Origin of the sequence: Macrococcus brunensis, from assembly GCF_004359615.1 — a bacterium.
Lineage (GTDB): Bacteria > Bacillota > Bacilli > Staphylococcales > Staphylococcaceae > Macrococcus > Macrococcus brunensis.
Genome location: NZ_SCWA01000016.1, coordinates 1 through 48064, shown reverse-complemented (window position 1 = coordinate 48064; position 48064 = coordinate 1). Strand labels below are relative to the sequence as shown.

Below are 48064 nucleotides of genomic sequence, written 5' to 3'. Positions count from 1 at the left end.
ATTGAACTTTTTGATTATGTGAACTGGTATAACAATGTCAGGCCGCACGGCGCATTAAATTATCTAACACCAAGGGAATATAAAGAAATATTCTATAAAAACTGTCCAATATTATGTTGACAGACCATTATTGATTTTATTGATAAAAATATCGATAATCAATCATATTTCATTGATAGAGTTAAATTTGTTGAAGAAAGTGTAAGTTTTAGAACAAGACTTAAACAGAGTTTTAATAAATTACCTTTGAAATATCAGCAAGAGTTAAGTGACTATGTAAACAAAAAATTCGGTTATAATAGAGCGATTAATAGAAATATAAGAACTCTATCCAATAAACTTGTAGATGATAGAAATAATTTTATTCATAATAATATTATTCAAGAATCTAAAATATATAATTTAGAAGATAATCTTTTTGAAGAAGCAACAATGCTACAAAAGTTTTTAAGATATCTAATATTAAGAGAACTAGGTATTCCAGAAGACTTATTGTTGAAAGATAATTATATGTATCCATAAAAATTAAATGAATATAGAAATTTTATTTGATTTTAGTGTTGAAATAAAGCAATAAAATTAAGCAAAATAAATAGAAACAAGTTGCAATCATTTGAAGCTACTAGAATTAAGAAAAATAAATTAGTGATACTACCGGCCAGCAGTTTATTTGGTTACCCTTTAGTTACCCCTGAGTGATATTTGAGGCAATTCTATACAATCGAAAAAATCAGAAATCCTTTAATATCAAGGCTTACGACAGTCTATACAACTGTACGAAATCCTAAAGTTTTTTGAACGTAAAAAACCAGGTCTTAAAGGCGCACGTCGTTCACCACAGTTCTCAAAACGTTAATTCCTTTTATACCAAGGGTTCAAGGTACTTCTCGAAAATATTCGGGAGGTGCTTTTTTATATGTTCTCGACATGGATGTTACCCTTAAAGTATCTTAATAGGGTTTTACCAAGGTAACATTATAGAATGAAATAAAGATATATGACAGTTTATGATACTGATTGATACTAAGTGAAATGCTAATAATTTTTTATCTGCTGACATACGTATAGTGATCGTATTACTATCCAGATATTTCGGTTCGTTATGTTATAATTTGATATGACAAATTCCTTTTATGAACGGTTATTGAGGTGAAAAATATGATAGACAGAATAAATTTCTATCAGTATGAATCGGAAGGTCAATTGCTGGATAGAAAAAGAGCATCCATTCATCCTAAAGATATAGCCCAGCATATCAGTGCTTTTGCGAATGCTGAAGGTGGTGTCTTAGTTATTGGGATCGAAGATAATGGAGAAATCAGCGGATTTAATCATCCGAAAGCAAAGAGTATGGAGGAGTATATTGAAGCACCATTCGAGTATCTTTCGAGAGCACCTCGCTATTCTCATGAAATAATAGAAGTTGAAAATAGTGAAGGTAATGAAGATAAAATTCTGCTGTTTAATATAGAACCTAGCTATGATGCCATTATCACTCTAAAAGATGATTCTGTTTATCTGCGAGTGAATGATAAAAGTAAGAAACTGACCCATCCACAGATCACAAATCTAGAATATGATCGTGGGGCAAGACGTTTTGAAGAAGAACTTGTTGAATATTCTTCTATAGATGATGTAAATGAAGAACTGGTAGATGAATTTAAGGAACTGTTAGGTACGCATGTAAGTACTGAGAAGTTGCTGAAAGCCAGAGGTTTTATGAGAAATGAACAACTGACAGTAGCAGGTTTACTTCTATTTAGTGATAATATCAATGTCTATTTTCCGAGTGCTCGTATTCGTTTTATGAGGTATGAAGGGACTAAAGAAGAATCAGGATCAAGACTGAATGTGGTTAAAGATATAACTTTTGAGAATGCGTTACCTAAAGCTATTAGAGAAGCGAGAGCATTTATCAATACGCAGTTACGAGAATATACGTTCTTAGGGAAAGAAGGGAGATTTGTCACGCTTCCTGAGTATCCTGAGTTTGCTTGGTTCGAGGGCATGATTAATGCCATCGTTCATCGCAGATATGATAATCAAGGGGATCATATCAGAATAAAAATGTTTGATGACAGGCTAGAAATAAATAGTCCAGGTGCACTTCCGGCTTCAGTTACTTTAGAGAATATTAAAGAAGAGCGATATTCAAGAAATCCTAAACTGGCTGCAGCCCTTACTCAATATAAGTGGGTAAGAGAATCAAATGAAGGCGTTGGGCGTATATTTGATGAAATGAAGGACTACTTCTTGGATGATCCAGTCTATTCAGAGCCCAACAATAGTGCAGTTCAGCTGACTTTAAAGAATAATATTGTTGCCAGAAAAGAGAGAGAGACAGGGCGAGTAAGTAAGATAATAACGCCTGAATTATTTGAAAGCTTAAATGAGCAGCAAGAAATGATTGTGAGACATTTATATAATCAAGGAGAATTAACAGCTTCACAAATTGCAAATGTAATCCGAAGATCTATTCCTACAGCGAGAAAAAGATTGAAGGAACTAGAGGAAATGAATATTATATCTACACATGGATCAAGTAAAAATGATCCAAAAAGAACTTATTATCTACTAGACTAACGAGCAGTTTTGAAAACTTTCGAGTAAGTAAGAAAGAATTGAAGTAAAAATGATAAAAAGTCAATGCTGTCATGCATTTTTTGGGGTTTCGAGTAAAAATAAAAACTTTCGAGTAACTAGATAGTCAGTATCTTAAAATATTCTATAAATGCTTTTACAACAATGTTTAGCAGGGTTTCGAGTAAAAACTAAAACTATCGAGTAGTCGATAAAATACTAATTAATACAGTTGATAAAACAAATTAAATGAAAAGAGAAGCTTATATGATTGAGGACTTACTGAAAAAATATAAAAACAGTACTAGTGGAACATCTGAAATGCTGGATAGATTATTAACTGAAATGCTTGAAAATATAGGGCATACTGATAGTCATATACGCGATCAAATCATTTATAATGAGTTTTGCCAAATACTATTGAATAATAGTTTGAATAGAGAACAAATTAGTAAGATTATTAATCAATGTATTAAGAATCTTTCATTTAATATTGGGGAAACAAATACAGATAGTGTTTTTACTAGAAGTTTTAGCATATTGTTTTTACATGCTATTATCTGCTATGATAATCAATCAATAATACTTTCAGAGAGGGATTTTAATAAAATAATAAAAAATAGTCTGCATTATTTTAAAGTAGAAATTGATGTTCGAGGATGGGTGGAAGATAAAGGGTGGGCCCATGCTCCTGCACACACATCTGATTTAATTGTGGAATGCATTAAATCTAGATATTTTAAAAAGAACCTTGTTAACGAAATATTAGAAGGTATCAATTCTAATATATTCAAATTGCAACTAAATAGTGTTTGTTATATTGATGACGAAGATATAAGAATGTCTATGATTCTTGTGAGTTTGCTTGAAGAAAGGTATATTACTGAAAAAGAAGTTGGAATATGGTTAGCAAAACTAAAGGATTATTTGGAAACTGGTGCGAGTAAGAAAATTGAATACTACAGAAAAACTAAAAATTATACTGATTTTATAAGAGCTTTATTTTTTCAAACGGAACGCTTCAAGTATTTACAAAAAAATATTAAGATTTTGCTTAAATAAATAAGCAATATGAGAAATTATTAGAACTGCCGACCAGCAGATTTTAGTTTGAAAATGTTACCCTTTAAGTACCTTTGTTGAAATTAAGTGATTTTTATTGATACTTAGTTTTTGACAAATCCTTTAATATCAACGCTTACGACACTTCATGATTATAGCTGAAACTCTATAATTTTTTGAACGTAAAAAACCAGGTCTTAAAGGCGCTCGTCGTTCACCACAGTTCTCAAAACGTTAATGCTGGAATTGTTGCAAACTTGTTTGCTTACAAGTCCAGTACGCAAACTGGCGTAGACAGTTTGTGTTCGATTGAAACGTTTACAGCACTCTTTGGATTATTCCAAAGAGTGCTTTTTTGCATTTTTATTGATAGATTCAGTTACCTTTTAGTTACCCCTAGGGAAACTATGTGCTTGTAAACTGTTAAAAATTCAATTATGTGAAACTGTATGAGAGCATATGAAATGATCTGTTTTTTCTCTGGGATTCATACATAATAACCATGTAATATTATTTTAAATTGTGAAGACACTAGTGTTGCATAAATGAAGTCTGGATTTTCTGATACTAATTTTTCTCCGAAAATTTAAAATTTGAAAACACCTTAACAAAGGTAGTAATCATCCATTTTTTGACTATAAAATTTCCATTGGCATAGCGACAGAATACCTATGTTTTAAGGTAAGTTATCACTGATTCTTCGAATCCACAGATGGCTACTTTTCCATATTGAAACTTTAAGTAACCGTATGATTCGGAGTATGCTCATTTTACTATTTGTACTTAATTTAGTAATTATGTTTAAGCAGTATACAATCATCGCAATATAGACCTGATTAGCTACAGCTGTTTCAGAATGACCATAGAATGTTTTAACATTTAAATGTTGCTTAATCCATTTGAAGAATAGTTCAATAGACCAGCGAGATTTATAAACTTCACCAATCTCCTCTGGAGATAAATCAAATCTATTTGTGATTAAGACTAATTCATTACCTGATGAATCTTTTAGAAGTATTCTTCTAAAGTAGTTTTCACTTCTATTTAATGTGGTGCCAACAACAATCATCTGATCTGAAATTATATGACTGTTGTTATTGACTTCAAATGTTTCAATCACTCTATGTACTGCATTTTTACGAAGACGTGATACAAAAAAGTAACCATCATCAGTCATTTCATCAAACCTTTGATAATTTACATAACCTCTATCAAAGACGTAAAGACACTCTTTGTCATCAACAAAAAGTTCTAAATGATTTTGGTCATTTTCGCAAGCATTAGTTATATAGAAGTTATCCGGATAACTATCAAAATCAGGCATATGAACAAGTCTCATATGTAACTTGACGCCGGATTTTGTTTTACGAAATTTTGCCCATTGATGATTCCGTAGGTTTAGCGGTAATGTACTGGAATCAATTATCTTCAAAGGTGTTGTTAATTTTCTCTTTTGATTGAAATTATTTTTACAGTGAATTTGAGAGAGTAACTGTAAAAATATATTTTGAAAGATTTCAGTCGGTACTTCTGCTAACTTCCTGCTTAATTGAGAATAGCTTATTGAAGTAAAACCTATGGTTTTCTGTAGATCTTCTGAAAAGACACTATCACTTATAGCTCTTAAACTTTCACTTTCAACTAACTGTGAAAATAATAACAGCTTAATAAAAGATAATGTGTTTAACTTTTTTGTGTAGTGACCTAAATTAAGAATTGTGACTTGCTTTGAAATTTTTTTAAAATCAATGGGTGAAATCCATTGTTCAAATGATGATTTTCTAGTAAACTTATCCATAGGTTGTTCCTTTATTTTTGGATTTGGATGAGTATTACTACCTCCAACCATTATAAAGGAATTTTTTTATATAGAAAATTAATTTTTGGAAAATTCAATTCATAACCGAAGGTTACATTATTTTTATGCAACACTAGTGAGTTGAGATAATAAAATGGATATGATAGCTGTAGGCATTATGCTGCATTATGTGATCTATTATATGATTGTTTTTCATTTTTCATATTAGCCCATCTTTATACATTGTTTCGTGTGAAAATAACCGTCAATCTGATCTGCAGACTTAAGATTGAACCAGCGATTCAAGTAGTTCATCAATGTCTGATACTGGTCATGTAGATTTCATAAACTCAAATGATATGTTATCTAAGAAATCAGAATAAAAGCGATGAGCATGCTCATCGCCTTTTTTGCTGTCTATTGAATTGTGATAGAAACTAAATAACCCTTTTCAAAATAGGCTGTGAAGTAGGTGCCAGCTTTTGTTTTATAGAGATTCGTCACAGATGTTTTGTTATTTGATGTTGTCTGTCTGACGAGTTTGAAAGATTGATATGCCTTCTCAAATGTCTGTTTGCTGATGGATTTCGTTTTTGGCGTTAATGTAATTGCGACGATTGTGTTTTTATCGAACTTATCAATCAGATTATCGTGGCTATAGAAGCCAGCTGCACTATGTGCTTGAGTCAGACGTTTTTTATTAACCATATAACCATCAATCATCACATTATCATGATTCACCGCATCTTTGAACTGCTGGTTCAAAACAGTCTTACCGCTGTAGAAGAAATAACCGTTGTAGTAATAATAAGGCTTGGTTTTATCAAGTTGACGAGCTGTTGTATTCGTTGGGACTTTAGTTGTGGTCTGTGCCTGTGCAACGTCAGAGGTCCCAACTGAAGTAAATAAAAGTGCGGTCGCTAATCCAGAGGCGCTTAACAGTTTGAGATATTTAGACATATAAATCCTCCTCGATAAATGGTATATCTTACAATTTGTAGTATACAACATTACATAAATATTTCAATTATTTCATTGATATTTCTTAAATAATAATAAATACGTTTTGTAATATCTATTTTGTTATAAAGAAAGGATGTTATATTGAGAGAATCGAATATACGGATTTATTGAGTGCTGGAGGAAATGCGATGGTAGGAGAACAAATTAAAACAGGCTAGACGCAAGCTCATGTGAAGAGGTATCCTACATAAGCTTTGTTACTTATAGCCCGCTATTGTTCTTCTTGAAACAGGGTGTTAAATTAAAACTGAATAGTTAATTGATACTGAACTTATTGGATGGGAGGGTCTGAGATGAGTCATCTGATTGGTGATAAGTTGTCTGATGCAGAGCATAATGAGGACAGACTGGGCTGCCTGGTACTGACTGCTATAGGTCTGGTAGGATTACTGTTGCTGGCGAGTATTATTGCTGCTGTTATCTAAAGACAGCTGAATAGCTTACTTTTTATTTTATCGGCAGAAATTCCGATTAAGCATATCAAACAGATGATAAAAATAAGAGTCTGCATCATAATAGCTCCTTTATTTTCATAATTTTTCTTAAGGTAACTACGCATCTATCTTATACGATTACTGCCGAAGTTTTCTATGGGTTGATCAGCTGACGATGAAGCTAGAAAGTATTGGAAAGTTTTTGAATATTATCATAAATGGCATGACATGCTTGCACAATGGTTTGGTATCACATTTGAATAGAAAGTCACGGCGTATATAGGCAAATTCTGAAAAAGTTGAGGGGTCTGTATTGTATAAAGAACCTGATTCAAGAGACTGGAAAATATTTATCCTTGTAATAATGATACTACTGACGGGATTTTTTCTTGAAATATACTTGGATTAAGTTGTTAAGAATATATTATCTCAATAAAGGAGCGATGAAAAATGAAAGAAACATATATACATGGCATTCAGATTAAATACCATGAATCCACTCATCTCGTCCATGATAAAAACAGAGCGGTTATTCTTTCTAAAAACTTGGATGAGATACACTGCGTTATAGATTTCAACGTAGAAGATGGTAATGTGAAAAATATCAATATCAAGCCCAGATTTAATATTGATATTACGATTGAAGATGGTGTCTATATTTTTGATGTCAATTATGTGGAAGATTAGAGTCAAATTTTCGCTGCTATTTTTCGTTCGGCATTGTCTTTATCAACAGCAAATACCCTCCGACAGAATCTGCCGAAGGGTATTATAAGGGGCTAAATGTTATAATGATTATGCAGTGAATTTAGTGATTGTGTCCACGATTAATGTGATGAATTGTACGATAGTATCTACGATATTTCCAGCCATGTTAATATCCTCCTTTCTGTTATTTGATGAGAGTGATTATTGGAATTTGCTTACAGTGTCGATGATGAAAGTGATGAATGTAACAATGCCGTTGATGATATCAGTTACCATATCCTTTTCCCTCCTTCGTTCTGTAACTTATGACTTTATTATATAAGGGCTCAGAGCGAAAAAGAGGATTTTGCTTTATTTCATGCGTTTCACTTCGTAACTGTTTATTTTAACTGTTTTTATGTTACGTTTAAGAAGAAAAAAGATACAAATCTGAAAAGGCGTTCTCTTTTATGTCAGAACCTTTTAGAATAGAACTAAGGAGATGAGAGAGGATGCTTGAACAACATTTGACTGAACTTGAACAACTGAAGTTCAGGCGTGGGCTTCGTGTCATCATGAAGAACTTACTGATTTCAGCGACGATTTACTTAAGCAGCTATCTGCTTGGCATCTTCTTTCATGTCCTGGTTGCACATGGTTGTTATTTCATGATTCGTTATTTCAGTTTCGGCGCACATCTGAAGAACTTCTGGCTGTGTTTCGTGCAGAGCTGGCTGACGTTTGTCGGAGTGCCGTTCCTGCTGGTCTATAAGCTTGATCTGCGACTGTTAATTCCCGGTCTGCTGGCAGCAGCAGCCATCTGCTGGCTCGGACCGCAGCCGACACGAGCGCAACCGATTCATGCTTATATGCTTGAACCGTTGAAACTGAAAGTCCGCGTGACAGTAGGGATTCTCCTGCTGGTCAGTCTGATTATTCCTGACGGATACAGACTGATGATGTATTACGGTATCATTGTCCAGGCATTAACATTAGTTATTACTTATATGAGGAGGAACTGACATGTTAAACTTTATTCAGCATATCATTGATTTTATCGTGTTCATTGGTGACAAAAGCGTGATGAGAAGCTGCTATTTCTATTTCAACGAAGACGAACTGGATGCTAGACTGTATGAAGAAAAACGTCTGAACCACTAATGTACGATTTTAATACTTCTGAGTCAGTCATCTTTATTATCTTTCAGTGCATCTGTTTCAGCATCGCAGTGACTTTACTCGGGAACTTTAAATACAGCAGAAAGGGTATTTTGTATACCGTTCTGCTGTTTATTGTTCCTGCTGTCATTTTATTTTTTGTCTTCAGAACACTTGCCATTCTTTATTTTATTGTCTTTTATACTTTTTTCTATCGGCGACGTTCTTTTCTGGTTAATGGTCTTATTGTGCTCATAACAATTTTTATCTCTGTTATCAGTGATCATCTAGCCGCATTGATTACGATTTCTATTTTCGGTGAGAACTTCTTTTATAATGACCGTTATGTGCTTTATTTTGTCATGTTTCTCTCGCTGATGGTTGTCCTGCCTTGGCTGATCAGAACAATTTTCAATAAGGTCAAGGATTTTCAGGTGCTCTATAGCCATAACAGACTTCTTGTCCTGCTGCTTGTCGGTTATCTGGCTATTTCTATCTTGCTTATCTATCTCATTATTCCGGACCGGACACTGACGGAACGTGAATATGTCATCTATGCCTCTTTCTACATCATTTATTTCATTATCAGTTTCGGTCTGATTGTTCTTGTAGCGAGAGCTTACTATCAGAAACTGCTCCTCAGTATCAAGAGTAAGGAGAATGAAGATTACTATAAATATACAAAAGAACTTGAGAAGAATAATAATGTCATGCGCAAGTTCAAGCATGATTATGTCAATATACTGTCAACGATGTCCGGTTACATCTATAATGATGATATGGAGGGACTGAAAGTTTATTTCAGTGACTATATTGTCCCCCTGAAAGAGAATATTGATAACCAGCAGTATCAGCTCTATGGAATGAACCGTATCAATGCTGCGCCGCTGAAAGGCATACTGACGTCCAAGATGATTGAGACACAAGAGCAGAATATTTCACTTAAGGTCGATGTTTCTGATGAGATCAACAGTGAAGATATACAGATGGATATTATCGATTATACCCGCATGATTGGTATTGTCTGGGACAATGCGATTGAAGCGTCTCTGGAGATTGAAAAGAGTGAGATACAGGCTGCGCTGATGAAGACGGAAGAGAGTCTGCTTTTCGTTATTTCGAATCACTGTAAACCCGATATGCCTCCGATTGCGACGCTTTACGAAGAGAACTTCACCACTAAGAACGGACAGGGTGGCATCGGTTTAGCGAATTTAGCTGCTATTTCAGCGAAATATACGAACTTATTCCTGGATACTTCGATACAGTCGAATCTGTTTATCCAGAAGATAGAGGTGCTGTTTGTTGAAGAGAGGTGAGAAAGATGAATATTTATGTCTGTGAGGATTCAGTCGAACAGCTGAATCATATGACACAAGTCATCTCCAACTATATTATGATTGAGCAGCTGGATATGACGCTGACCTGTGCAACGACAGACCCGTATGAACTGCTTGCCGCGGTTGAACAGCACAGTGATATCGGTATTTATTTTCTTGATATTGATTTATCTGCTGATATCAACGGTATTCAGCTGGCGCAGAAGATACGCGAAATAGATGCGCTCGGCCATATCATCTTTGTCACCAGTCACAGTGAAATGACGTATCTGACTTTTAAGTATAAAGTATCAGCACTTGATTTCATCCTGAAAGATGACCGTGAGAATATTGACCGCAGTATCCGCGAATGTCTCTTGATCTGCCAGCAGCGGCTGAGCGACATAGTCGAACGTAATAAAATAGATAAGCTTGAAATAAAGTCAGGCAGTCAGAAGCTATTTATCAGTTATGAAGATATCGTCTACTTTGAGTCATCGCCGAATCCGCACCGTATTATTCTGCATCTGATGAACCGCAGGCTTGAGTTCTACGGTAATATGAAGGATTATGATGATCTCGATACGCGTTTCTTCCGTTGTCATCAGTCTTATATTATCAATGTCGATCATGTAACTTCGGTTGATAAGAAGAATCGCATTGTTCACTTTTCCAATGGCGAGACCTGTTATATCTCGGCACGTAAAATCAATAAGTTTCCGAACTGATAGAAGCCCTGCTTTTCATAATGAAAAGCAGGGCTTCTATCAGTTGATATCACGTTTGACGAATGAGTACCAGGCGACTATAAGAAAAACAAGCAGATAAATCAGTGTGACTCCAGCTGAGAACTGAATTGTCATATCATCGCGATAAGGACCGATAAAATGGTAGTAACGTGACAGGTCAGAGTTCGTGAACAGTAAGTACTTCGACCAGTCGTACTGAGCGATAAAGACAGAGGCAGTTGAACCAAGAAACATGATAAACATACTCAGTCCGATGGCGAGTGAACTGCTTCTGAGCAGACTTGAAATCATAAAGCCGAATGTACCAAGCGTCAGGATATGAACCAGTTTCAGACCATAGACCAGCAGTCCTTCCTGCAGGAAATGCCGGTGGACAAAATGATCCGGTCTTTCAAACACCAGCTCCGGATTTAAGCCTGAGACGCCGAAGAACAGGGCACCCACTACATAAGTCAGAATGAAGAGCACGGTCATCGTCAGTACTGAGAAAAGAATGACCGCGATATATTTAGAAGCGAGAATCGTTGTTCTAGTCACTGGACGTATCAGCAGCTGCTTGATGGTCCCGTAAGTGAATTCGTTGGCAACGATGCCGCCTGCGATAACAATAGTGAAGAGACTGACTAAGGCGGTCAGAAAGACATTATCGATAACGAAGTCACCGGCCTGATAGTGATGAGGCTTAATATTATGCTCAAGATAGTAATTGTTCTTCTCTATTGTCTGTTTGACATGCGCTGGATTCAGTTTCTTATTGCTTGCCAGTTCTTTATTCTGCTGCTGCAGTTGCTGCTGCCAGTCGCTCTTATAAGTCGTTTCGGTATCAATCACGTCGCTTGAGGCTGTCAGCATAGCGACACCGATAACAGCGGCCAGCATAACGAGGAAAATCAGCCAGATTGTTCTACTGGCGAATATTTTTTTAAGTTCATTTGTGATTAAATCCCACATCTTATTCATAGGTATCGTCTCCTATCATTTCGAAGAATCGTTCTTCCAGTGTTGATACGTGAGGAATGACTGTATAGAGCGCGATGTAATGCGAGACGAGTGCGCTGATGATTTCAGGCAGAGCAGCCTCTTCTGTCTGCAGATAAAGCTGTGCATCCTTGATACTGACAGCATTTACTGTAGGAAGCGTCTTCAGGATTTTCAAGGCTGCTTCAGGCGTCGCTACTTTCATGACATATGTATGGATGACATTCTGGTTTCTTTCTCTTAGGTTCTGCGTGGTGATGAGTTCACCATTTTTGATGACACCGATGCGATCACACATAAGCTCAATCTCACTGAGAAGGTGGGAGGAGATGATAATCGCAACATTCTCTTTCTCAGCCAGCATCCTGATATAATGGCGGATTTCCTTGATACCTGCAGGATCAAGTCCATTAGTCGGCTCATCAAGAATTAAGACAGAAGGATGATGTAAAATAGAGACCGCAATGCCAAGCCGCTGACGCATACCGAGTGAGTACTGCTTCACTTTCATATGAATAGCATCTGTCAGACCGACGAGATCAGCGACCTCCAGAATTCTCTCCTTCGTTACACCGTCATTCATCTTAGCGAAATGCTTCAGATTATCATAGCCCGTCATAAAAGGATAGAGTTCAGGATTCTCGACAATCGCACCGACCCCTCGTATCGCCTTCTTGAAATCTTTACTGATATGAAAGCCGTTGATATAAATATCACCGCTCGACATGGTGTTCAGACCGACAATCATGCGGATAGTAGATGTCTTACCTGCACCGTTCGGCCCTAAAAATCCGAAAACCTCACCGGCGTTGACAGAAAAGCTCAGGTCTTTGATGATATGTGACTGACCTATATATTTATTGACGTTCTCAAGTTTCAGTACTTCTTTGGACATAAAGACCCCTCACGATGCTTTTTCACTTATTGTGACATAAGATGACGACGGGGCGGCTGTTTATTCGTATTTGTCTGGAAATAACTCTTATTCGTTGAGATGCTATTCTTATTTTAGACAGATAAAAAATGATGTTTTTTCCAAATGATTATCATAAATGAATAATTTTAGGGAATATATTATCACTTTCAAACAGAATATTATAAATTTTCAAAAAACTTGTTGACACTTATACGGAATGTATATAAACTTACATTAATCAAATTCATCATTTTAAAAGCACAGTAATGAGGAGAGTAAATCCTTAAATTCGTTTCAAAGAGAGTCTCCATATGGTGAAAGGAGATAACGGATACTGATTGAAAATGGCCTCTGAGTGGTGACATCGATATTTAGATGTCAACGGGTTCGCCCGTTATAGCGATACAGTATTAATGTTCGATACAGCGTACTGGAAGAGGTCTATTTAGTGATGAATAGATGAATAAAGGTGGTACCACGGCAGCTCCCGTCCTTTAAATCCTGTTAAGCATGGATTTAAAGGACGGGGCTTTTTTCGTTTGCTGTTATTTAATTTTATTTTTATATCACTTGTAAAGGAGGAATGCTATGACCATTCTAGACACGTTGAAAAAAAGGATATTAGTAGGGGATGGCGCGATGGGGACGTTACTTTATGCGGAAGGACTGGATACTTGTCCGGAACATTATAATCTTACGCATCCTGATAAAGTAGAGGCCATTCACAGGCTTTATGTGGAAGCGGGTGCAGATGTTATTCAGACCAATACGTATGGTGCAAATTTTGAGAAGCTGAAAGCTTATGGACTTGAACATCGCGTAAAGGAGATTCATCAATCTGCTGTAGCGATTGCGAAAAGAGCGGCAGGGCCTGATACTTTTGTTGTAGGGACTGTGGGGGGCTTCCGTGGCATTAAGAAACTGGAACTATCTCTATCCGCTATTCTTTATCATACTTCCTTCCAGATAGATACGCTGGTCCAGGAAGGAGTAGATGCTATTCTTTTTGAGACTTATTATGATGTTGAAGAATTACTTGCAGTCGTTGAATATGCGCGCTCATTCAAGATTCCGATTATTGCGCAGTTAACAGCGCAGGACACTTGCTTCTTGAAAGATGGCACTGTCATACAAGATGCGCTGATTCGCCTTGAAGCAACGGGTGCAGATATTATCGGACTTAACTGTCATCACGGTCCTCATCATATGAATCAGACTTATAAACATCTTGCTCTGCCGGAACATGCATTTCTGTCCTGTTATCCTAATGCGAGTCTTCTCGATATTGAAGATAATATGCTGAAGTACTCAGATAATGCAGTGTATTTCTCTCAAGTGACACGCGAACTCGTCCGGGAAGGAGTCAGGCTGATTGGAGGATGCTGTGGCACCACCCCTTCACATATTAGGCGGATAAAAGATGCGGTAGCAGACTTAAAACCTGCTACCTCAAAGAATGTTATTCCGTTTCAGAGGGGTGCGCAGAGTGTCATACAGAAAAAAGAACCGAGTCTGAAGGAACTGGTGGAACAGCGTCCGACAATTATTGTAGAACTGGATACACCTAAACATCTGGATAAAGGACAGTTTTTCAGAGGGATAGAGGCGTTAGAGAAAGCACAGGTCGATGCAGTCACTTTGGCGGACAATTCCCTTGCTTGTGTCAGGATGTGTAATATCGCTGCTGCCAGTATGATTAAGCATCACTATAATATCAGACCGCTTGTGCATATTGCCTGTAGGGACAAAAATATCATCGGTCTTCAGTCCAGCTTGATGGGGCTTGCAGCTTTAGGGATTAGTGATGTACTTGCTGTGACAGGTGACCCTTCTAAAGTAGGGAATTTTCCGGGGGCTACCTCTGTATTTGATGTCAACTCACTTGGACTTGCTGAAATAATCCGACAGTTCAACAGAGGAATCGGTGCGGATGGCTCTTCTCTCAGGAAACACACAACGTTTACGGTAGCAGGTGCATTTAATGCGAATGTCAGTAAACTCCATGCAAGCGTGCAGAGACTCCGGAAAAAGCAGGAGGCAGGTGTGGATTATTTTATTACCCAGCCTATTTATGACAAGAATAAAATCAGGGAAATATACAATTCTGCAAGACAGCTTGATACATCTATATTTATCGGTATTATGCCGATTACCAGCTATAAAAATGCACTTTTTCTTCACAATGAAGTGCCGGGCATTAAATTGCCTGAAGAACTGATTGAGGCCTTTAGAATAGTTAAAGATGATAGAGACAAAACACAGAAATTATCACTTGAAATCTGTCAGGAACTAATTGATGAAACACTTAAGTATTTTAATGGTATTTATCTAGTGACGCCGTTCCTTAAATATGAACTGACGGTTGAGCTAGCAGAGTATGCGCAGCGGTTAACAAAAAAACAGGGGGTAGTATTATGACAATTAAAACTTCAAATTTAGGATTTCCAAGACTAGGTAAAAATCGTGAATGGAAAAAAGCAATTGAAAATTACTGGGCAGGAAATATTGCTGAAGAAGAACTGAACCAGCTATTAGATGAACTTGAACATGAAAACATCGAAATCCAGCGCCTTCATCATCTTGATTCAGTACCAGTCGGTGATTTCTCACGATATGATCACATACTGGATGCGTCACTGTTATTTAATATTATTCCAAAACGTTTCCAGGGCAGAGAAGTGAATGATGACCTACTTTTTGACATTGCGAGAGGGAACAGAGAACACGTAGCAAGTGCGTTGATTAAATGGTTCAATACTAATTATCATTATATTGTACCTGAATGGGATGACGTTACACCTTGTCTGAACACGGAACGTTTAAAACAGTATTATAACGAAACAGGGCACTTCCATTCAGTTATCCCTGGACCTATCACTTTTGTTGCTCTGTCAAAAGGTGGAGAGCAGTCATTTGAGGACAAAGTCAGAACGCTTCTGCCGTTATATAAAGAAGTCATCAATCACGTCTCAGCAAAGGGTGCAGATTACATTCAATTAGATGAGCCGATTCTTGTAACCGATCAGGCATCAGATTTAAAAGCAATCACAAAAGAAGCTTATGAATTCCTTGCCCAGGAATCAGATGGCAAAGTGGTGCTTCAGACCTACTTCGAACGTGTTGATCTCTCTTTCGTCGCAGAACTGCCGGTCTACGGTTTAGGTCTGGATTTTGTCCATGATAACGGCTATAATCTGAAACAAATAAAAGAGGGCTTGTTCCCGTCTGACAAAGTACTCTATGCAGGTATTATTGATGGCAGAAATGTCTGGGCGTCTGACATCGAATCAAAGAAGAATTTAATCGAGACCCTGCAGGAATATGTTTCTGACATCGTCATTCAGCCTTCTTCCTCTCTGCTTCATGTACCAGTAACGCTCGAAAAAGAAGAGATTGACCAAGCAGTTCTAGACGGGTTAAGCTTTGCAGTCGAGAAACTTGATGAACTCTATGCACTGAAACAATTATTTAATGAGCAGGATGCAGCACTTTATGAACAACTGAAAGAGCGCTATACACGCTTTCAGAATCAGGGTTTCAAAAAGCTGGATTACCAGTATGATGCGGTAAGAGCCAGCCGCGAGTCATCTTTCGAAACTAGAAGAGTCCTGCAGAATGACGCTCTGCAGCTACCGGAACTACCTACTACGACCATAGGTTCATTTCCACAGTCAAAAGAAGTAAGAAAGTATCGTGCAGACTGGAAGAATAAAAGAATATCAGATGAGGAATATCAGTCATTCCTTGAACATGAAATTAAGCGCTGGATAGAAATCCAGGAAGAATTAGGGCTGGATGTACTGGTGCATGGAGAATTTGAACGTAATGATATGGTTGAATTCTTCGGTGAGAAGCTGGAAGGCTTCCTTGTAACACGTTATGGCTGGGTACAGTCTTATGGTTCAAGAGCCGTTAAGCCGCCGATTATCTATGGCGATATCAAATGGACAGAGCCTCTTACGCTGAAAGAAACAATCTATGCACAGAGTCTGACAGATAAGCCGGTCAAAGGAATGCTGACAGGACCCGTCACTATCTTGAACTGGTCATTTGAGCGGACGGACTTGCCGCGACACGTCGTACAGAATCAAATTGCGCTTGCTATTAATGAAGAAGTATTAGCGCTGGAACAAGCAGGTATTAAAGTCATTCAGGTCGATGAACCTGCACTGCGAGAAGGTCTGCCACTCAGAAAAGAATACCATGAAGACTATCTGGAAAAAGCGGTCCATGCTTTCAAGCTGGCGACATCATCAGTTGATGACAGAACGCAGATTCATACACATATGTGCTATTCGCAGTTTGGTCAGATCATCCATTCCATCAAAGCACTCGATGCAGATGTCATTTCCATTGAAACTTCCAGAAGTCATGGTGACTTGATTAAAGATTTCGAAGATATTACTTATGGTTTAGGAATAGGACTGGGGGTTTATGATATTCACAGTCCAAGAATTCCGACACAGAAAGAAATAGCGACAGCGATAGAACGTGCACTTCAGCAGATTGATCGCTCATTATTCTGGGTGAACCCTGATTGTGGGCTGAAGACAAGAAACGAAGAAGAAGTGCGTGAAGCGCTGGCTGTATTAGTTCAGACTGTAGAACTGTTCAGGAAAAATCAGCAAGTGAGTGAACGTGCATAATTTAACGCTTCAATATCACCCGTTGAGAAATCCGTATTGAAGGTCAGCATAGCCTGCTGACCTTTCTTTGTCTGTTCAATAATATTGATATTAAGTAAGAAATATTACGTGAGAAAAAATGCATAATTATTCCACGTAATTAAAATAGCAGTTAAGTAGATAATGAACTGTTTTATATAGTTACATCAAAGTGAATATAGATAATTAAACTAAAATTTCTAATTATTCTGTGTATTGAAAGAAATCCAAAAAAATAAAATTTTCTGTTGACTTAAAATTTTTTAGGAGTAAGATAATAATCAATAAATTAAATAAATTTTTAACTCTTATCCAGAGAGGTGGAGGGACAGGCCCTACGAAACCTCGGCAGCAGATTCTTGATGAACACTGTGCCAATTCCTGCAACGAAAGTTGTAAAGATGAGACGAGACTATATGGTATAGATTCCTGTGGACTTGTTCTTGTCCACGGGATTTTTTTGTGGAGTTAAATACAGAAGGAGGGTTTATCATTGGTCATTGTTCGTAAGATTGCCAGTATCATGATCACGATGTGGCTGATTGTTACAGTTACATTTATCATCATGCATTCCATTCCTGGTGATCCATTTTCAAATGACTCTAAAGCATTATCAGAAGAACAGCTGAACCATATGAAGGCGAAGTTTCATCTGGATCAACCGGTTCTGAATCAGTATTTTATTTATCTTAAGAATATCGCCATGTTTGATCTCGGACCTTCTATTCAGTCAGAAAGCCGGGATGTGAATACCATCATTGGTGAAGGGATTGGTGCCTCTGCGCTTCTCGGTATTCAGTCTATTGTCATTGCTCTGATTGGCGGTATCATTCTAGGGACTATCGCAGCGATTTATAAGCATCGTTTCATGGATTTTCTTGCCTTATTCATTGCGATTATTGGTATCTCGGTTCCAAGTTTTATTCTTGCACCTCTGTTGATCAAGTATTTCGGCGTGGAATGGCAGCTTCTGCCGATTGCCAACTTTGACTCATGGTGGCATTCAGTTTTACCGAGTCTTGCACTTGCTGTAGGACCGCTCGCCATTATTACCCGCTACGTTCGGAGCAATATGATTGAGGTGCTGAACTCCAACTATATTCGCACGGCGAAAGCTAAGGGATTACCGATGTCATACATACTCACGCAGCATGTACTGCGGAATACGTTACTCCCTGTGATTACGTTCCTCGGTCCATTATTTGCTTCAGTCGTGACTGGAACGTTTGTCATCGAAAAAGTCTTCTCGATTCCAGGTATTGGTAAATATTTTGTGGAAAGTATCTTCAACCGGGACTATCCAGTCATCATGGGAACAACGATTTTTTATAGTTTTATTTTGCTCCTGACATTGCTCTTAGTGGATGTCTGTTACCGGGTGATTGATCCAAGAATTTCGTTAAGGAGTGGTGAGAAATTTGAATAGTTACGCAGATACTTCGTTCGAGAAATTAACACAAAGAGATGACAGGCAGGAAGATATTTTAAAGCGCGCTTCTACACGGAAACAGCTGCTTCTTTCTTTTTTTAATCATAAGATGGCTATTTTAGGAATAATTGTACTATTTTGTATTATTGTGATGGCTATTATAGGGCCGATGATTTCGGGTTACGAAGGGAGTAAGCAGTCTCTGCTTGAAGCTAACCTTGCTCCCGACAGTAAGTACTGGTTCGGTACAGATGATTTAGGACGAGATGTCTTTACTCGCATCTGGCTGGGTGCTCGTATCTCTTTATCCATCGGGATTATTGCAGCACTCATTGATATCGTCGTCGGCATCGTCGTCGGAGCGATTTCAGGTTATGCAGCAGGTCGAGGTAAATGGGGAGATAGAATCGATGGTTTTCTGATGAGGATTGTAGAGATTCTATACGGTGTACCTTATCTGCTTGTGGTAATTCTGTTACTTGTCTTGATGAAACCAGGTCTAGTTACTATGATTATTGCACTTAGTCTGACAGGCTGGGTCAGCATGGCTCGAATTGTAAGGGGACAGGTGCTGCAGGTTAAACAACAGCAGTTCGTCACTGCAGCTGAACTTCTTGGCACCAGTCATGCCGGTATTCTGCTGAAGCACATCATTCCGAATATTATGGCGGTCATCATCGTCAACCTCACATTCACGATTCCATCTGCTATCTTCGCTGAATCTTTCCTCAGCTTCCTGGGGCTTGGTGTACAGGCACCTGCTGCCAGCTGGGGTACGATGGCGAATGATGCACTCGGTGTTATCTTAAGCGGTGAATGGTGGCGCTTATTATTTCCATCTTTACTGATTGCCCTGACCATGTTTTCTTTCAATGCAATAGGTGACGGTTTGCAGGACACACTTCAAGTTGAAGTAGACTAGGAGGTTCATATGACAGAATTACTAACAGTAAAAAATCTTCAGGTCAGCACGAAGAAGAAAGCTTCTATTGTTAAAGGGGTCTCTTTCAATGTTGAACGTGGAGAAGTATTCGCCATTGTCGGTGAGAGTGGCAGCGGTAAAAGTATCACGACACAGTCTATCGCAGGCATGCAGGCAGGGAATCTTAATCTGAATGCAGAGCAGATTCAGTTCAACGACCACGACCTGCAGAAGGCAAAGAATAAAGATTGGCTAAATATCAGAGGGCATCAGCTGGGTATGATTTTTCAGGATCCGATGACGTCACTGAATCCGACACTTACGATAGGTAAGCAGCTGATGGAAATATTCATCATCAAAAAGAAATACTCCAAAAAAGCAGCAAGAGAAGAAGCCATCCGCCTGCTGAAAAGTGTGGAAATCACTTTGCCGGAAGCAAGACTGAAACAGTATCCGCATGAACTGTCCGGCGGTATGCGTCAGCGTATTGTCATTGCCATGGCGCTGGCTTTATCACCTGACCTGGTCATTGCTGATGAGCCGACTACTGCTTTAGACGTCACGACACAGAAACAGATTCTGTCACTATTGCAGAAACTGAAAGAAGAGAAAGGTAGTGCGATACTCCTGATCACCCATGACCTAGGCGTTGTCGCTGAGATTGCAGACCGATTGGCTGTGATGTATAGCGGCAGAATAGTGGAACAAGGATCTGTGGAAGATATCTTCAATCATCCGAGACATCCTTATACAGCAGGGTTACTGGCCTCATTGATTAAAGACGATGCAGATAGAAGTCAGCCGTTATATTCAATCAAAGGCAGACCTTCTATGGCACACGAAGTTCCGCGAGGTTGTCCGTTTGTCGATCGTTGTCCGCATGCCATGAATATCTGTGTCTCACATTATCCGGCAACGACACAGAAGCAGGACCATCAAGTTGATTGCTGGCTTGAGGAGGTGAGAGCTTAATGAGCCTGATGACAATTGAGCAGGTGGATAAGTTTTATCCGCAGAAAGTAGGATCACCTGTGCAGATTCTGCATAGCGTCTCTTTCACGATTAATGAAGGAGAAGTATTAGGTGTCGTTGGAGAGAGTGGCAGCGGGAAGTCTACACTTGGTAAACTTCTGACTAAAATAGAATCTTATCAGCATGGCAGTATTCATTTTAAAGGACAGCCGATTGATACGCTGTCCAAGAAAGAACTGAAGAACTTCAGACGTCAGGTTCAGATGATTTTCCAGGATCCAGATTCATCTCTTAATCCTCGGATGAAAGTACATGACATTATTTTAGAAGGGGTCAGAGGATTTGGTATTCAAGTTGGCGATGAGGATGCCTTTGTTCAGGAACGACTGAACGAAGTTGGATTATCCAGTCAGTTTAAGGACCGTTATCCTTCTGAACTGTCAGGCGGTCAGAAGCAGCGTGTCGGAATAGCGAGAGCACTGGCGGTTGAGCCTGAGTTTCTGGTGGCAGATGAACCGATTTCTGCACTCGATGTTTCGGTACAGGCGCAGGTCCTCAATCTGATTCGCAAATTGCAACGAGAGAAGGCGCTGACTTATCTGTTTATCGGCCATGATCTCAATGTCGTCCGCTATATCAGTGACCGTATTATTGTCATGTATAACGGTTCTATCCTGGAAATCGCAGAAAGTGAAGAACTCTTCAGCAATCCAAAGCATCCCTATACGAAGCGGTTAATGGATTCAAGTCCAGTACAGCATCCCAAAGACCGACGTGTAAATGAAGTGTCAGTAGACCGACCGGATTACGGAGCGGTCAAGTCATATCAGCAAATATCAGACAGCCATCTAGTGGCTGTACATTAAAGGAGAATAGATAGATGAAAAAAATAGGTATCGGTTTAGCAGCAGCAGTTATTTTACTTTCAGGTTGTGGCAATGCAGATTCAAAGTCGGCTAAAAAATCAGGCTCAAACGGACAGAAAGCAGCACAGACACTTAAACTTAACCTGGGCGGAGAACCTTATACGCTGGATCCGGCCTTCGCATCCGATACAACATCCTGGTGGGTCATCGACAGCATCTACAGTGGTTTATACCGTAAAGGGAAAAACGGCGAACCGCAGCTTGATTTAGCCGAAAAAGCAGATGTCTCTAAAGATGGTAGGACTTATACGTTCACAATTAAAGACAATCTGAAATGGTCAGATGGTAAAGAACTGACGGCGCAAGATTTTGAATATGCATGGGAACGTGTGCTGAACCCGAAAACGGCAGCGTACAGCCCTTCAACTTTCTACTTCATTAAAGGGGCAGAAGCATATAACACAGGTAAAGGGAAACTGGAAGACGTCGGTATCAAGACGATCGATGACCACAAACTGCAAGTTGAACTGAAGGATCCAATCAGTTTCTTCCCTAAAGTCCTGACAGGGGCAGCAGCGTATCCAGTCGAAAAAGAAGCAGTATCTAAAGGAAAAGACTGGGCATCAAAAGCAGAGACACTTGTGTCTAATGGACCTTTCAAACTGAAAAGCTGGAAACACAATGATTCACTGGATATTGAAAAGAATGACCAGTATTACAATAAAGATAAAGTGAAACTAAGCGGTGTCAACTTCCGTATGGTCGCGGATCCGAATACAGAATATCAACTGTATAAAAGCGGACAGCTGGACCTTCTGGCATCTGTTCCAGCTGATATTCTGAAAAGTGTCAAAGACAGCAAGGAACTCGTCAGCTATGAGAACTTCTCAGTCGGTACTTATTCATTCAATGTCAATAAAAAACCTGTAGATAATAAAAAAATCCGTCAGGCTTTAAGCTATGCGATTGACCGTCAGTCGTTTGTTGAAAATGTCTTGAAAGGCGGACAGAAACCGGCCTACGGTTATGTCTCATACGGAGTTAAAGATGCAGACGGCAAAGACTTCAGAGAAGAAGGCAAGAAGTATTATGAATATAATCCTGCAAAAGCAAAACAATTGTTAAAAGAAGGACTGAAAGAAGAAGGATTAACAGCTTTACCTAAACTGACGCTGAAAACAAACAGTGAAGGCATCAACAAAAAATCAGCAGAAGTGATCCAGGAAATGCTGAAACAGAATCTTGGTATTGATGTCAGCATTGAGGGGCAAGAATGGAAAACGTATATCGATACATTTAAGCAGAAGAACTTCCAGCTGGCTCGTATGGGCTGGGGCGGCGACTTCCTTGATCCATACCCGGTCCTTGCATTATATGCATCAAACAGTTCAAGTAACTTCACTAACTGGAAAAACAAAGAATTTGATGCATTGCTTGATCAGTCACTGAAAACAGCAGATGATCAAAAACGTCTTGCATTACTGCACCAGGCAGAAGATATTCTCATGGATGAACTCCCTATCCTGCCAGTGAACTTTGGCTATTCCAATACATTGATCAAAGAAAATATTAAAAACGTTAAGACAGATGCATTAAGTCGACCAGACTTCATTTATGCTGAGAAAGAATAACTGTAAACTGAAGATAAAAAGACCGATTCATGATTGAATGAATCGGTCTTTTTCGTTATTCAAGATTAGCGTGTTTACCGTACATTTTAGCTGAATCGAGATGGTTCAGTTCCATGTAACGAAGGATGACTGCATCGAAGAAAAGTAGTAATGTCTGTTCAAAGAGGGAACCCATCGGCTGAATCGTCTGCTGAGCGTCTGCGGTCTGGTCCTTAGCGACGCCTGGCAACTGAATTGTCAAATCTGCCAGCTGACCGAGTGTAGAGTCAGGCTTAGTTGTGATAACCGCTACTTTGCCGCCGAGACGTCTGGCTTTGTTTGCGATAGCGACTAATGTCTCAGTCTCACCAGAACCAGAGCCGATAATAAGCAAATCATCTTTCTCGAGATTGGCAGTCACAGTTTCACCGATGATATAAGCATCAATACCCATATGCATCATGCGCATGACCAAGGCTTTACCCATCAGGCCGGATCTGCCTGCGCCTGCTACGAATACTTTGCTGGTGTCTGAGATTGAGTGAACAAGTTGTTCTGCATCAGTTTCTGCGATCTGCGGAATCATCCCTTGCAGTTCCTGGATAACTGTTGTCAGATACTCCGTTGTCTGCATCGTGATTATCCTTTTTGCACGAGGTCATGCATTTCACGTGCAGTAGCTGCCATGTCATCTGCGCCTGTGATGCCGCCACCGACGATGACGAGGTCAGGATGCTGTTCAATGACTTCTGGCAATGTCTCAAGTTTGATACCGCCTGCAACAGCAGTCTTAGTATTTTTCACAACACGTTTGATAGTCGCAAGGTCTTCGAATGAGTTTTTGCCGACTGCCTGCAGGTCATAACCTGTATGCACACAGATATAATCTACTCCAAGAGCGTCCAGTTCTTTCGCGCGTGTTTCAATGTCTTTGACTGCAATCATATCAACCAGGATTTCTTTACCTTGTTTTTTAGCTTCTTCTACAGCGCCTTTGATTGATTCATCTTCAGCTACACCTAGAATCGTGATAATATCTGCACCGGCAGCAGCTGCCTGACCGACTTCATAACCTGCAGCGTCCATGATTTTAAGATCTGCCAGTACGGTTAAATGAGGGAAAGCTGCTTTCACTTCTTTGACTGCTCTCAAACCTTCATTAATAACGACAGGAGTACCGATTTCGACGATATCGATATGCTGCTCTACTTGTTTGACGGTGTCGATAGCACCGCTAATATCTACTAAATCAAGTGCAAGTTGTAATTTCATAATAAGCTCCTTTATGATTCATAGTTTTAAATTCAGAATGATGTATTTTCATATGTTTTCTGCATCATTCTTCTCTTCAGTATACATGATAATTGAATGAATGATAAATTTAGTGATTGGATGATAAAAGTAAATGATGAAGTTTAATATCTAGTATACTTTAACATAGACAAGCATAAATATAGATGTTACTCTATATTTAAATTATTGATGAGGTGATGAGTAGATGTTAGAGGTAAAAATGTATGAAGAAGCGATGTGCTGTTCAACGGGAGTATGCGGGCCAAGTCCTGATCAGAAATTAATAGAAGTGACTCGGTTAACTGAGAAGCTGAAGAATGAGCATATTACTGTAGAACGATTTAATCTAAGCAGTCATCCAAAAGCATTTCTTGAGAATAAAGAAATTATGAATATAGTTAAGGAAATAGGTAATGATGTGCTGCCGATTACCGTTATTAATGGTGATATAGTGAAGACACATGACTACATCACTGAAGAAGAAGCAGATGAAATTATTACAGTCAATAACCTTCAGGAAGGGAGCTGCTGTAATGGAAGTAACTGCTGCTGATTGTTATAAAAAAATTGATTTAAGTTGTGCCGCATTGACGAAATACTTATTTTTCACTGGTAAAGGCGGTGTAGGCAAGACAACTCTATCCAGCAGTTACGCTGTTAATCTGGCACAGAGAGGATATCGCGTTGCGCTGATCAGTACGGATCCTGCCAGTAATCTGCAGGATGTCTTTACGATGAAGCTGACGAACAGACTGACACAGATGGCTGAAGTGCCGAATTTGTTCATCGCTAACTTTGAGCCGCTGCAGGCAGCTGAAGATTATAAAAATAGCGTCATTGAACCTTATATCGGCATTCTTTCTGACGATATGCTAGAGAATATGAAAGAACAGCTAAGCGGTTCATGTACGGTGGAAGTAGCTGCATTCAATGAGTTTACCCGCTTTATTGCTAATGAAGAAGTGGAGGCTGCGTATGATTATGTCATCTTTGACACTGCACCGACAGGCCACACCTTACGCATGCTTGAACTGCCATCCGCATGGGATAACTACCTAGAGACGACGAGCCATGATGCGTCATGTCTTGGACAGTTGTCCGGACTTGATGAAGATAGAGACAAATACAAGACGGCATTGAAAAAACTGCGGGACAAAGAGATGACGACTTTGATGCTTGTCGCCCGTGCAGAGATCAGTGCACTTAAAGAAGTAAAGCGCGCGCAGGAGGAACTTGAAGCAATTGGTGTCTCGCGCTTTCATGTCATAATTAATGGCTTGATTACACAACCATACGGAGCAATATCAAAAGCCAAAATGACATCTCAGCAAGCGGCCTTAACTAAGTATGAGGACTGGTTAAAAGAGCAGGATATCTACTATGCACTTTATCAGTCAGCTCACGAAGAAGGCATAAGCGGTTTAGTCAAGCTTCTCAAGTACAATAGTCCTGTACAACCGGATACTTTTAAGGCACAAAGTCATCCGGCTATTGATGAGCTGGTTGCTAAAGTGGAAAGTTCAGACCTGCGTTATCTCTTTATGATGGGAAAAGGCGGAGTAGGTAAAACGACTGTAGCCCGGCTTATTGCTGAAGCGCTGGCAGCTAAAGGGCATCATGTCCATCTGGCAACCACAGATCCTACGAAAGAAATAACAGCTGCCGCTAATGACTGGCTGAGAATCTCTTACATAGACGAAGATGAAGCACTTGCTCAATATAAAGCGGAAGTTTTTGCGCAGGCGGGCGATCTCACTGACGACGAAAAGAACTATATTGAAGAAGATCTGCGGTCACCGTGTACGCAGGAGATTGCTTTCTTCAGAGCGTTCAGTGAAATCGTTGCTGACGAGACATCGGATTACGTCATTGTCGATACAGCCCCGACCGGTCACACTTTACTGCTGCTTGATGCCTCTGAGAGCTATCATCAGGAAGTCATAAAGAATGAAAAGAAACTGCCTGAAGCAGTGGAACAGTTACTGCCGAAGATCAAAAATAATCAGCTGACTGAGATGATGATCATCACGTTGCCGGAAAGAACACCGTATCTGGAAGCAGCAAGACTTGCAGATGACCTGGAGCGAGCTGGCATTGCACATTCCAACTGGGTCATTAATCAGGAACTTGTGTCTTCACGAGAATCAGATGATTTGTTTGCTGCCAAGAAATTTGATGAATCTAACTGGATTAAAAAAATAAGAGAACATAGCCACGGTCATTACTATACTATTCCTTTTGGAGGACATGATGAAAACTAAGAACATTGTCATTATCGGTTCTGTTGCTGCTGGAACAAGTGTTGCTGCAAAGGCGCGTCGAAACGATGAAACATCGCATATTATTGTCTTTGATAAAGACACGGATATTTCGTATTCAGTCTGTGGGATTCCTTATTACATCGGCGGGGAGATTGCTGAGATTGATGAACTGACGCCGCGTGATGCAAAGTGGTTCAAGGACCGTTTTAATATCGATATTCATACGTCGCACGAAGTCCTTGCTATTGATAAAGATAAGAAGATGATTGAAGTCAAGAACCTGCTGACAGGTGACACCTTCAATCAGTCCTATGATGAACTCGTGCTTGCAACAGGCTCACGGCCACGCTCTATCCCGCAGATTGATGACCAAGCCTACCACAATGTTTTTCAGGTTAAGACAATAAATGACGCCAAATTGATACACCATTATATTGAAGTAAATAATGTGAAGGAAATCACGATAGTCGGAGGCGGCTTTATCGGTCTTGAGATGCTTGAACAGCTTGCAGCTTATCGTGTCCGGTTGATACAGAGAAGTGCACTCATGAGTCAGCTTGATGAAGATATGAGCTTTATGATTGAAGATTATCTGGCAGATAAGGCGGAGCTTCATACTTATAGTGAGATTGCTGCTGTACAGTCTGACTGCGAGAAGGTAACGGGTATAGAACTGACAGATGGCAGTGTGTTTGCTACAGACCTCGTCATTCTGGCAGTCGGTGTGGTACCGAATACAGAACTTGCTAGTAACATCGGTGTGATGACAGGTATGACAGGTGCTGTTAAAATTAATGAGCGTCTTGAGACGAATGTCCCGCATATCTATGCAGTCGGTGATGTAGCTGAAGCGTTCCATGTCCATACGAAAGCGCCGATGTACCGGCCGCTCGGTTCTACTGCAAATAAAATGGGCCGTATTGTCGGTGACCGTCTGACAGGCGGTGACCTGACCTTCCGCGGTATTCTCGGCACTGGTATTGTCAGAGTATTTGACATGACGATTGCACAGACAGGTTATACAGAGAAAGAAGCACTGGCTGCAGGTGTAACAGTTGATGTTATTCATAATATCAAGCCGAATCGACCTGAATATATGAAAGGTAGAGAGATGACCATCAAAGCAGTGATTGACAGAGATAGCGAGAAAATCATCGGTGCCCAGATCATTGGTTACGAAGGTGTCGATAAACGGATTGATGTGCTTGCGACCGCTATTACGTTCGGTGCGAAAGCAGAAGACCTCTTTCACCTGGACCTTGCCTATACGCCGGCTTTTTCCACTACGAAGGACCCAGTCATCTACACTGGGATGATCAGCCACAATATCACACGCGGTCGAAAGATTATGACACCCGAACAACTGCTGAAACGTATTGCTGACCACACCATTACAGTTCTGGACGTACGCTCTCCGAAGCAATATGAACAGGCCCATGTCAGAACAGCTATCAATGTGCCCCTGCAGCAGTTAAGACACTATGCAGAACAGATGGATAAATCAAAGCCGGTTGTTACTTACTGTAACAAAGGGACGACAGGGAATGCAGCGCAGAACATTCTGATCAACCTCGGCTTTAACGAAGTCTACAATCTGTCAGGCGGTAATACGAACTACCAGCGTTATATGAAGATGAGTGAAAGAAAGGAAAGAATAAGATGAACTACGAAGAAACAGCAAAACTTATGAAGACCATCTCAGACCCGAGCAGACTGGAAATTATCGATATGCTATCATGTGGCGAACTGTGTGCCTGTGATATTCTGACACATTTCACTTTTTCACAGCCTACGTTAAGTCATCACATGAAAGTACTCGAGCAGCAGTCAGTCGTCTCCAAAAGAAAAGAAGGCACAAAAACAATGTATCAGCTGAATTATACTGTGCTGGAAGCACTGCAAAGCCAGTTTATGCTCATTACTTCCCCTACTGATACATGCGTATGCCGCACTGAAGCAGGAGCAACCGCATGACGCTGCTTGCCATTATTATATTTCTCGTTACATTGACCTTTGTTATCTGGCAGCCGAAAGGCCTTGATATTGGTATAACGGCTGTTATAGGTGCTCTTGCAGCGCTTCTGACAGGTGTTGTTGATTTTAATGATGTCAAGGATGTCACAGGTATTGTCTGGAACGCGACACTGACATTCATCGCCGTCATAATAATCTCTCTTATTCTGGATGAGATTGGTTTCTTTGAGTGGGCAGCAAGACATATGGTTAAAGCATCAGGTGGAAATGGTATTAAGATGTTCATCTATATTACGCTGCTCGGTGCTGTCGTCGCTGCTTTTTTTGCTAACGACGGTGCCGCACTCATTCTGACCCCTATCGTTCTTGCCATGGTCAGAAATCTGAGATTTGAGGAGAAACTTGTCTTCCCGTTTATTATCGCCAGTGGTTTTATCGCAGATACGACTTCCCTGCCACTCGTTGTCAGTAATTTAGTCAATATCGTATCAGCAGATTATTTCGATATCGGTTTCCTGGAATATTTCCTCGTCATGATTATCCCGAACTTATTTTCGCTGCTGGCAAGTATCGCTGTACTTTATCTTTATTTCAGAAAGTCGATTCCACGCGTATTCGATGACAGTATGCTTGAAGCACCTAGCAAAGCTATTAAAGATAGACAGCTTTTCAAATATGCCTGGTACGTACTCGGCCTGTTGCTGGCCGGCTACTTAGTGAGTGAATTCGTCCAGCTTCCAGTCTCACTGATAGCAGGGATAATTGCCATTATTTTTTTAGTGCTGGCGCGTCGTTCATCTGCTGTCAACGTCAGAAAGGTGATGCAAGGGGCGCCGTGGAATATCGTCTTCTTTTCAATCGGTATGTATATCGTTGTCTACGGTCTTAAGAATGCCGGCATTATAAATGTGCTCGCAGATAATATTGCTGCACTGACACAGCATGGTCTGTTCGCTAATGTAGTAGGGATGGGTTTTATCGCTGCCTTGCTCTCTTCTGTAATGAACAACATGCCGACAGTGCTTATCGATGCTATCGCTATTCAACAGTCAGGTGCAACAGATGCTATTAAGGAAGGTCTTATCTATGCGAATGTCATCGGTTCAGACCTTGGACCGAAGATTACACCGATTGGCTCACTTGCAACATTACTCTGGCTGCATGTCCTGAGTCAGAAAGGTGTCAAGATTTCGTGGGGCACATACTTCAAGACAGGTATTATCATTACATTACCTGTATTACTGATGACACTGATCGGCCTCTATCTCACTTTACTGTTAGTTCAATAATGTAGAACTTAACACCCTCGCTCATGTACTTAGAGAAGGACATTATAGTTTTATATAGAATGGAATCATACGCTTGCTAAGTAGATGATGACATTATCTATCAAGCATCTGGAGGTGACAGGATGAATGAAGTAACTGAACGTAAAACCTATCGCATACAGAACCTGTCGTGTTCCAGCTGTGCGAAGACTTATGAAGAAAATTTAAAAGCCCTTCTTCATGTCCAGGATGCTGAAGTGAACCATGTGGCGGCGAAGATCTATATTACTGGAGATACGACGATTGCTGAGCTGGAAAAGGCGGGCGCTTTCGATAATGTAAGAGTGAGAGATGTCAGTGAGCGCCAAGGTGAGAAAGAAAGTTTCTGGAAGAAGAAAGAGAACTATCCTGTATATGCGGCCGCTATACTTATCATTATCAGCTTTGCTCTGTCTGATACACTCGGTGAACATTCATGGTTACCTGCAGCGGGCTATCTTACTGCTATGGGTATCGGCGGTTATTTATTATTTATAACAGGGGTCAAGAATCTCATCCGACTGAAGTTTGATATGAATACATTGATGACCATTGCAGTGATTGGAGCTGCTTTAATCGGAGAATGGCAGGAGGGGGCGACTGTTGTCATTCTGTTTGCAGTCAGTGAAGCACTGGAACGTTATTCTATGGATAAAGCGAGACAGTCTATTCACTTGTTGATGGACGCAGCACCTTCAGAAGCATTGATCCTTAGAAGCGGTATAGAACAAATGGTCAATGTCGCTGATATACAAGTTGGCGATGTGATGATTGTGAAACCAGGCCAGAAAGTCGCGATGGATGGTAAGGTAATCCGAGGACAATCAACGATTAACCAGGCAGCTATCACCGGGGAAAGCGTGCCGGTAACTAAAAACTTAAATGATGAAGTCTTTGCAGGGACGTTGAACGAAGAAGGCTTGCTGGAAGTAGAAGTCACTAAGCTTGTAGAAGATACGACGATTTTAAAAATCATTCATTTAGTCGAAGAAGCTCAGGGTGAACGTGCACCGTCGCAAGCTTTTATCGATCGTTTTGCGAAATACTATACACCTGTCATTATGCTGATTGCCTTTCTCGTTATGCTGATACCGCCACTATTCTTAGGCGGCAGCTGGCATGAATGGCTGTATCAAGGTCTCGCTGTACTGATTATCGGCTGTCCATGTGCACTCGTCGTCTCTACACCTGTTGCGATTGTTACAGCTATCGGTAACGCTGCAAGACAGGGGGTGCTCATTAAAGGGGGTATCCATCTTGAAGAAGCAGGGCATATTGATACTATCGCATTTGATAAGACGGGTACGCTGACAAGAGGAATTCCTGCGGTTACAGATATTTATCCGCAGCACAATGAAGCACTAACAATCGCAGCCGCGCTTGAAAAAGGGTCTCAGCATCCACTTGCCACTGCTGTTGTCCGAAAAGCAGAAGCTGAGCATCTGGACTATTCTACAGTACATATCGATCACTTTCAGTCTCTGACAGGTAGAGGCGTGAAGGGGGAAGTAAATGGCAGAACTTATTATATGGGGAGTCCGGCACTTTTTGAATCACTGAGACTTGGGACGGATGCCAGAATCACAGAATGGCAGTCTGAAGGGAAGACAGTTATATTGTTCGGCAGCGACTGCATCGAATTGATGCTGGCAGTTGCGGACCAACTACGACCGGAAGTACCTGATGTGCTGAATGAACTGCATAAGATGAAGGTTAGGACGATGATGCTGACCGGCGACAACGAAAGGACAGGTGAAGCTATCGGTAAACAGGCCGGATTGTCTGCAGTTCAAGCGAACCTCATGCCTGAAGATAAATTGAATATCATTCAGGAAATAAAGCGGCAGCATACGGTGGCGATGATTGGAGATGGGGTCAATGATGCGCCTGCACTTGCAGCGGCAGACATCGGTATAGCGATGAGTGGATCAGGGACAGAGACAGCTCTGGAAACAGCGGATATCGCTTTGATGTCCGATGACTTGAAGAAACTACCATATATGATACGCTTAAGTAAAAAGACATTGACTGTCATCAAACAGAACATTGCATTCTCACTATTGATCAAAGTGATTGCACTCCTGCTTATTATTCCGGGCTGGCTGACATTATGGATAGCTATATTCTCAGATATCGGTGCTACGTTGATTGTCACGCTGAACAGTATGCGGTTGTTAAAAGTGAAAGATAGATAGTAGGATTCAAAGTATTATTAAGAGTATGAAGAATAACAGTGAAAAGATAGCTCATAAACCCGAACATAATATTACAAACACATTTCAAACCGTAATGGTTGTTATATGGCTGATATAATTTGTTATTTCGGCGTAACTCATGACATCTTTTTATGTGGTACAGTATATCTTGTAGCTTAAAGCATATCGATATAAAATATAACCAACAAATTTTGGAGGGTTTTCATACAATGAATAAAACTATCTTATCAACTACTTTAGCCTTAGGATTAGGTGTTACTTTAGCAGGACAAGCAGATGCTTCAGCATTCACTAACGATGATGTACAAATCGACAAAGCTCATCTTGCTGATCTGGCAATGAACCACCAGGATAAATTAAATGCAGCACCTATTCAAGAAGGTGCATACGATTACGAATTCGATTATAATGGATATCATTTTGACTTCGAATCAAACGGTTCAACTTGGACTTGGAAATACTTCACTGAAGGTTATGCGCCAGCTGCAGCACCAGCTGTAACTGCTCCGGCAGCAATCGCACCAGTACAAGCACCAGTTACTCAAACAGCGCCAGTTGCTCAAACAACTACTTATAAAGCACCAGTAAGCTATCAGGCCCCAGTACAAACTTACACAGCACCTAAAGCAGCGACAACTCAAACATCTACTTCAGGTGTTTCTGTAAACGCTCACTTACAAGTCATTGCACAACGTGAATCAGGTGGTAATATCCGCGCTATCAACCCGGATTCAGGTGCAGCGGGTAAATATCAGTTCTTACAAAGCACTTGGGATATGGTAGCACCAGCTGGATGGGTAGGTAAATCACCTGCATCAGCGCCAGAATCAGTACAAGATGCTGCAGCAGTTAAATTATACAATGAATACGGTGCACAGCACTGGGTTACTGCATAATAGAATATTGATTTTTAAGCCTAGGATTACCCTAGGCTTTTTTTATGTGGAAAGTTTAATATTCTGTTCTTTAGGGTAAAATATTATTACATTACTGATAGAAAGGATGATTAGAATGGCTTTAGATGGCAAATTTGATCAGCTTAAAGGAAATGTACAAGAAAAGTTTGGAGAAGCAACAGATAACCAGGACTTAAAAGACAAAGGTGCAGAGAATAAAATCTCCGGCAAAGTAAAAGAAGTGACAGAAAACGCTAAAGATGCAGTGAATAACAAAGTGGATGAATTTAAAAATAAATAATACTAAACGACTGATGATAAGCTATCATCAGTCGTTTTTTATCTATTTTAGGTATGTGACTTTTCGCCATAGCCATTCCAGGGGACCCATCTTATAGTGTTTAAGATACAGATTGCTTAACCATAAGAGAAGGAGTGCGATCGCTGCAAGTAATAAGTGAAGCGTAATGATATGCAGACTATTATAGAGTCTAAATACATAAAATATCAGAAAGAGAATCAGGCTTTGAACGATATAGGCAGAAAAGGCAAGTTTACCTAACGCCTGAAATGGCATAAGAAACTTAAGCCACACACTATGGCTGCATAATAGTACAAGGGTCATGACATAAGCGGCCGCAAGTATTGTCCCGCCGACATAGACCACTTCATAATGACCTTTTAAAGCGAATATCTTAATCATTACACCACTGCTCACAGTGACCATGATTGAAATGACAGTCGCTTTTCTGAAGATTTTCAGCTTATAAAATACATTTGTTCTGAAGCACCACATACCGAATAAAATGAACGGCATAATCATCAGAACAGCGTCTATGATATTAAAGACTGATAAAGGAGTGGCGAGTTCTGTAAATTGTAAAGCATTCCATTTAATAATTCCCATGATATCACTCTGATTAATTGCTTTAGTAAGCATTTTGTCAGAGGTATCAGCTAAAGGAATATCTGACATGAAAATTGATGTTAACAGTGTAATAAAAGCCATGAATGAAAACTGAACGACGGCTACAATCAATGAAACGATGGGTTTAGCGAAGAGGAAAGGGATACAGAGTAGAGCAAGCGTAGCATAAGTCTGTAAAATATCACCATAAAATAGAAGAAATCCGTGCACGAGTCCAAAGACCAGCATGGCTATAAATCGTCTTAATAAGATAGGTGAAGGGTTCTGTCCGCGCTGTTTGATATTCCTGAACATGATAGCCATCCCCATACCGAATAAGAACGCGAATATAGGATAAAATGAGTTGTGAATGAACACAACATTGATATCATAAATCCACTGGCTTAACGGATCCCGATAAATCTCTTTAGGTGCATTGTAAACATTGGCATAATGAAAGCCGAGCGCATTCATAAAAAGAATGCCGATCAGACTGATGCCGCGTATAATATCGATACTGATAATGCGTTCTTTCATAAATAATCATTCCTATTCTATAATGGTAAAATCTAAAGCTACTTATCAGTATAGAACATAAAACCGTTAAAAATTCTTAAAGTTTTCTTAAAAAGCACATGAGCCTTTTTAGCGACAAAAAAACCTTTCCAATCAAGGAAAGGTTAAATCATCTTATTTCTTTTTGATGGCTGCAATCATTTCTTTAGTCATGGTATCTAAATCAAACTTAGGATCGAAGCCCCATTGTTTTTTAGCTTCTGAAGCATCGATTGAGTTTGGCCAGCTTTCTGCGATACCTTGACGAACTGGGTCTACATCGTAGTCAAGTTCGAAATCCGGGATCTCTTTACGGATGCTTGCTGCAACCATTTCTGGATCGATACTCATTGCTGTGACGTTGAAAGCATTACGGTCTTTTAAGTTTTCAGCGGGTGCTTCCATTAATTTGATAATCGCATCGATTGCATCGTCCATGAACATCATATCCATGAATGTACCTTTGTCGATGTATGAAGTGTATTTACCTTCACGAACTGCTTTGAAGTAGATTTCTACTGCATAGTCAGTTGTACCGCCACCTGGTTCTTTAACGTGTGAAATCAGACCAGGGAAACGCACACCGCGAGTATCTACGCCGAAACGGTGGAAGTAGTAGTCACATAATAATTCACCAGATACTTTGTTGACACCGTACATTGTTGTTGGACGTTGGATAGTTGTCTGAGGTGTGTTGTCTTTAGGTGTGTTAGGTCCGAATGCACCGATTGATGATGGTGTGAAGAACTGCATGTTGTGTTTACGAGCAACTTCTAATGCGTTGAGTAAACCACCCATGTTTAAGTTCCAGGCGAATACAGGATCTTTTTCTGCTGTCGCTGATAATAATGCAGCCATATGCATGATTGTATCTGCTTTAAAGTCTTCAGCAATTTTATCCATTCTTTCAGCATCTGTTACATCGAGCTCTTCGAAAGGTCCTTCAAGTACTTTTGCGCCTTCTTCCGGACGACGTAAGTCAGTTGCTAATACGTTGTCTACCCCGTAGATTTCGCGAAGTTTCAGTGTTAATTCTGTGCCGATTTGGCCAAGTGCGCCTGTGATCATAATACGTTTCATGAATATACTTCCTTTCTCTATTTAAAAGTTAAATTATTTGATGATATTTAATTCTTTACCGACTTTTTCGTAGATTTTAAGTGCATCATCTAACATTTCTTTAGTGTGAGCAGCTGTCGGCATATTTCTAACACGACCTGTACCTTTTGGAACAGTAGGGAAGACGATAGATTTAGCGTAAACGCCTTCTTCCATTAAACGTTTAGAGAATTGTTGAGTTGTTTTTTCGTCACCGATGATACATGGTGTGATTGGTGTTTCTGAATGGCCGATATCGAAACCAAGTTCTTTCAGACCTTTTTTCAGGTAGTCACCATTTTCCCATAATTTATCGTGAAGTTCAGTAGATTCCATTAAGATATCGATCGCCTGGATGATAGCAGCTGAATCTCCTGGTGTTAATGAAGTAGAGAATAAGAATGGACGTCCCGCTACTTTAAGCCAGTCGATTAATTCCTGTGTACCTGCTACGTAACCACCGACTACACCGATTGCTTTTGATAATGTACCCATCTGGAAGTCGATTTTGTCTTGAAGACCGAAGTGTTTAACAGTACCTGCACCTTTACCCATAACGCCTGATCCGTGCGCGTCATCGACATAAGTGATGAGGTTGAACTCTTCAGCAATTTTAGCGATTTCTGGCAGTAATGCTACATCGCCGTCCATTGAAAAGACGCCGTCAGTGATGTACATCACTTTTTTGTAAAGACCTGATTCAGTCGCTTCTTTCGCTTTAGCGCGTAAATCTTCCATTTCTGAGTGTTTAACGCGGATGATTTTTGCTTTAGAAAGACGGCAACCGTCGATGATTGAAGCATGGTTCAGTTCATCTGATAAAATCGCATCTTCTTTATTCATGACAGCACTGATAGCACCCATATTACAGTTGAAACCAGATTGGAATGCGATCGCTGCTTCAGTTCCTTTGAATTCAGCAATTTTCTTTTCGAGTTCAACGTGAACATCAAGCGTACCATTGATTGTACGAACAGCACCAGCGCCTACACCGTGAGAATCGATTGTTTCTTTTGCTGCTTTTTTAAGACGATCGTGTGTCGCAAGACCTAAGTAGTTATTAGATGATAAGTTGATTAATTCTTTACCATCAATTTTAATTTTCGGTCCGTTTGCACCTTCAACAACGTTGATTTCATTGTAGAGTCCGTTGTCTTTTAAGTAATCCAGATTTTCATTTAAAAACTGTTGTAAAACTTTAGACATGAATCATGACCTCCTAAGTTTTTTTGTCATGACCATCATAACACTTCTCGAAAGGAAAATAAAAGAAAAGTCCATCCGAAAAGTACATTGTAAAAAATCAGACACAAAAATAGCCTTATTTTATGTATTATTTGCATTTAATCACACTCTGAACAGATAAATAGCGAACGTTTTGTTCGTTTCAGGTGTACACGTGTTTACTCCTTGTGTAACCGTTTACAGTCAGAAATTTGTCAATATTTGCTACTATATATCACTTTACAATCTGTGCATTTGGTTATATGCTTATTGTGAAATAAATCACAAAGGAGTTTTGATCATGAAAATTGGCGTTGTGAAAGAACTGAAACAAGGTGAAGGACGTGTAGCCTGCACCCCTGAGAATGTTAAGAAGTTAGTGGAGTCAGGTAGCGAGGTCGTTGTTCAGCAGGACGCAGGTGTTGGATCAGGATTTACAGATGATATGTACGTAGAAGCAGGTGGCCAGATTGTTTCGCATGAAGAAGCATGGACAGCTAACTTGATTATTAAAGTAAAAGAGCCGGCAGCAAGCGAGTTCCAGTACTTCAAAAAAGACCAGATTATCTGGGGCTTCCTGCACTTAGCTTCTTCTAAAGAGACAGTTGAAGCGATGAAAGAGGCAGGCGTTACAGCCATCAGCGGTGAGACTATCATTAAAGATGGTAAAGCAGAACTGCTGGCGCCGATGAGTGCGATTGCAGGACAGCGTTCAGCAATTATGGGCGCATATTACCTTGAAGGACAGCATGAAGGCCAAGGTATCCTGTTATCAGGCGTTCAGGAAGGTGTTGATATTCCAGGGGGAACAGTCGTGATTTTCGGTGGCGGTGCAGCAGCGGTCAATGCAGCGAATGTTTCACTCGGCTTGAACAGTAAAGTCATCATCATCGAACTGAACGATGACAGAATCAGCTGGCTGAAAGAGCATTATGCAGGTAAAAATGTAGAAGTCGTGAAATCGACACCAGAAAATCTGGCAGAAGAAATTAAGAAGGCCGATATCTTTATTTCTACTATCCTGATTCCAGGTGCGAAACCACCTAAACTGGTGACACGTGACATGGTTAAATCAATGAAAAAAGGCTCAGTACTTGTCGATATCGCAATTGACCAGGGTGGAACAGTAGAAGGCATCAGACCGACAACGATTTCTGATCCTGTTTACGTTGAAGATGGAGTCGTTCACTATGCAGTTCCGAACCAGCCAGGTGCTGTTCCAAGAACATCAACAATGGCACTGGCACAAGGGAATATTAAATACCTGCTTGAAATCAGTGAAAAAGGGCTGGAAAAAGCGCTGACAGAAGATGCTGACCTCCGGACAGGCGTCAATATGTACCAGGGACACATTACAAATAAAGGTCTTGCCGACTCTCATGACATGACTTACGAAGAACTTGAAAGCTTACTCTAAAAAATAAAAATAAGGTGTGAATCTATCATGACAACCAATCCTATTGTTTTACAGACCGCACATATCGTCAATATCGGAGACATCGAAGCTGCCAAAGCACGCATCAAACCATTTATCCGCGAAACGCCTATGATTCAGTCGATGTACTTAAGCCAGAACGTCGTTAAAGGGAATGTCTACCTCAAACTTGAAAATATGCAGTATACAGGTTCGTTTAAATTCCGTGGCGCAAATAACAAGATCAACTCACTGACAGAAGAACAGAAGGCAAAAGGAATCATCGCAGCATCAGCAGGTAACCATGCTCAAGGTGTTGCGCTGACTGCTAAACTGATGGGCATTAAAGCAACAATCGTGATGCCTGAAACAGCACCCATTGCGAAACAGAAAGCGACAGAAGGTTACGGCGCAACAGTTGTATTAAAAGGCGATAACTTCAATGAAACGCGTCTTGCGATGGAAGAGATGGCGAAAGAAACAGGTATGACGATTGTCCATCCTTATGATGACCGTGAAGTCATGGCTGGACAAGGTACAATCGGACTTGAAATTCTTGATTATATCTGGAATGTGAATACGGTGATCTTACCAGTAGGGGGCGGCGGCCTGATTGCCGGTATTGCCACTGCACTGAAATCATTCAACCCGTCTATTCATATCATCGGTGTCCAGTCAGAAAACGTCCATGGTATGGCAGAATCATTTAAAAACAGAAAACTGACTGAACATCGCGATGGTCCGACACTCGCAGATGGCTGTGACGTTAAAATTGCCGGTGATAAAACATATGAAGTCGTCAAACACTTAGTTGATGAATTTATACTGGTATCTGAAGATGAAATTGAGCATGCGATGAAAGATCTGATGCAAAGAGCTAAAATCATCACAGAAGGTGCAGGTGCTCTGCCGACAGCAGCACTGCTCAGCGGTAAGATTGATCCAAAATATCTTGAAGGTAAAAACATCGTTGCGCTTGTTTCAGGCGGTAACGTAGACTTAACTCGCGTCTCAGGCGTAATTGAACATGGTCTGAAAATTGCTGATACTAGTAAAGGTGTTGTAGGTTAATTAAACTGCACAACCGCTTCTCTCAAAATGAGAGGAGCGGTTTTTTGTCTTTTATACTCATTTAAAGTGATTATTTACCTAAAAGAGCAAATGACTTATTTTATGATATTTAGTAATAGTGGAAATTATTGACGTATGGTGACTGTATTTCTGTAATGATAATGATTCTCAATTAGTTTAGGAAAGGATACCCTACATGAAATGAATCATAAACAGTTAATCCATTTTGCGACCATTCATTTTCCTGACCTGTCACTTGAAGATATCGAAGAATCATTGGAGCGTGCTGACTTCAGGACGAAAAAAATGCTTAATCACGCATGTACAAATGAAGCGATTGACCTGACACAAGTTGAACCGGAAGCTTTAAAGCGCCTTGAAGAAGAGATGGCTGATTCCACTGCCAATCTGACGCTCAGTTATCTCCAGTACAAAAGAGATTATGCGAGGTTCGGCAAGACATACAAGTCCATCGGAGAATATTACGCTGCTGAGGGCAAGGATGCGAGTCTGTTTGAACAGTGCTGCTACGAAGGTCATCCCTTTCATCCTATGTCTAAGACCAAGATGGGATTCACGCCTGATAAAGTGATGAAGTTTGCACCGGAATTCAAGCAGCCGGTGGATGTTATGGAAATCCATGTGCATAGCAGTCTAGTCGGAGAAAAAGGTGAGGCTACGCATGGTGAGCAATCTGATTACAGAGTTATCTATGTACACGAATGGCAGTGGGCACATGTCATCATGGCGAAGTATCACGATTTGATAGATGAAGGGCTCATTAAGCTGGGTGCTAAAGTGACTGCAGCGCCGTTACTGTCATTTCGTTCGCTTCTAGCACCAGAAGCGGTTATCAAAACAGCTGTCAGCGTGCAGGCAACGAGTGCTGTACGGAATGTTTCACGCGCTTCTATTGAGAATGGTATAACGCTCAGTCGGTATGTTGACGAGTACTACAGACAACATCACTATACAGGCTGTTATATTCAGAAAGATATCTATGGCAGCTGGTTTCACAATAACGATCCGCAGTTTGCGTGTCTCATGCGGGAACGTATTCCGGAAGATCAAGGGATACCTATCGTCGCAGCAAGCTTCATCAATCAGAGCTTTATTACGGGTGAACTACTGATGAAGGACTTTATAGACGAGCTCGGGTGCAGTGAACGTTTTATCAGACGTTATACTGAACTGCTGATGACAGCTACTTATCAGCTCATGGTTGAAACAGGTATTAGTCTCGAGGCACATATGCAGAACACGGTAATTGTTATAGAGAAAGGTCTGCCAAATGCCGTCTATATCCGTGACTTCGGCGGCATCCGGATACTTGCAGAAACATTGCCTTTGAATAATGACACAGGCATTGAGACGAAGCACCAGAAAGACCTCTTCAATGTGATGAGTCATGCCGTCATCTACAATCACCTGCTCCAGATTTACCGTCATGCGGATGAAGCTGGTCTCATCAACTATGAGACATGTCTCGATATATTGAAAGATGTAGCTGCACAGATTAATGACCAGACTCAGCCGCCAGACGAACTGAATCTGCTCAAGCAGCCTGAGCTGAAGGTCAAGGCGCTTCTCAGCATGCGTCTAAAGACAGAAGCGCATGACTATCAGTTCATCAAAGTCTACAATCCTGTCTATGAGGAGGTGCGCTGAATGTGGCAGCATAAAGTCCGTCAGGAAGCGGCACGGTTCAGTGCGGAGGAAATCAATGAAGGTATCACTGAAGCGATAGCGATCACCAATGAGAAGCTGATGATGGCCATTGTACGGGAAGGACTGCTGTCTTATACATTGTCAGCTGAGAAGTGGAAGTTTCATCTTACCGGACGGCATGTTTTCTTCTACGATCCTGGTACTCGTAGCATTGAGTCAGGTCATGCGATAGATGCACTGCAACTGGTGCATATGCTTGAATGTCACCAGACAGACGAATTGAACTGGAGAACACTCATGCCGGAGATTGAAAACCAGCTCATCAATCAGGCACTGAGTTTGATATTCTGTCGTCATTCACCTGCTGCTGAGCATGCTTACTTGAAGGGTGAACAGCTCTGTCTCACCGGTCATAATCTGCATCCTTGTGCCAAAATCAGAATCGAGATGCCGTTCGATGAGGTTCGAAAATATGCGCCTGAATATAATGATGCCTTTCAGTTGAACTGGCTCATGGTAGATAGGAACCTGCTGTTTGTTGATTTAGATGATAAAGATTACAGGAAACTGATTGCGTTCAGCGGGATTGAAGAAACTATTCCAGAAGGCTGGATTCTCGTGCCTGTTCATCCTTACCAGTTTAAATATGTACTGCCGGATATTTATAGCGAGGAGATAAAGAATGGACAGATCAAACTGCTGCCGCATATAGGCGGATGGGTTAAAAGTACCTCTTCATTTAGAACTGTCTGTCCGCTTGACAGCCGCTATCCGGTGATCAAGCTGCCTGTCGATATTCAGATTACATCGACGAAACGCTCAATCAGCCGGACGACCGCTTTAAATGCAAAGAAAGTGACCGATTATATCCGCACTATTTATCTGCGTGATGCAGAACTGAATCATATCAGCCGACCCGTATATGAACTGGGTGGTGTGACGATGCGGAAAGCAGCGGTGCCTAAACAGCGGAATCTGTCATTTCTACTACGTGAGAACATCAGTGACAGTATCGACGCGGATGAACTTTACTGTGCCAACTGTCTCTTTGAACAAGTAGGGGGCCGGGTGCCTATCGCAAAACAGCTGATTCAATCAACCGGCAGCTCTCCTATTGACTGGTTTGAAAAATACGTGGAACTGCTCGCGACGGTCACCTTGAAGATGATGTCGCTCTATGGCATTGGTCTTGAAGCACATCTGCAGAATATCTCAGTGGCCTTTAACAACGGGTTTCCGGTCAGCATCTACTACCGGGACTGGGGTGGACTACGTATTGATGAGGTCAGAGCAAGACAGCTCGCACTGGAAAAAGGACTCACTTCTGCTACGCGCGAAGAGATGTACGAAAAAGTGCAGAACACACTGATCAGTAATCATCTGTCTGAACTTGTGAAGTTCTTTGTGACATTAGGCTATTCAGAAGAGCGGCTCTGGCAGATTGTCAGAAAGCGAATAGATGACTTCTACCGTATGCATCCTGCTGTTAAAGATTATGAACAGCTGACAGCAGCGGTGATTTATGAGAAAGCCCTGCTGTCGATGCGCCTTATGCCGGACAGGGGTGATATTTATCTCGAGAAGGATAATCCGCTTAATGTCTATGCGTACCGTTAATCCATATCATCGTTTTCTGGCTTCTCTCTTAACAGCAAGAACCATGACTGGATTGATATTATCGTGCTGAACTGGCTCGTCTTCCATTATTCGGGTGAAGTCATGTATTTATCCTATATCAATGCAGCCAGACTGCTGCCGTCTCTTGTACTTGTATCCATTATCGGCAGGCTCGTTGATTGCAGGAGAATGACTGAGCTGATGTACGTCGTCCAGCTTGCTGTCATCGCTTTGACGATGCTGATCTATATGGTCAATGTGCAGTCTATCTTTCTGCTGATTGTTCTCGTAACAGTCAAATCGATATTCGTCAGTATTGATAATGTGCAGCGCAATAAACTATTGTCTACTTTCGCTAAAAAAGAACAACTTGAGCAGGCTATTCAGCTGAATGCGCTGATATTGAACTGTGCGAGACTGGTGGGACCGTTTATTGCAGGACTGTGCCTGGCATATGTAGATTCTATCCAGCTATTAATCCTGCCGGCAGGAGGTGGGCTATGTGTCATGCTTCTGAACCGCTCATTGCCAGACGTCGAATGTGGTGATAGCAAACAACATCAGCTCAAGCCCTATCTCTTACAGCGCCCTCAGTTGATCGGATTAATACTCAGCAGTCTGATGATGATGTTCTTTGGTTTATCTATTTCCGTTATCTTACCTGTTATTGCAGGGAGCAGTCAGCACTATGCTCTTTACACAGCTGTGATTGCAGCAGGCTCTATTTTAACGTTATTACCGGTTTTTAGAGTTAATTGCTCAGAGAACTGTCAGATCTACGGCTCGATTATAATGTCGATTATCGGTTTTTGTGGTCTCCTGGTACCTGGTTTCTGGATAGCTATCCTGTCCTTATTCGTTATCGGTGCTGCGACTCAGAGCTTTAGAACCATCAACAGACTATTAATTCAGCAGCAGACGATAGAGAGATACAGGGGTTCAGTGCTCGCAGTAGCCATGATGGATAGAGGATGCATTCCGCTCGGCGGTGTCGTCTTAACGTTCATCATTAAGCATTATAATCTGACAACGGCGCTTCTTTTGATGATTGCTGGACTGACAGCAACGTTATGCTGTACTTATTACTGGATGAGGAGGTTTCCAAATGCCGAACTGGAATGAACTACTGCAAGGTAAAGATGAAGGTCTGTATATTTATGATCTCACTGCTTTAAAAGAAAGAGCAAAAGTTTTAAGCGACAGTCGTCATCGCATCTTCTATGCCGTCAAGTCAAACTCTGACTTACGCGTCCTTAAAACGCTTATGCCTTTTGTAGACGGCTTTGAAGTGGCTTCGAGAGGTGAGATAGAGAAAATAAGGATGATGAGTCGGGACATTCCGATTATTTTCGGTGGACCTGTCAAAACACAGGAGGACCTTAAGTATGCGCTAGAAAAAGGTGTTACATCGTTCAACGTCGAGAGCTTATTTGAACTGGATGAACTGCAGACACTTTCTGTAGAGAAGGACTGTCACTTGTCTATCCAGCTGAGAATCAATTTAGCTGACATTGAAAGTGACGCCACTTTGAAGATGGCGGGGGTGACACAGTTTGGACTGCCGGAAGAAGACTTCATACAAGCTGTAGAACTTATACAGTCATCCAATCATATGCAGCTAAGCGGCTTTCATTTTCATGCGATGAGCAATAATATGAATGTTTCGCATCACGTCAGTTATGTAGAAGCAGCGTGATATTTTGTGAAGCAGCATCAGAAGCTTCTGCCACCTGAGCCTGTCATCAATATCGGTGGTGGTTTCGGGATTGATTACCAGCAGGAGAAGACATTTGATATGGCGCATTTCATGAATCTGACTGAAGACAGCTCGGTTCTGACGCTTGAAATAGGGAGATGGCTGACGGGTCCTATCGGTTATTACGCAGCAGGGGTCTACGACATTAAAGAGATGCATGGTCAGAACTTTGTGTTGTTGAACGGTGGTACATATCATTTTCGTTTTCCGAAAGCCTGGTTTCACGAACATCCTTTTCTTGTCGTCAAACGGCAGCAGAAGCGGAGCCGGAGGAAGACGCTTCAACAGGTGAAGGCTGTTATTGCCGGGAAGCTCTGTACACCTAATGACGTCTTCGGCCAGAGTATTATTTTGAAGACATTGCAACAGATGATTTAATTATTTTTAAATTCGCTGGTGCGTACGGTCGCGAGATCAGTCACCTCGAATTTCTGAGTCACGCTAAACCTAAAATACTATACATATAACTGGAGGAAGAAACATGAAGAAACTATGGGTTTTAATGATTGCATTACTGGTGCTGGCAGCCTGTCAGAACGAGACAACTAAAGAGTCTAAAGAAGAGGGAAAGACGCATACGGTGAAACATGCGATGGGCACAACAGAAGTACCTGATGCACCTAAACGAGTGGTTGTACTGACAAATGAAGGAACAGAAGCTGTCGTCAGTATGGGTATTCAACCGGTCGGAGCAGCGAACTCTTATGAAGGCAAGCCGTGGTACCCGCATTTAGCAGACAAATATAAAGACATTGAACCGGTGGGTATGGAGTCTGAACTCAACCTCGAGCGTATTGCGAAGTTAAAGCCTGACCTTATCATCGGTAATAAGTTCAGACAGGAAGCACAGTACAAGAAACTGAGCGCGATTGCGCCGACAGTCTTCTCTGAGGAACTGCGCAGTGACTGGCAGGAGAACTTCAAGCTTTACGCAAAAGCACTGAATAAAGTAGACGAGGGCAATAAAGTACTCGCGGATTACGACAAGCATGTTAATGAAGCTAAAAAAGAATTAGGAGACAAACTGAACAGCAAGATTTCGATGGTGCGTTTTATGCCGGGAGATGTCCGCATGTACCAGAAAGACACATTCTCAGGTAATATTCTGAATCAGTTAGGCTTTAAACGTCCTAAAGCCCAGGATGTAGATGACTTTGCTGTCCGCAATATGACGAAAGAACAGATTCCGGAGATGGACGGAGACTATCTCTTCTACTTCACATTCATGGACGGACAGAAAGAAGTGACAGCGCTTGAAAAAGACTGGATCAATGACGCAGCGTTTAAAAATTTAACAGCGGCTAAAAATAATAAAGTCATCAAAGTAGATGATGGTATCTGGAATACTTCAGGTGGTGTCATGTCAGCAAATATGATGATTGATGACCTGAAGGCGAAGGTTCTTGAGAAATAGAATCAGCTTAAGCATCCTACTGCTCTGCGTACCCGTACTGATGTATCTCAGTCTGTCACTGGGTTATACGCATGTTACGTTTAATGAAATCTTTCATTATCTGCAGGGAAAGCCGCATCATGTACTTGAAACAGTCAGAATGCCCAGAATGCTGACAGCGCTCATCGTTGGTATGCTGATGGCAGTCAGTGGTCTTCTGATACAGAGTGTAACCCGTAACCCTTTTGCAAGCCCGGGTATACTCGGCATCAATAGTGGTGCGAGTCTCGCGGTGATGCTAAGCGTCATTTTCGGTCTGACCAGTACCACAGTGGCTGCTTTGACCGGTGCTCTTATAGTCGCGGGCATGATTATTCTTGCGACACTACTGCCAAAGCGACCGCTCAGTATACTGGAAGTTACACTGTTCGGCGCCAGTATTGCTGCATTCTGTGTCGCTATCACACAAGGACTGCTGATTATCAATAATCAGGCACTGGATCAGATGATCTTCTGGATGAGTGACTCCGTGACGCAGAATAAACTGGCTGCACTGAAATGGGTGGGCCCTATTATTATTCTAGGTGTTGCTTTAAGCATCATACTCGCACGTTACCTGGATATTTTTATTGTCGGTGACGACTTAGTACAGGGACTAGGTGTCAATGTGACGCTTTTGAAAGTACAGATCATCATCGCTTCAGCCCTGCTCGCAGCGGCAGCCGTCACGCTGGCTGGACCTATCGGCTTTATCGGGCTGGTAGCACCGCATCTTTCTAAAATGCTTTTCAGAGTGAAACATCTGAAACTTATTCTGGTGACCGCACTGATAGGTGCCTGTCTGCTGCTTGCCAGTGATATATTAAGCCGGTATTTACTCATGCCCCGTGATATTCCTGTCGGGATTACGACGGCACTCATAGGGGTGCCTGTATTCACCTATTTAGTTATCAGAAGGCGAGAGGTGATGAAATGAAACTCATCTACAGCGCTCTGTCACTCTTTTTAGTCACATTGATGGCACTCTGTCTTGGAGACAGCTGGTTGAATCCGGTACAGGCAGTCACCGGCCTCTTCGGCACTAGTGATGCCTATACCAATCTCGTTGTGCAGACGATCAGATTACCCCGCATTTTACTGACCATTGCAGCAGGTGCTGCTTTTGGTATGACCGGCTGTTTACTGCAGACGCTGACTCGTAACCCGCTGGCATCGCCCGACGTTATCGGGCTTTCACAGATGGCGAATGTAGGGGCACTTATGTTTCTTGTGCTGTTTACGAGTACTGGGGGAGCACTTTTGTTTCCTATCCATTATCAGCCGGCGCCTGCCATCTGCTGCGCACTTTTAGCAGGATTTGTGCTCTATCTCTTTAGTTTCTATAAAAGAGTAAGCATCCACCGCTTTATCTTGATTGGTATTGGCATCAATGCCTTAGCGCAGAGTATGGTGACATTGCTCATTCTACTCACCAATAAAAGGGCTGCTCAGGCACATGTCTTTATTACGGGCTCCGTCCAGAATGCGGAATATTATCAGGTCTTAGTGCTGGGCGTGATTCTAGTCGTGCTGACTGGTTTCATTCTGTACTATCATCGTTACTATGATATTTATAAACTTGGACGCGCGACTTCAATTGGTCTTGGCGCCAAATATCAGAAGATAGCTGTTCTGACGCTTGTGAGTCTGGGACATAAATAACTAAATCTACGATTTATCTACTCGACTCAAAAGAAAAACGGAAATTCCTGTATGGAATTTCCGTTTTTAAGTGCAAAAAAAGAAGCTCTCTTTTATAATGTAGTCACCACAACAACAGAAAAGGAGCCTCTTTATGTATAAAAATTATAACACAAATCAACTCATTCTGCCATTGGACACTCGTATCTTGTTCGGAGATAAAGATTTATGTGTCATCATTCATGATCTAGTTGAATCAATACCAGAAAGTCAGTATTCAAAATACTATAACTCCCGAGGAGCTTCCTCGTACCATCCCAAGATGATGCTTAAGATTATTCTTTATTCATATACACAGTCTGTTTTCTCAGACAGACGGATTGAAGCCTCTCTTAATGACAGCATTAGAATGATGTGGTTGTCTCAGGAACAGAAGCCTTCCTATAGAACCATCAATCGCTTTAGAGTTCATCCGGTGATGGATGACCTACTGAAAAATTTGTATACTAATTTCAGAGCTCAGCTAACTGAAAACAATCTGATAGATGAGGATGCCATCTTTATAGA

Annotated in this window: 46 protein-coding genes, 1 pseudogene, 1 riboswitch and 1 other annotated feature; of the genes and pseudogenes, 38 read left to right on the top strand and 9 right to left on the bottom strand. The window is 40.9% G+C overall.

Annotation, left to right across the window (positions count from 1 at the left end; all coding sequences use genetic code 11):
* The 6 genes and pseudogenes from ERX27_RS08925 to rpsI (ERX27_RS11655) form a co-directional block, all read left to right on the top strand.
* Nucleotides 1-120 (top strand): IS3 family transposase (locus ERX27_RS08925; protein WP_165983039.1); only part of this gene is annotated, 120 nt, incomplete at its 5' end.
* A gap of 6 nt (nt 121-126) precedes the next feature.
* Complete coding sequence (locus ERX27_RS08920) at nt 127-522, top strand: HEPN domain-containing protein (protein ID WP_341777587.1); 396 nt, start codon at nt 127-129, stop codon at nt 520-522.
* Nucleotides 523-766: 244 nt separating this feature from the next.
* Nucleotides 767-856, top strand: coding sequence for a 30S ribosomal protein S9 (rpsI, locus tag ERX27_RS08915; RefSeq protein ID WP_111626126.1), 90 nt, complete (start codon nt 767-769; stop codon nt 854-856).
* 302 nt (nt 857-1158) lie between these two features.
* Nucleotides 1159-2583, top strand: coding sequence for an ATP-binding protein (locus ERX27_RS08910; protein ID WP_133432493.1), 1425 nt, complete (start codon nt 1159-1161; stop codon nt 2581-2583).
* 264 nt (nt 2584-2847) lie between these two features.
* Nucleotides 2848-3642 (top strand): DUF2785 domain-containing protein, encoded by a 795-nt coding sequence (locus tag ERX27_RS08905; RefSeq protein ID WP_165983139.1) that lies wholly within the window; start codon nt 2848-2850, stop codon nt 3640-3642.
* Nucleotides 3643-3820: 178 nt separating this feature from the next.
* Nucleotides 3821-3880 (top strand): annotated as a pseudogene (gene rpsI, locus ERX27_RS11655) (30S ribosomal protein S9); the annotation flags it as partial.
* A gap of 438 nt (nt 3881-4318) precedes the next feature.
* Here rpsI (ERX27_RS11655) and ERX27_RS08895 read toward each other — a convergent pair.
* The gene (locus tag ERX27_RS08895; protein WP_133432491.1) at nt 4319-5440 is read right to left on the bottom strand and encodes an IS4 family transposase; all 1122 of its coding nucleotides are present in this window, start codon (nt 5438-5440) and stop codon (nt 4319-4321) included.
* A gap of 417 nt (nt 5441-5857) precedes the next feature.
* The gene (gene isaB, locus ERX27_RS08890) at nt 5858-6400 is read right to left on the bottom strand and encodes an immunodominant staphylococcal antigen IsaB family protein (RefSeq protein ID WP_133432490.1); all 543 of its coding nucleotides are present in this window, start codon (nt 6398-6400) and stop codon (nt 5858-5860) included.
* Nucleotides 6401-6756: 356 nt separating this feature from the next.
* Between isaB and ERX27_RS11590 the strand changes: the two genes are divergently transcribed.
* The 6 genes from ERX27_RS11590 (at nt 6757) to ERX27_RS08870 (ending at nt 10789) form a co-directional block, all read left to right on the top strand.
* On the top strand, nt 6757-6888 hold the full coding sequence (locus tag ERX27_RS11590) for a hypothetical protein (RefSeq protein WP_279434109.1): 132 nt from the start codon (nt 6757-6759) through the stop codon (nt 6886-6888).
* A gap of 459 nt (nt 6889-7347) precedes the next feature.
* Nucleotides 7348-7584, top strand: a complete 237-nt coding sequence (locus tag ERX27_RS08885; RefSeq protein WP_133432489.1) for a hypothetical protein — start codon at nt 7348-7350, stop codon at nt 7582-7584.
* 512 nt (nt 7585-8096) lie between these two features.
* Nucleotides 8097-8606 (top strand): accessory gene regulator B family protein, encoded by a 510-nt coding sequence (locus ERX27_RS08880; protein ID WP_133432488.1) that lies wholly within the window; start codon nt 8097-8099, stop codon nt 8604-8606.
* A 1-nt stretch (nt 8607) separates the two neighbouring features.
* The gene (locus ERX27_RS11420) at nt 8608-8745 is read left to right on the top strand and encodes a hypothetical protein (protein ID WP_165983138.1); all 138 of its coding nucleotides are present in this window, start codon (nt 8608-8610) and stop codon (nt 8743-8745) included.
* Complete coding sequence (locus ERX27_RS08875) at nt 8745-10061, top strand: sensor histidine kinase (protein ID WP_133432487.1); 1317 nt, start codon at nt 8745-8747, stop codon at nt 10059-10061. The genes ERX27_RS11420 and ERX27_RS08875 overlap by 1 nt, the downstream gene beginning before the upstream one ends.
* Nucleotides 10062-10066: 5 nt before the next feature.
* Nucleotides 10067-10789 (top strand): LytR/AlgR family response regulator transcription factor, encoded by a 723-nt coding sequence (locus ERX27_RS08870; RefSeq protein WP_133432486.1) that lies wholly within the window; start codon nt 10067-10069, stop codon nt 10787-10789.
* 39 nt (nt 10790-10828) lie between these two features.
* Here the strand turns inward: ERX27_RS08870 and ERX27_RS08865 are convergent, their stop codons facing one another.
* Both ERX27_RS08865 and ERX27_RS08860 read right to left on the bottom strand, forming a co-directional pair.
* Complete coding sequence (locus ERX27_RS08865; RefSeq protein WP_133432485.1) at nt 10829-11770, bottom strand: ABC transporter permease; 942 nt, start codon at nt 11768-11770, stop codon at nt 10829-10831.
* A complete protein-coding gene (locus tag ERX27_RS08860) occupies nt 11763-12683 on the bottom strand; it encodes an ABC transporter ATP-binding protein (protein ID WP_133432484.1) in 921 nt (306 codons plus the stop codon). The genes ERX27_RS08865 and ERX27_RS08860 overlap by 8 nt, the downstream gene beginning before the upstream one ends.
* A gap of 275 nt (nt 12684-12958) precedes the next feature.
* Nucleotides 12959-13202 (top strand) — a binding site (T-box leader).
* Between the two features lie 90 nt (nt 13203-13292).
* On the opposite strand from ERX27_RS08860, the gene ERX27_RS08855 reads away from it, so the two are divergent.
* The 7 genes from ERX27_RS08855 (at nt 13293) to ERX27_RS08825 (ending at nt 23188) form a co-directional block, all read left to right on the top strand.
* Nucleotides 13293-15122: a bifunctional homocysteine S-methyltransferase/methylenetetrahydrofolate reductase gene (locus ERX27_RS08855; RefSeq protein WP_133432483.1), complete on the top strand. Its 1830-nt coding sequence runs from the start codon at nt 13293-13295 to the stop codon at nt 15120-15122.
* On the top strand, nt 15116-17350 hold the full coding sequence (metE, locus tag ERX27_RS08850) for a 5-methyltetrahydropteroyltriglutamate--homocysteine S-methyltransferase (protein ID WP_208001777.1): 2235 nt from the start codon (nt 15116-15118) through the stop codon (nt 17348-17350). The genes ERX27_RS08855 and metE overlap by 7 nt, the downstream gene beginning before the upstream one ends.
* 323 nt (nt 17351-17673) lie before the next feature.
* A riboswitch (SAM riboswitch) is annotated at nt 17674-17776 on the top strand.
* Nucleotides 17777-17861: 85 nt separating this feature from the next.
* A complete protein-coding gene (locus tag ERX27_RS08845; protein WP_133432481.1) occupies nt 17862-18794 on the top strand; it encodes an ABC transporter permease in 933 nt (310 codons plus the stop codon).
* A gap of 55 nt (nt 18795-18849) precedes the next feature.
* Entirely contained in the window at nt 18850-19719 is an 870-nt protein-coding gene (locus tag ERX27_RS08840) for an ABC transporter permease (protein ID WP_420827912.1), read from the top strand.
* Nucleotides 19720-19728: 9 nt separating this feature from the next.
* On the top strand, nt 19729-20691 hold the full coding sequence (locus ERX27_RS08835; protein ID WP_133432479.1) for an ABC transporter ATP-binding protein: 963 nt from the start codon (nt 19729-19731) through the stop codon (nt 20689-20691).
* Nucleotides 20691-21557: an ATP-binding cassette domain-containing protein gene (locus ERX27_RS08830; RefSeq protein WP_133432478.1), complete on the top strand. Its 867-nt coding sequence runs from the start codon at nt 20691-20693 to the stop codon at nt 21555-21557. The genes ERX27_RS08835 and ERX27_RS08830 overlap by 1 nt, the downstream gene beginning before the upstream one ends.
* Nucleotides 21558-21571: 14 nt before the next feature.
* Nucleotides 21572-23188, top strand: a complete 1617-nt coding sequence (locus ERX27_RS08825; protein ID WP_133432477.1) for a peptide ABC transporter substrate-binding protein — start codon at nt 21572-21574, stop codon at nt 23186-23188.
* A gap of 55 nt (nt 23189-23243) precedes the next feature.
* Here the strand turns inward: ERX27_RS08825 and hxlB are convergent, their stop codons facing one another.
* Together hxlB and hxlA are read right to left on the bottom strand one after the other, a co-directional pair.
* Complete coding sequence (hxlB, locus tag ERX27_RS08820) at nt 23244-23801, bottom strand: 6-phospho-3-hexuloisomerase (RefSeq protein ID WP_133432476.1); 558 nt, start codon at nt 23799-23801, stop codon at nt 23244-23246.
* A 5-nt stretch (nt 23802-23806) separates the two neighbouring features.
* The gene (gene hxlA, locus ERX27_RS08815; RefSeq protein WP_133432475.1) at nt 23807-24439 is read right to left on the bottom strand and encodes a 3-hexulose-6-phosphate synthase; all 633 of its coding nucleotides are present in this window, start codon (nt 24437-24439) and stop codon (nt 23807-23809) included.
* 226 nt (nt 24440-24665) lie between these two features.
* Here hxlA and arsD point away from each other — a divergent pair, with 226 nt between their 5' ends.
* The 8 genes from arsD to ERX27_RS08775 all read left to right on the top strand — a co-directional run bounded on the left by arsD (nt 24666) and on the right by ERX27_RS08775 (nt 33415).
* Complete coding sequence (gene arsD / locus ERX27_RS08810) at nt 24666-25013, top strand: arsenite efflux transporter metallochaperone ArsD (RefSeq protein WP_133432474.1); 348 nt, start codon at nt 24666-24668, stop codon at nt 25011-25013.
* Nucleotides 24994-26721, top strand: coding sequence for an arsenical pump-driving ATPase (gene arsA, locus ERX27_RS08805; protein ID WP_133432473.1), 1728 nt, complete (start codon nt 24994-24996; stop codon nt 26719-26721). The genes arsD and arsA overlap by 20 nt, the downstream gene beginning before the upstream one ends.
* Nucleotides 26711-28384, top strand: a complete 1674-nt coding sequence (locus ERX27_RS08800; RefSeq protein WP_133432472.1) for an FAD-dependent oxidoreductase — start codon at nt 26711-26713, stop codon at nt 28382-28384. Before arsA ends, ERX27_RS08800 begins: the two co-directional genes overlap by 11 nt.
* Nucleotides 28381-28695: an ArsR/SmtB family transcription factor gene (locus tag ERX27_RS08795; protein ID WP_133432471.1), complete on the top strand. Its 315-nt coding sequence runs from the start codon at nt 28381-28383 to the stop codon at nt 28693-28695. Before ERX27_RS08800 ends, ERX27_RS08795 begins: the two co-directional genes overlap by 4 nt.
* On the top strand, nt 28692-29984 hold the full coding sequence (gene arsB / locus ERX27_RS08790; protein WP_133432470.1) for an arsenite efflux transporter membrane subunit ArsB: 1293 nt from the start codon (nt 28692-28694) through the stop codon (nt 29982-29984). Before ERX27_RS08795 ends, arsB begins: the two co-directional genes overlap by 4 nt.
* A gap of 122 nt (nt 29985-30106) precedes the next feature.
* Nucleotides 30107-32197, top strand: coding sequence for a heavy metal translocating P-type ATPase (locus tag ERX27_RS08785; protein ID WP_133432469.1), 2091 nt, complete (start codon nt 30107-30109; stop codon nt 32195-32197).
* 230 nt (nt 32198-32427) lie between these two features.
* Nucleotides 32428-33114 carry a transglycosylase family protein gene (locus tag ERX27_RS08780; protein ID WP_133432468.1) on the top strand — a complete coding sequence of 229 codons (687 nt, stop codon included), beginning with the start codon at nt 32428-32430 and terminating at the stop codon, nt 33112-33114.
* Nucleotides 33115-33229: 115 nt separating this feature from the next.
* Entirely contained in the window at nt 33230-33415 is a 186-nt protein-coding gene (locus tag ERX27_RS08775; protein WP_133432467.1) for a CsbD family protein, read from the top strand.
* A 42-nt stretch (nt 33416-33457) separates the two neighbouring features.
* Here ERX27_RS08775 and ERX27_RS08770 read toward each other — a convergent pair whose 3' ends face one another.
* The 3 genes from ERX27_RS08770 to ERX27_RS08760 all read right to left on the bottom strand — a co-directional run bounded on the left by ERX27_RS08770 (nt 33458) and on the right by ERX27_RS08760 (nt 36880).
* Nucleotides 33458-34558, bottom strand: coding sequence for a DUF418 domain-containing protein (locus ERX27_RS08770; protein ID WP_133432466.1), 1101 nt, complete (start codon nt 34556-34558; stop codon nt 33458-33460).
* A 153-nt stretch (nt 34559-34711) separates the two neighbouring features.
* The gene (locus ERX27_RS08765) at nt 34712-35656 is read right to left on the bottom strand and encodes an L-threonine 3-dehydrogenase (protein WP_133432465.1); all 945 of its coding nucleotides are present in this window, start codon (nt 35654-35656) and stop codon (nt 34712-34714) included.
* Between the two features lie 33 nt (nt 35657-35689).
* The gene (locus ERX27_RS08760; RefSeq protein ID WP_133432464.1) at nt 35690-36880 is read right to left on the bottom strand and encodes a glycine C-acetyltransferase; all 1191 of its coding nucleotides are present in this window, start codon (nt 36878-36880) and stop codon (nt 35690-35692) included.
* 319 nt (nt 36881-37199) lie between these two features.
* Between ERX27_RS08760 and ald the strand changes: the two genes are divergently transcribed.
* From ald to ERX27_RS08710, 11 genes are all read left to right on the top strand, one after another.
* Nucleotides 37200-38315: an alanine dehydrogenase gene (gene ald, locus ERX27_RS08755; RefSeq protein WP_133432463.1), complete on the top strand. Its 1116-nt coding sequence runs from the start codon at nt 37200-37202 to the stop codon at nt 38313-38315.
* Between the two features lie 27 nt (nt 38316-38342).
* Nucleotides 38343-39383: a bifunctional threonine ammonia-lyase/L-serine ammonia-lyase TdcB gene (tdcB, locus tag ERX27_RS08750; protein ID WP_133432462.1), complete on the top strand. Its 1041-nt coding sequence runs from the start codon at nt 38343-38345 to the stop codon at nt 39381-39383.
* Nucleotides 39384-39584: 201 nt separating this feature from the next.
* Entirely contained in the window at nt 39585-41051 is a 1467-nt protein-coding gene (locus ERX27_RS08745; RefSeq protein ID WP_133432461.1) for an IucA/IucC family protein, read from the top strand.
* Nucleotides 41052-42668 carry an IucA/IucC family protein gene (locus tag ERX27_RS08740; protein ID WP_133432460.1) on the top strand — a complete coding sequence of 539 codons (1617 nt, stop codon included), beginning with the start codon at nt 41052-41054 and terminating at the stop codon, nt 42666-42668. It abuts the gene before it with no gap.
* A 3-nt stretch (nt 42669-42671) separates the two neighbouring features.
* Nucleotides 42672-43790: an MFS transporter gene (locus tag ERX27_RS08735; RefSeq protein WP_133432459.1), complete on the top strand. Its 1119-nt coding sequence runs from the start codon at nt 42672-42674 to the stop codon at nt 43788-43790.
* Nucleotides 43774-44364, top strand: coding sequence for an alanine racemase (locus ERX27_RS11540; RefSeq protein WP_243715885.1), 591 nt, complete (start codon nt 43774-43776; stop codon nt 44362-44364). The genes ERX27_RS08735 and ERX27_RS11540 overlap by 17 nt, the downstream gene beginning before the upstream one ends.
* A gap of 6 nt (nt 44365-44370) precedes the next feature.
* Nucleotides 44371-44802, top strand: coding sequence for a type III PLP-dependent enzyme domain-containing protein (locus ERX27_RS11535; protein WP_243715884.1), 432 nt, complete (start codon nt 44371-44373; stop codon nt 44800-44802).
* Between the two features lie 103 nt (nt 44803-44905).
* Nucleotides 44906-45838 carry an ABC transporter substrate-binding protein gene (locus tag ERX27_RS08725; protein WP_133432458.1) on the top strand — a complete coding sequence of 311 codons (933 nt, stop codon included), beginning with the start codon at nt 44906-44908 and terminating at the stop codon, nt 45836-45838.
* Nucleotides 45828-46793, top strand: coding sequence for a FecCD family ABC transporter permease (locus tag ERX27_RS08720; protein ID WP_133432457.1), 966 nt, complete (start codon nt 45828-45830; stop codon nt 46791-46793). The genes ERX27_RS08725 and ERX27_RS08720 overlap by 11 nt, the downstream gene beginning before the upstream one ends.
* Entirely contained in the window at nt 46790-47518 is a 729-nt protein-coding gene (locus ERX27_RS08715) for an iron ABC transporter permease (RefSeq protein ID WP_133432456.1), read from the top strand. Before ERX27_RS08720 ends, ERX27_RS08715 begins: the two co-directional genes overlap by 4 nt.
* 133 nt (nt 47519-47651) lie before the next feature.
* Nucleotides 47652-48064: transposase (locus ERX27_RS08710; RefSeq protein WP_133432455.1), on the top strand; the 413-nt coding region annotated here is incomplete at its 3' end.

Bases quoted from the DNA above. Each gene is read 5' to 3' on its own strand.
- ERX27_RS08910 (WP_133432493.1), top strand. From the start codon at position 1,159: ATGATAGACAGAATAAATTTCTATCAGTATGAATCGGAAGGTCAATTG.
- ERX27_RS08905 (WP_165983139.1), top strand. From the start codon at position 2,848: ATGATTGAGGACTTACTGAAAAAATATAAAAACAGTACTAGTGGAACA.
- ERX27_RS08895 (WP_133432491.1), bottom strand. From the start codon at position 5,440: ATGGATAAGTTTACTAGAAAATCATCATTTGAACAATGGATTTCACCC.
- isaB (WP_133432490.1), bottom strand. From the start codon at position 6,400: ATGTCTAAATATCTCAAACTGTTAAGCGCCTCTGGATTAGCGACCGCA.
- ERX27_RS11590 (WP_279434109.1), top strand. From the start codon at position 6,757: ATGAGTCATCTGATTGGTGATAAGTTGTCTGATGCAGAGCATAATGAG.
- ERX27_RS08885 (WP_133432489.1), top strand. From the start codon at position 7,348: ATGAAAGAAACATATATACATGGCATTCAGATTAAATACCATGAATCC.
- ERX27_RS08880 (WP_133432488.1), top strand. From the start codon at position 8,097: ATGCTTGAACAACATTTGACTGAACTTGAACAACTGAAGTTCAGGCGT.
- ERX27_RS11420 (WP_165983138.1), top strand. From the start codon at position 8,608: ATGTTAAACTTTATTCAGCATATCATTGATTTTATCGTGTTCATTGGT.
- ERX27_RS08875 (WP_133432487.1), top strand. From the start codon at position 8,745: ATGTACGATTTTAATACTTCTGAGTCAGTCATCTTTATTATCTTTCAG.
- ERX27_RS08870 (WP_133432486.1), top strand. From the start codon at position 10,067: ATGAATATTTATGTCTGTGAGGATTCAGTCGAACAGCTGAATCATATG.
- ERX27_RS08865 (WP_133432485.1), bottom strand. From the start codon at position 11,770: ATGAATAAGATGTGGGATTTAATCACAAATGAACTTAAAAAAATATTC.
- ERX27_RS08860 (WP_133432484.1), bottom strand. From the start codon at position 12,683: ATGTCCAAAGAAGTACTGAAACTTGAGAACGTCAATAAATATATAGGT.
- ERX27_RS08855 (WP_133432483.1), top strand. From the start codon at position 13,293: ATGACCATTCTAGACACGTTGAAAAAAAGGATATTAGTAGGGGATGGC.
- ERX27_RS08835 (WP_133432479.1), top strand. From the start codon at position 19,729: ATGACAGAATTACTAACAGTAAAAAATCTTCAGGTCAGCACGAAGAAG.
- ERX27_RS08830 (WP_133432478.1), top strand. From the start codon at position 20,691: ATGAGCCTGATGACAATTGAGCAGGTGGATAAGTTTTATCCGCAGAAA.
- ERX27_RS08825 (WP_133432477.1), top strand. From the start codon at position 21,572: ATGAAAAAAATAGGTATCGGTTTAGCAGCAGCAGTTATTTTACTTTCA.
- hxlB (WP_133432476.1), bottom strand. From the start codon at position 23,801: ATGCAGACAACGGAGTATCTGACAACAGTTATCCAGGAACTGCAAGGG.
- hxlA (WP_133432475.1), bottom strand. From the start codon at position 24,439: ATGAAATTACAACTTGCACTTGATTTAGTAGATATTAGCGGTGCTATC.
- arsD (WP_133432474.1), top strand. From the start codon at position 24,666: ATGTTAGAGGTAAAAATGTATGAAGAAGCGATGTGCTGTTCAACGGGA.
- arsA (WP_133432473.1), top strand. From the start codon at position 24,994: ATGGAAGTAACTGCTGCTGATTGTTATAAAAAAATTGATTTAAGTTGT.
- ERX27_RS08800 (WP_133432472.1), top strand. From the start codon at position 26,711: ATGAAAACTAAGAACATTGTCATTATCGGTTCTGTTGCTGCTGGAACA.
- ERX27_RS08795 (WP_133432471.1), top strand. From the start codon at position 28,381: ATGAACTACGAAGAAACAGCAAAACTTATGAAGACCATCTCAGACCCG.
- arsB (WP_133432470.1), top strand. From the start codon at position 28,692: ATGACGCTGCTTGCCATTATTATATTTCTCGTTACATTGACCTTTGTT.
- ERX27_RS08785 (WP_133432469.1), top strand. From the start codon at position 30,107: ATGAATGAAGTAACTGAACGTAAAACCTATCGCATACAGAACCTGTCG.
- ERX27_RS08780 (WP_133432468.1), top strand. From the start codon at position 32,428: ATGAATAAAACTATCTTATCAACTACTTTAGCCTTAGGATTAGGTGTT.
- ERX27_RS08775 (WP_133432467.1), top strand. From the start codon at position 33,230: ATGGCTTTAGATGGCAAATTTGATCAGCTTAAAGGAAATGTACAAGAA.
- ERX27_RS08770 (WP_133432466.1), bottom strand. From the start codon at position 34,558: ATGAAAGAACGCATTATCAGTATCGATATTATACGCGGCATCAGTCTG.
- ERX27_RS08765 (WP_133432465.1), bottom strand. From the start codon at position 35,656: ATGAAACGTATTATGATCACAGGCGCACTTGGCCAAATCGGCACAGAA.
- ERX27_RS08760 (WP_133432464.1), bottom strand. From the start codon at position 36,880: ATGTCTAAAGTTTTACAACAGTTTTTAAATGAAAATCTGGATTACTTA.
- ald (WP_133432463.1), top strand. From the start codon at position 37,200: ATGAAAATTGGCGTTGTGAAAGAACTGAAACAAGGTGAAGGACGTGTA.
- tdcB (WP_133432462.1), top strand. From the start codon at position 38,343: ATGACAACCAATCCTATTGTTTTACAGACCGCACATATCGTCAATATC.
- ERX27_RS08745 (WP_133432461.1), top strand. From the start codon at position 39,585: ATGAATCATAAACAGTTAATCCATTTTGCGACCATTCATTTTCCTGAC.
- ERX27_RS08740 (WP_133432460.1), top strand. From the start codon at position 41,052: ATGTGGCAGCATAAAGTCCGTCAGGAAGCGGCACGGTTCAGTGCGGAG.
- ERX27_RS11540 (WP_243715885.1), top strand. From the start codon at position 43,774: ATGCCGAACTGGAATGAACTACTGCAAGGTAAAGATGAAGGTCTGTAT.
- ERX27_RS08725 (WP_133432458.1), top strand. From the start codon at position 44,906: ATGAAGAAACTATGGGTTTTAATGATTGCATTACTGGTGCTGGCAGCC.
- ERX27_RS08715 (WP_133432456.1), top strand. From the start codon at position 46,790: ATGAAACTCATCTACAGCGCTCTGTCACTCTTTTTAGTCACATTGATG.